The 57,262-nt window shown below is 71.7% G+C and carries 54 protein-coding genes, 1 pseudogene and 1 riboswitch (1 of these 56 cut by a window edge); of the genes and pseudogenes, 6 read left to right on the top strand and 49 right to left on the bottom strand.

The annotated features are described in order from the left end of the window. Positions 1–593, bottom strand: partial view of a bifunctional diaminohydroxyphosphoribosylaminopyrimidine deaminase/5-amino-6-(5-phosphoribosylamino)uracil reductase RibD gene (gene ribD / locus EFL26_RS23075; RefSeq protein ID WP_246000355.1) — the 5' portion only. The gene continues 490 nt to the left of window position 1, outside the view; the window shows 593 of its 1,083 coding nt (coding positions 1–593); its start codon is at positions 591–593; its stop codon lies beyond the left edge, outside the window. Between the two features lie 76 nt (positions 594–669). Then, positions 670–800: riboswitch (FMN riboswitch) on the bottom strand. 234 nt (positions 801–1,034) lie between these two features. Between ribD and EFL26_RS23070 the strand changes: the two genes are divergently transcribed. Then, positions 1,035–2,741, top strand: coding sequence for an alkaline phosphatase family protein (locus EFL26_RS23070; protein ID WP_123225284.1), 1,707 nt, complete (start codon positions 1,035–1,037; stop codon positions 2,739–2,741). A gap of 162 nt (positions 2,742–2,903) precedes the next feature. Then, positions 2,904–3,416 (top strand): Crp/Fnr family transcriptional regulator, encoded by a 513-nt coding sequence (locus EFL26_RS23065; protein ID WP_123225283.1) that lies wholly within the window; start codon positions 2,904–2,906, stop codon positions 3,414–3,416. On the opposite strand, the gene EFL26_RS23060 is transcribed toward EFL26_RS23065, so the two are convergent. The 27 genes from EFL26_RS23060 to EFL26_RS22930 all read right to left on the bottom strand — a co-directional run bounded on the left by EFL26_RS23060 (position 3,393) and on the right by EFL26_RS22930 (position 30,295). Next, positions 3,393–4,130, bottom strand: coding sequence for a metallophosphoesterase family protein (locus EFL26_RS23060; protein WP_123225282.1), 738 nt, complete (start codon positions 4,128–4,130; stop codon positions 3,393–3,395). The genes EFL26_RS23065 and EFL26_RS23060 overlap by 24 nt on opposite strands. A 68-nt stretch (positions 4,131–4,198) precedes the next feature. Continuing rightward, positions 4,199–4,867: a ribulose-phosphate 3-epimerase gene (rpe, locus tag EFL26_RS23055; RefSeq protein ID WP_123225281.1), complete on the bottom strand. Its 669-nt coding sequence runs from the start codon at positions 4,865–4,867 to the stop codon at positions 4,199–4,201. A gap of 13 nt (positions 4,868–4,880) precedes the next feature. Further along, positions 4,881–6,212, bottom strand: coding sequence for an RsmB/NOP family class I SAM-dependent RNA methyltransferase (locus EFL26_RS23050; protein WP_123225280.1), 1,332 nt, complete (start codon positions 6,210–6,212; stop codon positions 4,881–4,883). After that, positions 6,202–6,651, bottom strand: coding sequence for an MmcQ/YjbR family DNA-binding protein (locus EFL26_RS23045; protein ID WP_123225279.1), 450 nt, complete (start codon positions 6,649–6,651; stop codon positions 6,202–6,204). The genes EFL26_RS23050 and EFL26_RS23045 overlap by 11 nt, the downstream gene beginning before the upstream one ends. Positions 6,652–6,674: 23 nt before the next feature. Next, a complete protein-coding gene (gene fmt, locus EFL26_RS23040; protein ID WP_123225278.1) occupies positions 6,675–7,619 on the bottom strand; it encodes a methionyl-tRNA formyltransferase in 945 nt (314 codons plus the stop codon). A gap of 10 nt (positions 7,620–7,629) precedes the next feature. Further along, the gene (gene def / locus EFL26_RS23035; protein ID WP_123225277.1) at positions 7,630–8,172 is read right to left on the bottom strand and encodes a peptide deformylase; all 543 of its coding nucleotides are present in this window, start codon (positions 8,170–8,172) and stop codon (positions 7,630–7,632) included. Positions 8,173–8,254: 82 nt separating this feature from the next. After that, positions 8,255–10,288: a primosomal protein N' gene (locus EFL26_RS23030; protein WP_123225276.1), complete on the bottom strand. Its 2,034-nt coding sequence runs from the start codon at positions 10,286–10,288 to the stop codon at positions 8,255–8,257. Between the two features lie 98 nt (positions 10,289–10,386). Then, positions 10,387–11,580: a methionine adenosyltransferase gene (gene metK / locus EFL26_RS23025; protein ID WP_123225413.1), complete on the bottom strand. Its 1,194-nt coding sequence runs from the start codon at positions 11,578–11,580 to the stop codon at positions 10,387–10,389. Positions 11,581–11,738: 158 nt separating this feature from the next. Continuing rightward, positions 11,739–13,010: a bifunctional phosphopantothenoylcysteine decarboxylase/phosphopantothenate--cysteine ligase CoaBC gene (gene coaBC, locus EFL26_RS23020; RefSeq protein WP_123225275.1), complete on the bottom strand. Its 1,272-nt coding sequence runs from the start codon at positions 13,008–13,010 to the stop codon at positions 11,739–11,741. Positions 13,011–13,024: 14 nt separating this feature from the next. Further along, positions 13,025–13,327 carry a DNA-directed RNA polymerase subunit omega gene (gene rpoZ / locus EFL26_RS23015; RefSeq protein WP_123225274.1) on the bottom strand — a complete coding sequence of 101 codons (303 nt, stop codon included), beginning with the start codon at positions 13,325–13,327 and terminating at the stop codon, positions 13,025–13,027. 61 nt (positions 13,328–13,388) lie between these two features. Then, a complete protein-coding gene (gene gmk, locus EFL26_RS23010; protein ID WP_123225273.1) occupies positions 13,389–13,991 on the bottom strand; it encodes a guanylate kinase in 603 nt (200 codons plus the stop codon). Beyond that, a complete protein-coding gene (mihF, locus tag EFL26_RS23005) occupies positions 13,984–14,304 on the bottom strand; it encodes an integration host factor, actinobacterial type (protein WP_123225272.1) in 321 nt (106 codons plus the stop codon). Before mihF ends, gmk begins: the two co-directional genes overlap by 8 nt. A gap of 113 nt (positions 14,305–14,417) precedes the next feature. Next, positions 14,418–14,879 carry a hypothetical protein gene (locus EFL26_RS23000; protein ID WP_148046815.1) on the bottom strand — a complete coding sequence of 154 codons (462 nt, stop codon included), beginning with the start codon at positions 14,877–14,879 and terminating at the stop codon, positions 14,418–14,420. Further along, positions 14,876–15,763: an orotidine-5'-phosphate decarboxylase gene (pyrF, locus tag EFL26_RS22995; protein WP_123225270.1), complete on the bottom strand. Its 888-nt coding sequence runs from the start codon at positions 15,761–15,763 to the stop codon at positions 14,876–14,878. Before pyrF ends, EFL26_RS23000 begins: the two co-directional genes overlap by 4 nt. Beyond that, entirely contained in the window at positions 15,760–16,857 is a 1,098-nt protein-coding gene (locus tag EFL26_RS22990; protein ID WP_123225269.1) for a quinone-dependent dihydroorotate dehydrogenase, read from the bottom strand. Before EFL26_RS22990 ends, pyrF begins: the two co-directional genes overlap by 4 nt. An 18-nt stretch (positions 16,858–16,875) precedes the next feature. Beyond that, positions 16,876–20,184 (bottom strand): carbamoyl-phosphate synthase large subunit, encoded by a 3,309-nt coding sequence (carB, locus tag EFL26_RS22985; RefSeq protein WP_123225268.1) that lies wholly within the window; start codon positions 20,182–20,184, stop codon positions 16,876–16,878. Next, positions 20,184–21,386, bottom strand: a complete 1,203-nt coding sequence (carA, locus tag EFL26_RS22980; protein WP_123225267.1) for a glutamine-hydrolyzing carbamoyl-phosphate synthase small subunit — start codon at positions 21,384–21,386, stop codon at positions 20,184–20,186. Before carA ends, carB begins: the two co-directional genes overlap by 1 nt. Beyond that, entirely contained in the window at positions 21,386–21,874 is a 489-nt protein-coding gene (locus EFL26_RS22975) for a PH-like domain-containing protein (RefSeq protein ID WP_148046814.1), read from the bottom strand. Before EFL26_RS22975 ends, carA begins: the two co-directional genes overlap by 1 nt. Then, complete coding sequence (locus tag EFL26_RS22970; RefSeq protein ID WP_123225265.1) at positions 21,874–23,181, bottom strand: dihydroorotase; 1,308 nt, start codon at positions 23,179–23,181, stop codon at positions 21,874–21,876. The genes EFL26_RS22975 and EFL26_RS22970 overlap by 1 nt, the downstream gene beginning before the upstream one ends. Then, positions 23,178–24,161, bottom strand: a complete 984-nt coding sequence (locus tag EFL26_RS22965) for an aspartate carbamoyltransferase catalytic subunit (protein ID WP_123225264.1) — start codon at positions 24,159–24,161, stop codon at positions 23,178–23,180. Before EFL26_RS22965 ends, EFL26_RS22970 begins: the two co-directional genes overlap by 4 nt. Before the next feature lie 8 nt (positions 24,162–24,169). Further along, the gene (pyrR, locus tag EFL26_RS22960; protein WP_123225263.1) at positions 24,170–24,739 is read right to left on the bottom strand and encodes a bifunctional pyr operon transcriptional regulator/uracil phosphoribosyltransferase PyrR; all 570 of its coding nucleotides are present in this window, start codon (positions 24,737–24,739) and stop codon (positions 24,170–24,172) included. A 195-nt stretch (positions 24,740–24,934) separates the two neighbouring features. Further along, a complete protein-coding gene (locus EFL26_RS22955) occupies positions 24,935–25,105 on the bottom strand; it encodes a CsbD family protein (RefSeq protein WP_123225262.1) in 171 nt (56 codons plus the stop codon). A 120-nt stretch (positions 25,106–25,225) separates the two neighbouring features. Continuing rightward, positions 25,226–25,924, bottom strand: a complete 699-nt coding sequence (locus tag EFL26_RS22950) for a gamma-glutamyl-gamma-aminobutyrate hydrolase family protein (RefSeq protein ID WP_123225261.1) — start codon at positions 25,922–25,924, stop codon at positions 25,226–25,228. 24 nt (positions 25,925–25,948) lie between these two features. Next, positions 25,949–26,716 carry a 3-oxoacyl-ACP reductase gene (locus EFL26_RS22945; RefSeq protein ID WP_123225260.1) on the bottom strand — a complete coding sequence of 256 codons (768 nt, stop codon included), beginning with the start codon at positions 26,714–26,716 and terminating at the stop codon, positions 25,949–25,951. Positions 26,717–26,760: 44 nt separating this feature from the next. Continuing rightward, a complete protein-coding gene (locus EFL26_RS22940) occupies positions 26,761–28,122 on the bottom strand; it encodes an aldehyde dehydrogenase family protein (protein ID WP_123225259.1) in 1,362 nt (453 codons plus the stop codon). A 48-nt stretch (positions 28,123–28,170) separates the two neighbouring features. Beyond that, a complete protein-coding gene (locus tag EFL26_RS22935; RefSeq protein WP_281273831.1) occupies positions 28,171–29,535 on the bottom strand; it encodes a glutamine synthetase family protein in 1,365 nt (454 codons plus the stop codon). Positions 29,536–29,548: 13 nt separating this feature from the next. After that, positions 29,549–30,295 (bottom strand): FadR/GntR family transcriptional regulator, encoded by a 747-nt coding sequence (locus tag EFL26_RS22930; protein WP_123225258.1) that lies wholly within the window; start codon positions 30,293–30,295, stop codon positions 29,549–29,551. 152 nt (positions 30,296–30,447) lie between these two features. On the opposite strand from EFL26_RS22930, the gene EFL26_RS22925 reads away from it, so the two are divergent. The 3 genes from EFL26_RS22925 to EFL26_RS22915 are packed head-to-tail and all read left to right on the top strand — an operon-like array spanning position 30,448 to position 35,415. Continuing rightward, a complete protein-coding gene (locus tag EFL26_RS22925; RefSeq protein WP_123225257.1) occupies positions 30,448–32,058 on the top strand; it encodes an amino acid permease in 1,611 nt (536 codons plus the stop codon). A 2-nt stretch (positions 32,059–32,060) separates the two neighbouring features. Next, complete coding sequence (locus EFL26_RS22920; protein WP_123225256.1) at positions 32,061–32,975, top strand: choline/ethanolamine kinase family protein; 915 nt, start codon at positions 32,061–32,063, stop codon at positions 32,973–32,975. Further along, positions 32,968–35,415, top strand: coding sequence for a GcvT family protein (locus EFL26_RS22915; RefSeq protein ID WP_123225255.1), 2,448 nt, complete (start codon positions 32,968–32,970; stop codon positions 35,413–35,415). Before EFL26_RS22920 ends, EFL26_RS22915 begins: the two co-directional genes overlap by 8 nt. 7 nt (positions 35,416–35,422) lie before the next feature. Here EFL26_RS22915 and EFL26_RS22910 read toward each other — a convergent pair whose 3' ends face one another. Beyond that, positions 35,423–36,256 (bottom strand): DUF1206 domain-containing protein, encoded by an 834-nt coding sequence (locus EFL26_RS22910; protein ID WP_123225254.1) that lies wholly within the window; start codon positions 36,254–36,256, stop codon positions 35,423–35,425. A 794-nt stretch (positions 36,257–37,050) separates the two neighbouring features. Between EFL26_RS22910 and EFL26_RS22905 the strand changes: the two genes are divergently transcribed. Beyond that, positions 37,051–38,451, top strand: coding sequence for an HNH endonuclease signature motif containing protein (locus EFL26_RS22905; protein WP_123225253.1), 1,401 nt, complete (start codon positions 37,051–37,053; stop codon positions 38,449–38,451). Positions 38,452–38,524: 73 nt separating this feature from the next. Here EFL26_RS22905 and EFL26_RS22900 read toward each other — a convergent pair whose 3' ends face one another. From EFL26_RS22900 to EFL26_RS22805, 20 genes and pseudogenes are all read right to left on the bottom strand, one after another. Further along, positions 38,525–39,877 (bottom strand): dihydrolipoyl dehydrogenase family protein, encoded by a 1,353-nt coding sequence (locus tag EFL26_RS22900; protein ID WP_123225252.1) that lies wholly within the window; start codon positions 39,875–39,877, stop codon positions 38,525–38,527. Positions 39,878–39,929: 52 nt separating this feature from the next. After that, positions 39,930–40,346, bottom strand: coding sequence for a transcription antitermination factor NusB (gene nusB, locus EFL26_RS22895; RefSeq protein WP_123225251.1), 417 nt, complete (start codon positions 40,344–40,346; stop codon positions 39,930–39,932). 16 nt (positions 40,347–40,362) lie between these two features. Continuing rightward, positions 40,363–40,926 carry an elongation factor P gene (gene efp, locus EFL26_RS22890; protein WP_123225250.1) on the bottom strand — a complete coding sequence of 188 codons (564 nt, stop codon included), beginning with the start codon at positions 40,924–40,926 and terminating at the stop codon, positions 40,363–40,365. Between the two features lie 69 nt (positions 40,927–40,995). After that, the gene (locus EFL26_RS22885; RefSeq protein WP_123225249.1) at positions 40,996–41,436 is read right to left on the bottom strand and encodes a type II 3-dehydroquinate dehydratase; all 441 of its coding nucleotides are present in this window, start codon (positions 41,434–41,436) and stop codon (positions 40,996–40,998) included. Then, on the bottom strand, positions 41,433–42,572 hold the full coding sequence (gene aroB / locus EFL26_RS22880; RefSeq protein WP_342773549.1) for a 3-dehydroquinate synthase: 1,140 nt from the start codon (positions 42,570–42,572) through the stop codon (positions 41,433–41,435). The genes EFL26_RS22885 and aroB overlap by 4 nt, the downstream gene beginning before the upstream one ends. Next, positions 42,565–43,080: a shikimate kinase gene (locus tag EFL26_RS22875; RefSeq protein WP_246000353.1), complete on the bottom strand. Its 516-nt coding sequence runs from the start codon at positions 43,078–43,080 to the stop codon at positions 42,565–42,567. The genes aroB and EFL26_RS22875 overlap by 8 nt, the downstream gene beginning before the upstream one ends. Further along, positions 43,077–44,255, bottom strand: a complete 1,179-nt coding sequence (aroC, locus tag EFL26_RS22870) for a chorismate synthase (protein WP_123225247.1) — start codon at positions 44,253–44,255, stop codon at positions 43,077–43,079. Before aroC ends, EFL26_RS22875 begins: the two co-directional genes overlap by 4 nt. A 74-nt stretch (positions 44,256–44,329) precedes the next feature. Further along, positions 44,330–45,085, bottom strand: a complete 756-nt coding sequence (locus EFL26_RS22865; protein WP_123225246.1) for a prepilin peptidase — start codon at positions 45,083–45,085, stop codon at positions 44,330–44,332. Beyond that, positions 45,082–45,948 carry a shikimate dehydrogenase gene (locus EFL26_RS22860; protein WP_123225245.1) on the bottom strand — a complete coding sequence of 289 codons (867 nt, stop codon included), beginning with the start codon at positions 45,946–45,948 and terminating at the stop codon, positions 45,082–45,084. Before EFL26_RS22860 ends, EFL26_RS22865 begins: the two co-directional genes overlap by 4 nt. Before the next feature lie 3 nt (positions 45,949–45,951). Beyond that, positions 45,952–47,142, bottom strand: coding sequence for an endolytic transglycosylase MltG (mltG, locus tag EFL26_RS22855; protein WP_123225244.1), 1,191 nt, complete (start codon positions 47,140–47,142; stop codon positions 45,952–45,954). A gap of 20 nt (positions 47,143–47,162) precedes the next feature. Next, the gene (gene ruvX / locus EFL26_RS22850) at positions 47,163–47,633 is read right to left on the bottom strand and encodes a Holliday junction resolvase RuvX (RefSeq protein ID WP_246000352.1); all 471 of its coding nucleotides are present in this window, start codon (positions 47,631–47,633) and stop codon (positions 47,163–47,165) included. A 12-nt stretch (positions 47,634–47,645) separates the two neighbouring features. Further along, a complete protein-coding gene (gene alaS, locus EFL26_RS22845) occupies positions 47,646–50,312 on the bottom strand; it encodes an alanine--tRNA ligase (protein WP_123225243.1) in 2,667 nt (888 codons plus the stop codon). Then, a complete protein-coding gene (locus EFL26_RS22840; protein ID WP_123225242.1) occupies positions 50,312–50,608 on the bottom strand; it encodes a DUF6167 family protein in 297 nt (98 codons plus the stop codon). The genes alaS and EFL26_RS22840 overlap by 1 nt, the downstream gene beginning before the upstream one ends. Continuing rightward, a complete protein-coding gene (locus EFL26_RS22835) occupies positions 50,605–51,156 on the bottom strand; it encodes a hypothetical protein (RefSeq protein ID WP_123225241.1) in 552 nt (183 codons plus the stop codon). Before EFL26_RS22835 ends, EFL26_RS22840 begins: the two co-directional genes overlap by 4 nt. Positions 51,157–51,167: 11 nt before the next feature. Continuing rightward, complete coding sequence (locus EFL26_RS22830; RefSeq protein ID WP_246000351.1) at positions 51,168–52,550, bottom strand: replication-associated recombination protein A; 1,383 nt, start codon at positions 52,548–52,550, stop codon at positions 51,168–51,170. Positions 52,551–52,604: 54 nt separating this feature from the next. After that, positions 52,605–53,480, bottom strand: coding sequence for an alpha/beta fold hydrolase (locus EFL26_RS22825; protein WP_183408341.1), 876 nt, complete (start codon positions 53,478–53,480; stop codon positions 52,605–52,607). After that, positions 53,477–54,691, bottom strand: coding sequence for an ABC transporter ATP-binding protein (locus EFL26_RS22820; protein WP_221177127.1), 1,215 nt, complete (start codon positions 54,689–54,691; stop codon positions 53,477–53,479). Before EFL26_RS22820 ends, EFL26_RS22825 begins: the two co-directional genes overlap by 4 nt. Before the next feature lie 5 nt (positions 54,692–54,696). Beyond that, a complete protein-coding gene (locus tag EFL26_RS22815) occupies positions 54,697–55,743 on the bottom strand; it encodes an ABC transporter ATP-binding protein (protein WP_123225238.1) in 1,047 nt (348 codons plus the stop codon). Between the two features lie 10 nt (positions 55,744–55,753). Next, on the bottom strand, positions 55,754–56,770 hold the full coding sequence (locus EFL26_RS22810; protein WP_123225237.1) for an ABC transporter permease: 1,017 nt from the start codon (positions 56,768–56,770) through the stop codon (positions 55,754–55,756). A gap of 165 nt (positions 56,771–56,935) precedes the next feature. Beyond that, positions 56,936–57,262 (bottom strand): annotated as a pseudogene (locus tag EFL26_RS22805) (ABC transporter substrate-binding protein); the annotation flags it as partial.

Raw genomic sequence — 57,262 nt, 5'->3', positions numbered from 1 at the left:
ATCACGTCGCACTGCCCGCGCAGCCGGTGGGTGTCGACCCGCGCCGGTCGCGAGCTCACCCAGCGGCTGCTGCCGTCGGTGGCAGCACTGCGGCCGTCGAGGGTCGTGGCGAACTTCCAGGTGACGAACGGGCGACCGTGCTCGAGGGCGAACGTCCAGGCCCGGTTCAGCTGCCGGGCCTCTCGCTCGAGGAGACCCATCTCCACCGCGATCCCCGCGGCACGCAGAGCCTCGGCTCCCCCGGCGGCCACCGGGTTGGGGTCCGGCTGGGCGAACACGACGCGGGCCACGCCCGCCTTGATCAGCGCCTCGGCGCACGGCCCGGTCCGGCCGGTGTGGTTGCAGGGCTCGAGCGTGACGACGGCCGTCGTACCGCGTGCGGCCTCACCGGCCTCCGCGAGCGCGGCGGCCTCGGCGTGCGGCGTACCGGCTCCCCGGTGGAAGCCCTCGGCCACCTCCGAGCCGTCGGCCGCCAGGAGCACGCAGCCGACCCGCGGGTTCGGTCCGAGCGGTACGCCGGGAGACGCCGCCAGCTCGAGGGCGCGACGCATCGCCCGCTCGACCGCGCTCGCGGGGACCTGGGTGGTCGTCATGCGCCTCTCTCTCCTCCGGGCCGCGGGCTCGGGGAGGGGGCGCAGGGGTCGCGGGCGTCAACGGCTCGCGACAGCCGCGCGTGCTGCTTCCCATCCGGACTTTCACCGTCGGTCCAGGATTTCCACCTGGTCAACCGATCGCTGGCTGCGAACGGGTCGCGGACTGTCACCGCCGGCTCGGAATTACACCGATCCCAGAGCACGCGAGTCTTCACTCGTGGGACAAGCCTGCCACATCGGGGACCGACGGCCCACGTTGCGCCGGTCACATGGGCGCGCCAAGCCTCGACCACGTACCCAGAAGCCGAGTCGTTGACCCCTACGCGGGCCCGGGCGCATCCTGAGGCTTCGGCCGTCACTCGCCCAACGGCCCTCGGGCTCCGGGGTCACGCTGTCCGGGCGGCGCCCGCGTCATTCATCCGACAGGGCAGGAGAACCAGCATGTCTGGGAAGGTTCGCACCATCATCCTCGTGACGATCGCCGCCCTGGCGCTCGTCGTCGTCCCGACTGCGCAGGGCACTGGAGCGCAGGCGGCCCGCAAGAAGCCGACCATCGGCGGCTACAAGCACCTGGTCGTGATCTTCGAGGAGAACCACAGCTTCGACAACCTGTACGGCGGCTGGGGCCGGGTGGGCGCCCAGACGGTGAACGGGCTGCACAAGCCCAAGGCTCGGAGGAGCCAGGTCGACCAGGCCGGCCACCCGATCACCTGTCTGCTGCAGAACGACGCGAACCTCGTCACGACCTCGCAGACGGTCACGTGGCTCGACGGCACGACCCACCCCGGGGCGCTGACGCCACGCTGCTCGGGAACGACCGCCCGAGGGGTCGCCTTCGACAGCCACTTCACCTCGAGCAAGCCGTTCAGGATCCCCACCTACATCAAGCCGGCCGACCGGACCTGTGCTCCGCCGACGGTGTTCGCCGCCAACGGCGTGCAGAAGGGCGACCCCCAGGGCCTGCCCGGTGGGTGCACCCGCGACCTCGTGCACCGCTTCTACCAGGAGCAGTACCAGCTCGACCACGGCCGGCAGGACCGTTACGCGACCGGCAGTGACGCCGTCGGTCTCACCGTGGGCCGCTACCGCACCAGGAAGCTGCCGGTCTACCGGTACCTGCACTCCCGGAAGGGGCCGAACTACGTGGTGGCGGACCACTTCTTCCAGGGCGCCTTCGGGGGATCGTTCCTCAACCACCAGTACCTCGTCGCCGCGCAGCCGCCCCAGTGGGACACCAGCCAGCTCGCGATCCCTGCGGGCAAGAACAGCGTCCTCGACGCCGCCGGCTTCCCCAACAAGAACTACCCCCTCTACAACCCTGACCCCGCCGTCGCCTACAACGACGCCGTGCTCACCCAGTCGTGCGGTCTGCCGACCACGGTGAGCGGCTTCGCCTGCGGCAACTACGCGGTCAACACCATGCAGCCGTCGTGGGCGCCGAGCGGGGGCGGCTCGAACGTGCTCCCGGGCATCAACGACGTCGACCCGACGAAGCCCTTCTACGAGACCAACATCGGCGACGAGATGTCGGCCAAGCACATCTCGTGGAACTGGTACGCCGGCGGTTGGGACGCAGCAGCGGCTGGCCACCCTGACCCGTTGTTCCAGTACCACCACCAGCCTTTGAACTACTTCCAGAACTACGCGCCGGGCATGCCCGGACGGGCCCACCTGAAGGACGAGACCGCGTTCTTCGCGGCAGCACACGCCGGGACGTTGCCGAAGGTGTCGTTCGTCAAGCCGATCGGCGAGGAGAACGAGCACCCCGGCTACGCGAGCACCCACAGCGGCGAGAGGCACCTGGTCCGGCTGATCAAGGCGGCCCTGAGGGGCCCTGACGGCAAGGACACCCTGGTCGTGGTCACCTACGACGAGTTCGGCGGCCAGCGCGACCACATGGCGCCTCCCGGACAGGGCAGCCACGCGGGCGTCGCCCCGGCCGACCAGTTCGGGCCCGGCACCAGGATCCCGGCGCTGATCATCGGCGGTCGCTTCAGCCACTCGGGGGTCGACCACGGCTGGCACGACACGACGTCGATCCTCGCCACCATCGAGCGGGCCTACGGCCTGGCGCCGCTCTCCACCCGCGATGCGCGGGTGAGCACGTTGAGGAGCGCGCTCATGATCGGCCGGCGCGGGCACAGCTGATCGGCACGAGCCAGCCCCCTCGGTACGCCGACGACGCCCGGTCCCGACCGGGCGTCGTCGGGTCCGGGATCCCGCCGTACGTCGAGAACGCCCGGACCGGACGCGCCGGCTCGCCCGCGGTCGAGGTGAGAGAATGAGCCCCCGCGGAGCCTGGGAGGGCCCATGACCGATCTGCTCGCGCTCTCGGCCCGGCTGCCGCTGCTCGAGATCGCGCCGTCCGAGACCCTCATCGACGAAGGCAGCCGCACGACGAGGATGTACGTGCTGCAGGAGGGCGTCGTGGTGATCGAGCACGACGGACTGCCGTTCGCGCGCGTCGACACACCGGGCGCGGTGTTCGGGGAGATGGCCGCGGTGCTGGACAAGCCGGCGACCGCGACCGTGCGGGCCGTCGGCGACGTCCGCGTGCGCGTCGTCGAGGATCCCACGGCGTTCCTCACGCGCGAGCCGGGCGCAGCTCTCGCCGTTCTGCGCACCACGGCCTCGCGCCTGGACGGACTCACGCAGTACCTGGTCGACGTCAAGCAGCAGTTCGCCGGCGAGGAGGGGCACCTCGGCATGGTCGACCGGATCCTCGACCACCTGGTGCACCACCAGGGGCCGGCCGCGCGCACCGGGTCGGCGCGCGACCCTGAGGGCGACCACGACCACTCAGCCGAGGCTCACGGTCTCTGACTCGAACACCCCGAACCAGTGCGCGGTCGCCGTCGCGGTGTCGACGGTGATGTGGGGCGGGACCTTGCCGATCTGCTTCCCGGCGTTGAAGACCCAGGTCCTGCCGAGCCTCGCGTGCCAGGTGCCGCCGTCGATCCAGGGCGCCTGGTGGATGTGACCGCAGAAGACCAGGTCGGGCTCCAGCTCCTCGATCCAGGCGGTGAGCTGCTCGTCGGGGAAGGTGCGTCGGCCGTCGTTGCACAGCGCCGTCCCGGCGGGGGGCGCGTGGTAGAGCCACACCCACCGCGCGGGTCGGTCCACCGCCGCAGCGCGCAGCTGGGCGCCCACCTCGTCACGGGTGACCGGCCCGTCCCACCAGGGGCAGACCGTGAACCGCGTGTCCTCCAGGTCGACGCTGGTCCCGTCGACGTGGAGTCGCTCGTGGTCGGAGCTGCTGAGCCAGCCGGCCACCTGCTCGCCGTGCGTGCCCGGCCCGTCCAGGTCGTGGTTGCCGGACGCCGCGAACACCGGGCCGGTGTCCGCGAGCCGGCGCAGGTAGGTCCGCAGGACGACGGTCTGGACCTCGTGCGGCACCGGGCTCACCACGTCGGCGAGGTCGCCCGCGAGCGCGACCACGTCGACGTCCGCGGCGGCCCCGACCAGCCAGTCGTAGTGCGGCAACCGGTAGTGCAGGTCCGAGGCCACCAGGATCCGCATGCGCACATGCTGCTGCATGCGCGACTTCTGGCCCCGAGGCCGGCTCCGCTGGACTAGCCCATGAGGGCGCGACGCCGGTGCGTGGTTCAGCCGTGCGGCGTGGCTCCGGCGGCGAGCTTGCGCAGCTGCTGGACCATGGCATCCGGGTCGTCGGCGGAGAACACCGCCGACCCGGCGACGAAGACGTCGGCACCGGCCTCGGCGCAGCGCTCGATCGTCTCCGGGGACACCCCGCCGTCGACCTGCAGCCAGACCTCGAGGCCCGCGGCGGAGATCAGCTCGCGGGTGCGGCGGATCTTCGGCAGCACCAGGTCGAGGAACTTCTGCCCGCCGAACCCGGGCTCGACCGTCATCAGGAGCACCATGTCGAGCTCGCCGAGGACATCGGCGTACTGGTCGATTCCGGTGGCCGGCTTGAGCGCCATCGAGGCGCGCGCTCCCTTCGCCCGCAGCTCCCGGGCCAGCCGGACGGGCGCCTTGGCGGCCTCGACGTGGAACGTGACGGAGCCGGCACCCGCCTCGGCGTACGCCGGCGCCCACCGGTCGGGGTCCTCGATCATGAGGTGCGCGTCGAGCGGCAGGTCGGTCGCCCGCGCGAGGGACTCGAAGACCGGCAGCCCGAGGGTCAGGTTGGGGACGAAGTGGTTGTCCATCACGTCGATGTGCACCCAGTCGGAGCTGGGGATCCGCGCGACCTCGTCGGCAAGGCGGGACAGGTCGGCGTTGAGGACGCTCGGCGTGATCTGGATTCCCATGGCGCGCCTGATCCTAGTGGGCGGTCGCGTCCGACTCGCCGGTCCGGCGCAGGACTGCGACGAACATCGCGTCGGTGCCGTGGCGGTGCGGCCAGAGCTGCACGGCCCCGTCGAGGTGCGCCGACTCGGCGTCGTCGACCTCGGGGAGCAGGGCGGTCGCCGGCTCCAGTCGTACGTCGGCGCGCTCGCCGAGCACCCTGGACACCACGCCGGCGGTCTCCTCCACGACCGGGGAACACGTCGCGTAGACGACCACTCCCCCGGGCCGGGTCGACTCGATCGCCGCGTCCAGCAGCGCTGCCTGGAGCGTGACGAGGTCGCCGATGTCCGACGGCTCGCGACGCCAGCGGCTCTCCGGCCGGCGTCGCAGCGCGCCGAGCCCCGTGCACGGCGCGTCGACCAGGGACCGGTCGAACGCGGCCGCAGGCCACGCGGGCCGGGTGCCGTCACCGGCCACCACGCCCAGCAGCCCCGCCGTCGCCGCGCGGGTGGCCTGGGCCACCAGCCGGGCGCGGTGCGGCTGGCGCTCGTTGGCGAGGACCCGCGCCCCCTGCTGCACGGCGAGGGCCGCGAGCAGAGCGGTCTTTCCACCCGGCCCGGCGCAGAGGTCGAGCCAGCGCCGGTCGTTGCCCTCGACCGAGGCGCGAGCCAGCACGAGCGCGACCAGCTGCGAGCCCGCGTCCTGCACGCCGGCCCGTCCCTCGCGCACCGCTGCCAGCGCGCCGGGATCGCCCCCGGCCAGCGCCACGGCGTACGGCGAGACCGCCAGCGGGGTGCCGCCGAGCTCGTCGCGCGTGGCCAGCCCCGGACGAGCCACCAGGGTGACCGCCGGACGCTCGTTGTCCGCGCGCAGCAGCGCCTCCAGCTCGTCCGGTCGCGCCAGGGCCCGCTCCAGCGCGCTGACCACCCAGGCCGGGTGGGAGAACCGCTCCGCGACCGGGTGCCCGGCCAGCCACTCCTCCAGGCTTCGGCCGGCGGCCTTGCGGAGCACCGCGTTGACGAGCCCCGCGGGCCGATGACCGATCCGCTTCTTGACCAGGTCGACGGTGGTGCCGACTGCGGCGTGGCTCGGCACGCGCATGGCCAGCAGCTGGTGCACCCCCAGCCGGAGGGCGTCGCGCACCGGCTCGTCCAGCCGTCGGTCGACCAGCTGGTCGATGACCGCGTCGTAGGCACCCCGCATCCGCAGCGTGCCGCCGACCAGCTCGGTGGCCAGGGCGGCGTCACGACCCGAGACGCGGCGCTCTCGGAGGAGGCGGGAGAGCTCGATGTTGGCGTAGGCGTCCGCGTCCGCGACCGCGCGGAGCACGTCGAAGGCGACCAGGCGGGCAGGGTCAGTCGGCACGGGCGCCGGTTCCCGGGACTCCGAGGTGTCGCTTGACCAGGCTCTTCGGCGCGCACGCCCGCCAGGCGTCGGTGATCACCTCGGCGAGCTCGTCGCGGGAGACCTCGCCGAGCCGGGACAGCTGCACCAGCACGGCGTTGTAGCCCTGGAAGTGCGGGATCGTGAAGAACGGGCCGTCCGCCTCGACGAGGGCCAGCTTGTCGTCCTCGTTGGCGGTGCGGATCACCAGCAGGTCGTCGTACGGCTCGCCGGTCGCCGGGTCGACGGCGGTGTGGTGGGGCTTGCGGTAGAGCAGGAAGCCACGGCCCTTGTCCTGCCCGTCGCGGACCCGGTGCGGGACCAGCCAGGTCGGGACGTCGCCCCAGCTCGTGCCGAACCAGGTCTCCGGGAGGGCGCGGCAGATCTCGTCGACGTCCTCGGGGCGGGCCGGCCGGCTCATGGGCGCGAGGCTACCGCCGGCACTCACGCCTCGTCGTCGCCGAGCCGGGCACCCGACTCGACCCGGACGCCGCGCGCCCAGTCCGCCGCCGCCATCGCCTTCTTGCCGAACGCCTTGACCTCCCCGAGCCGCACCGGCAGCGTGCCGGTGCCGACGTGGACGGCGTTCTTGGTGACCGCGAGGGTGCCCGGGGGCAGCGGGTCGGCGTCCCAGGTGTCGACCAGGGTGACCGGGCCGAGCTTCATCCGCTCGCCGGCGTACGTCGTCCACGCGCCGGGCGCCGGGGTGCACGCGCGGATCCGGCGGTCGACCCCGAGAGCCGGGTCCTCCCAGTCGACGCGCGCGTCCTCGACGCGCACCTTGGGTGCGTAGCTGACGCCGTCCTCCTGCTGGGGACGGGCCTCGAGCGAGCCGTCCTCGATGCCGTCGAGGGTCGCGACCAGGAGGCCGGCGCCACCCTCGGCGAGCTTGGCCAGCAGGGTGCCGGCCGTGTCGTCGGGGCGGACCGTCTGCGTCATCAGCCCGTACGTCGGGCCGGCGTCGAGCTCCTTGACGATCCGGAACGTGGTCGCGCCGGTGACCTCGTCACCCGCCCAGATCGCGTGCTGGACCGGCGCCGCACCGCGCCAGTGCGGGAGCACCGAGAAGTGCAGGTTGACCCAGCCGTGCTCGGGGATCCCGAGGACCGACTCCGGGAGGAGCGCTCCGTAGGCGACGACCGGGCAGCACGCGGGCTCCAGCGCGGCCAGCGCGCTCTGGAAGTCGGCGTCCCGGGGATGGTCGGGCTTGAGCACGGGCACACCGAGCTCCTCGGCCCGCACGGCCACCGGCGACGCGACCAGGTGGCGGCCGCGACCGGCCGGCGCGTCCGGTCGGGTGACCACCCCGACCAGGTCGTGCCGGCTCTCGGCGATCGCGTCGAGAGCGGGCAGGGCGACCTCGGGAGTCCCTGCGAAGACCACACGCATCGAGTGCCTCCTAGAGCCCGAGGCCGCCGGTGGCGTGCGGCGAGATCCGGACCTGCGTGTCGGTGCCGAACCACTCGGCCTCCCGGATCGCCTTCATCGCCGCTCGACGGGCCTCCCGGTCGAGCCGGTCGATGAAGAGGATCCCGTCGAGGTGGTCGGTCTCGTGCTGGATCGCGCGGGCGAGCAGGTCGGACCCCTCGATCACCAGGGGCTCGCCGTGCATGTCGAAGCCGTGGGCCACCACCGACTGGGCGCGGACGCAGTCCATCGAGAGGCCGGGCAGGGACAGGCAGCCCTCGGGGCCGTCCTGGGTCTGCTCGGACAGCCGGAGCTCGGGGTTGACCAGGTGGCCGACCTGACCCTCGACGTACCAGGTGAAGACGCGCAGGCCGACACCGATCTGCGGCGCGGCGAGCCCGGCACCGGGTGCGTCGAGCATGGTGTCGGTCAGGTCGGCGACGAGCGTGCGCAGCTCCTTGTCGAAGTCGGTCACCGGTGCCGCAGCGGTGCGCAGCACCGGGTCACCGAACAGCCGGATCGGCCTGATGGACAACGCGTCTCCTCCGGAGGTCGAACGTGGCTCGGTCGCGCGGGCAACATGCAGTGGACGAGCCTAGTCGAGACCGGCTCGGGCCTCACCCGAGGCTGACCGGGTCGACCTCGACCCTGAGGTGGGGCTGCTTGCGGGCCGAGCGCTGTGCCTGCAGGCGCACCAGGGCGGCCGAGAGCGCGGGCCCGGACGCGCGCGGCACGCGGACGACGTACCGGACGGCGTCCTCGTCCGGGCTGCGGTCGGGCACCGGACCGAGCACCTCGGCCCCGGCCGGCAGCACCAGTGCGGCGAGAGCACCCTCGAGCTCGGCGGGGTCGCCGGCGAGCGTGGCGACCCGGGACGCCGGCGGCAGGTGGGCGCTGCGTCGCTCCTGGATCTCCCGGTCCGCGAACCCCGAGTGGTCCCAGCGGACCAGCGCCTGGAGCGCCGGGTGGGCCGGGTCGCCCACGGCCAGGACCCGTCCCGGCGACGAACCGGAGCCGACCAGCGCCGCCGCATTGCTCCAGCGCCGCAGCGCCTCCTCGCTCGCGCGCAGGTCGGACCGCGCGAGCAGCAGCCACGTGTCGAGGAGCACCGCGGCGGCGTACCCACCCGGGGCGATCGGCTCCGCGCCCGGCGTGGCCACCACGATGGCGGGCTTGGCGGGCACGTCGGCGAGGACCCGGTCGCCGGAGGAGACCCGCACCGGCACCGAGGGGAACGCCCGACCCAGCTCTTCGGCGGTGCGGCGCTCACCCACGACGGGGGCGCGCAGTCCGCGCGCGCCGCAGGCGCGGCAGCTCCAGTCGACGGCGACCGTCCCGCACCAGGCGCACTCCGGAGGACGGCGGGCGTCGGTGATCCGCAGCGGCCCGTGGCACACGCCGCACTCGGCCGGCGTGCGGCACCGCTCGCAGGCCAGCCGCGTGGCGTAGCCGGCCCGGGGCGTCTGGACCAGGACCGGACCGATCGCGAGTCCGGCACGGATGGTCTCGAACGCCTCCTTGGGCAGGCGGGCCGCCCGCGCCGCCGGGTCGCGGGCGAGGTCGAAGTCGGAGTCGCCGGTGATGCCGACGCTGATCCGGCGGCGCAGGTCCTCGCGCGGCAGGGTGATCTCCTCCGCCCAGCGGCTGTGCAGGAGGTACTCCGCCTCGACGCTCCGGGCGTGGCTCCCGAGCAGGGCTGCCGTCTGCCCGAGCTGGGCCCGCAGGAGCAGGACCTCACGCGCGTGGGGGTAGGGCGCGCGCGGCTCGGCGTACAGGTCGTCGCCGTCGTCCCAGATCGCCACCAGTCCGAGATCGTGCACGGGGGCGAACGCGGCCGCCCGGGTGCCGATCACGATCCGGGCCGCTCCGCGGGAGATCGCCATGAACGCGGCATAGCGCTTGGCCGGTCCGGCGTCGGCGGTCAGCACGACGTGGGCGCTTCCGCCGAGGCGGTCGCGCAGCGCCGCGTCGAGCCGGTCGACGTCGCGGCGGTCCGGCAGGCACACCAGGGCGCCGCGACCGGCGCTCGCCGTCGCCAGCGCCGCCTCGGCCAGCAGCGTGGTCCAGTCGTCGCCCGGAGCGGCCTGCCAGACCGCGCGGGCCGCCTCGCCGCGAGCGAGCGCCTCGAGGTAGGCCGCTCCCCCGGCGTACGCCGACCAGAGCGCGGGCCGGACGTGGATCGACGGCACGGGGAACGCCGCGCTCGGGGCCTTCTCGGTCGCCGCGTGCCGGGCCGGCACGGCGAGCCGGAGCACGTCGGACCGCGCGCCGGCGTAACGGGCGGCCACCTCGCCCACGAGGGTCGCGATCTCGGGGCTCAGCACCGGCTCGGCGCTGACCACCCGCCGCAGCGGTTGCAGACGCCCGGGGTGGTCGGACTCCGCGGCCCGGGCCAGCACGAAGCCGTCGACGTCCTGGCCGGCGAACCGCACCTTCACCCGCGCACCCGCCACGGCGGTCTCCGCCATCGTCGCCGGCACGGCGTAGTCGAAGGGGCGGTCGAGGTGCGCGAGCGGGACGTCGACGAGCACCTGCGCGACCGGGTCGACCTCGGCCAGCGCCTGCGGCTTCTTCTCCGCAGGCGGCTTCGCCTTGCGCGCCTCGGCACGGACCATCCCGGGCAGCGAGAGCTGCGGCTCAGGATCGGTCATGCAGCCCCTTTCTCCAGGGCACAGTCAAGCATTGAGCCCTCCCGACCTCTGACGAGGCCGGGAGGGCTCAGACGCGTGCGATGCGCAGGAGCTTGCCGTCAGATGCCGGCAACCTTCTTCAGCTGCTCGGCGCGGTCGGTGCGCTCCCAGGTGAACTCGGGGAGCTCGCGGCCGAAGTGGCCGTACGCCGAGGTCTTGGCGTAGATCGGCCGCTTCAGGTCGAGGTCGCGGATGATCGCGGCCGGGCGGAGGTCGAACACCTCGAGCACGGCCTTCTGGATGGTCTCGTCGGAGACCACGCCGGTGCCGAAGGTCTCGATGAACACGCCGACCGGGGCGGCCTTGCCGATCGCGTAGGCGACCTGCGCCTCGCAGCGGCGGGCGAGGCCCGCGGCCACGACGTTCTTGGCCACCCAGCGCATCGCGTACGCCGCCGAACGGTCCACCTTCGACGGGTCCTTGCCGGAGAAGGCACCGCCGCCGTGGCGGGCCATGCCACCGTAGGTGTCGACGATGATCTTGCGACCCGTGAGGCCGGCGTCGCCCATCGGGCCGCCGACGACGAACGTGCCGGTCGGGTTGACCAGCAGGCGGTAGCCGTCGGACGGGATGTCGAACGTGGCCAGCACCGGGTCGACGACGTGCTGCTTCACGTCGGCCTCGAGCTGGTCGAGCCCGACCTCCTCGGCGTGCTGGCTGGAGAGCACGACCGTGTCGATCTTCACCGGGCGGTCCTGCTCGTCGTACTCGATGGTGACCTGGGTCTTGCCGTCGGGACGCAGGTAGGGCAGCGTGCCGTTCTTGCGCACCTCGGTCAGCTTCTCGGCCAGCCGGTGGGCGATCGTGATCGGCAGCGGCATCAGCTCGGGGGTGTCGTCGCAGGCGTAGCCGAACATCAGGCCCTGGTCGCCGGCGCCCTGGCTGTCGAGCTCGTCACCCGAACCACCGACGCGGGCCTCGTGACCCCGGTCGACGCCCTGCGCGATGTCGGGCGACTGGGTGCCGATCGCGAGCTGGACGCCGCAGGAGTGTCCGTCGAAGCCCTTCACCGAGGAGTCGTAGCCGATCTCCAGGATCTTGTTGCGCACCAGCTGGGCGATCGGCGCGTAGGTCTTGGTGGTCACCTCTCCGGCGACGACGACCAGGCCCGTGGTGAGCATCGTCTCGCAGGCGACCCGGCTGTCCGGGTCGTCGGTGAGCAGCGCGTCGAGCACGGTGTCGCTGATCGCGTCCGCAATCTTGTCGGGGTGACCCTCGGTCACCGACTCGGAGGTGAACAGACGTCCAGTCACTTCGATCTCCTGCATCTTCCCTGGCCGGATCTCGGCCAGTCGGGTAGGGGCTACATCCATGGTGGTCGACGCACGTCAGCCTAACCGAGCGTCCTCATCGCGAGACGGCATCTCAGGAGTCGACTGCTGCACCACCAGCGCTCGCGAGCACTCCCCCATCAACGCTCCGGGAGCAGGGGGGTCACGCGGTCCCAGATCACGTGTGCCAAGGCGCCCTTGGAGCCGCGGGCGACGTGGGTGGTGCTGCCGTCGGCGCCCAGCACCACGGCCTCGTTGTCGTCGGCTCCGAAGACCTGGCCACCGGAGACGTCGTTGACCACGAGCAGGTCGCAGCCCTTGCGGGCGAGCTTGGCCCGGGCGTGGTCCATCACCGTGCCCGAGTCGTCACCGGTCTCGGCGGCGAAGCCCACCACGACCAGGCCGGGGTGCGGCCGGTCGCGGGCCAGCCCGGCGAGGATGTCGGGTGTCTGCTCGAGCTCGATCGCCGGCGCGGAGCCGTCGTCGGTCTTCTTGATCTTCGTGTCCGCGAACGACGTCGGCCGGAAGTCCGCGGGCGCTGCCGCCATCACGACGGCGTCGGCGGACTGGCAGGCGGCCATCACCTCGGCCTGCATCTGCTCGGTGGTCTCGACACGGACCACCTTCACCCCGGCCGGGTCAGGCAGGGTGACGTTGGCGGCGACGAGGGTCACCTCGGCCCCGCGGGCGGCGGCCGTGCGGGCCAGGGCATAGCCCTGCCGTCCGGAGGACCGGTTGCCGAGGAACCGCACCGGGTCGAGGTACTCACGCGTGCCGCCGGCGGACACGACCACGTGGCGTCCGGTGAGGTCGAGGACGGCGGCGCCGGCGTCCGCGCGGGCGAGCAGGTCGGTGGCGACGGCGAAGATCTCGGCCGGCTCCGGCAGCCGGCCCTTGCCGGTGTCGGCTCCGGTGAGCCGGCCCTCGGCCGGCTCGATCACGAGCACCCCACGGGCGCGCAGCGTCGCGACGTTGGCCACCGTGGCCGGGTGCTCCCACATCTCGGTGTGCATGGCGGGCGCGAGCACCACCGGGCAGCGCGCGGTCAGGAGCGTGTTGGTCAGCAGGTCGTCGGCGAGGCCGTGCGCCGCCTTGGCGAGCAGGTCCGCGGTCGCGGGCGCCACGACGACCAGGTCGGCGGACTGGCCGAGACGCACGTGCGGGACCTCGTGGACGTCGCTCCACACGTCGGTGCTCACCGGCTTGCCGGACAGCGCGGCCCAGGTCGGAGCGCCCACGAACTCCAGGGCGGCCGCGGTCGGGACCACGGTCACGTCGTGCCCGGACTCGGTGAAGCGCCGGAGCAGCTCACAGGCCTTGTACGCAGCGATCCCGCCGCTCACGCCGAGAACGACGCGAGGGCGGGACGGGGTCGACGGGGTCGACGCTGCGCCGAGATCTGGGCTGGTCACGACCCGGCGGGAATTCAGTCGGTCGCAGCCTGGTCGGCAGCGGCCTCGTCGGGGTCGATGTCCTCGCAGACCAGGAGGTCGTCGTTGATCTCCCGCAGCGCGATCGACAGCGGCTTCTCCTGCACGTGGGTGTCGACCAGCGGGCCGACGTACTCGAGCAGGCCCTCGCCGAGCTGGGAGTAGTACGCGTTGATCTGACGCGCGCGCTTGGCGGCGTACAGGACCAGCTTGTACTTCGAGTCGGTCTTGGTCAGGAGGTCGTCGATCGGGGGGTTGGTGATCCCCTCGGCAACGGGCAGGGAGCCGGACACGCTCATCGAGCCTCTCGGAAGATTGGGGCAGCCTTGGATGATTCGGGCGGTTCCTGGGCAGAGCGCCTCAGGACCGCATCAACTCTACCAACTCTTCGGCTGCAGCGGGAATCGTGTGGTTGACCACGGTCGCGTCGAACTCCTGCTCGGCGGCGAGCTCGGCCCGTGCCGTCGCCAGCCGGCGCTCGCGCTCGGCCTCGGACTCGGTGCCGCGCCCGACCAGCCGACGGACCAGCTCGTCCCAGGACGGCGGAGCCAGGAATACGAAGCGCGCCTCCGGCATCCGCTCGCGCACCTGGCGCGCGCCCTGCAGGTCGATCTCGAGGAGGGCCGGCCGGCGCTCGGCGAGCGCGTCGAGCACCGGCTGCCGGGGGGTGCCGTACCGCGCGTGCTGGTGGACCACGGCCCACTCCAGCAGCTGGTCCTCCTCGACGAGCCGGTCGAACTCAGCGTCGCTGACGAAGTGGTAGTGCACCCCGTCGACCTCTCCGGGTCGGCGCGTCCGGGTGGTCACGGAGACCGAGATCCAGATCTCGGGGTGGTGCTCGCGCAACCAGGCGGTCACGGTCCCCTTGCCGACCGCGGTGGGCCCGGCCAGGACGGTCAGCCGCGCGGGCTGCGCACCCGCGGAGCGGGCACCGTCGCGATCGGCAGCCTCGGCGTCACTCACCGGAGCCGAACTCGGCCACCAGCGCAGCGACCTGCTTGGCGCCGAGACCGCGCACGCGCCGGCTCTCGGAGATGTTCAGCCGGTCCATCACCTGCGCAGCCCGCACCTTGCCCAGGCCCGGCATCGACTGCAGCAGCTCGCTCACCCTCATCTTGCCGATCACCTCGTTGTGCTCGCCCTCGGCGAGGACGTCGGCGATCGAGGCGCCGGAGTGCTTGAGGCGGTTCTTGACTGCGGCCCGCTCCCGCCGAGACGCGGCGGCCTTGTCGAGCGCCGCCTTCCGTTGCTCGGGGGTGAGTGGTGGCAACGCCACGGTCAGGACCTCTTCTCAACTGTTCCTGGGCAGGTCGGGTGCGGGCACCTGCAGTGGGGAGAAATCTAGTCAGCAGGCGTCGTCGGCTGCAACGCGGGTGGGGTACCCGGTCCTCACAACCCGAGCTGCAGCTTGCAGACGTCCTTCGCCTGCTGCTCGATGCCGTCCGCCGCCGTCACCACGTCGTCGGACGACAGCTCGTTGGCGGCCTGGGCGATCCGCGTGCGCGTGTCCTGGCTGAGCCCGGCAGGTGCCTGACCGTCGACGAAGTCCTCCGGCTTCACCCCGACGTCGTGCAGGGTCGCCGCGAATGCGTCGATCGCGCCGAGGAACGTCTGCCACTCGTCGGCGAGGTCGTCGGGCGCCTTGCTCGCCAGGTCGTGCAGCTCGGTGCGGTGCCGCAGCAGGCCCAGGCCGCTGGTGTCGTCCTGCATCTCGGCGAACATCTTCTGGTCGGCGCTCAACGCGCCGCAGTAGGCCTTCTCGGGGTCGCCGCACCCGGCGGTCAGGGCGACGAGAACGGCCACCAGCACGGTCGCCGCGGTCCGGCGGACGCTCGTCCGACGGATACTCATCCGACCAGGGCGGCGTAGGTCGCCGCGACCTGCTCGGCAGCCTCGCGCAGTCGGCCCGCCTCCGGGCCGGCGCCGAGGATCTCCCTGCTGCTGCTCGGCAGCACCCGGTCGAGCACGCCGTCGAAGATCCGGCGTACGTCGTCGACGGTGCCGCCCTGGGCACCGATCCCGGGCACCAGGAGCGGACCGTCGATGTCGAGGTCGACGCCCGCGTCGCCGATCGTGGCGCCCACCACCGCGCCGAAGGATCCCAGTGCGCCCGCGCCGGCGTTGGCCTCGCGCAGCGAGTCGAGCACGGTCGCGGCGACCGAGCGGCCGTCGGCGGTCGTCGCGTGCTGGAACTGCGGGCCCTCGGGATTCGAGGTCAGCGCGAGCACGAACACGCCGCCGTCGTGCTTGCGCGCGGTCTCCAGCATCGGCGTCAGGCTGCCGAAGCCGAGGAACGGGCTCGCCGTGATCGCGTCGGCGGCGATCGGCGAGGCAGGGTCGAGGTAGGCGTCGGCGTAGGCCTGCGCCGTCGAGCCGATGTCGCCCCGCTTCACGTCGAGGACCACGAGCGCGCCGGCGTCGCGGCAGACGGCGATCGTGCGCTCGAGCACCGCGACCCCCTGGGCACCGAAGCGCTCGAAGAACGCCGACTGCGGCTTGACCGCGGCCACGACCGGTCCGAGCGCCTCGGCGGCGCCGAGCGCGAACCGCTCGAGACCCTGGACGGTGTCCGGCAGCCCCCAGGCCGTCAGCAGCCCGGCGTGAGGGTCGATGCCGGCGCAGAGCGGACCCCGGGCGTCCATGGCCGCGCGGAGGCGGGCGCCGAAGGGCGCGCCGGTCGAGCCACCCTCGCTGGTGGAGCCTCCGTCGTTGGTGGAGCCTGCCGAGACCGTCATCGTGCCGCCTCCTTGGCGAGTGCCGCGTTGATCCGCCGCGGCCAGAGTGGACCTTCGTAGACGAACGCCGTGTAGGCCTGCAGCAGGTCCGCGCCCGCGTTCAGCCGCTCGACCGCGTCCTCCACACCGGAGATGCCACCCACCCCGACCAGGGTGAGCTCGTCGCCCACCCGGCCGCGCAGCAGACGGAGCACCTCGAGGGCACGGCGGCGCAGCGGCTCGCCCGACAGCCCGCCGACACCGGCGCGCTCGACGGCCTCGGGCGGCGACAGCAGGCCCGCGCGGCTCGTGGTCGTGTTCGTGGCCACGATGCCGTCGAGCCCGATCGCCACCGCCAGGTCCGCCACCGCCAGCACGTCGTCGTCGCTGAGGTCGGGCGCGATCTTGACCAGCAGCGGCACGCGGCGGTCGCGGTCCGCGGTCGCCTCGTCGGCGCGACGGCGCACCGCCCGCAGCAGCGGCTCGAGCTTGGCGACCGCCTGCAGGTCGCGCAGACCCGGGGTGTTCGGCGAGGAGACGTTGACGACCAGGTAGTCGGCGTACGGCGCAAGCAGGCCGGTGCTCTTCTCGTAGTCGCCGATCGCGGCGTCCTCGGGAACCACCTTGGTCTTGCCGATGTTCACCCCGAGCACCACAGATGGTCGGGGTCGGTGGCTGAGTCCCTGCCGTTCCCCCCTGCCATGTGCCAGTCGAGCCGCCCGCGCGGCGAGACGGCGCGCGACCGCCTCGGCGCCGTCGTTGTTGAAGCCCATCCGGTTGACGACGGCCCGGTCGAGCGGGAGCCGGGCGAGGCGCGGGCGCGGGTTGCCCCCCTGCGGCTCGCCGGTCACGGTGCCGACCTCGACGAAGCCGAAGCCGAGGGCCGCGAGGGCGTCGATCCCGACGGCGTTCTTGTCGAAGCCCGCCGCCAGCCCGAGCACGGACGGGAACTCGAGGCCCATCGCGCGCACGCCGGTGCCGTGGCGGGCCAGCCGGTCGACCCCGCGGAGCACCGGGCCGGCGGCCCGGATCGCCCGGAACGCACCGTGGTGGGCTCGTTCCGGGTCGACCCGGGTCAGCACCTTCTCGAACAGGACTCCGTAGGGACCGGTCATCTCAGTCGTCGCTCGCCGTCACCCGAGGGCCGGGGCGATCGCCGCCGCGGCCCACTCCTGCAGGGAGCGGACCCCGATCGAGCCGGCCCGCTGGGCCTCGATGCCTTGGACGGCGGCCGCCAGGCCCTGCACCGTGGTGATGCACGGGATGCCGGCGAGCACGGCGGCGGTGCGGATCTCGTAGCCGTCCATGCGCGTGTCACCCCCGGCACTGTTGCCGGCCGGGGTGTTCACGATCAGGGCGACCTGGCCGTCGAGGATCAGCTGCACCGAGGTCGGCTCGCCGTTCGGGCCGATGCCCTCGAAGTGCTTCCGCACGACGGTCGCCTTGATCCCGTTGCGCCGCAGCACCTCCGCCGTGCCCTGGGACGCGAAGATCTCGAAGCCGGAGTCGGCGAGCACCTTGACCGGGAAGATCATCGTGCGCTTGTCGCGGTTCGCCATGCTCACGAACACGCGGCCCGACAGCGGCAGCGACCCGTACGCCGCGGCCTGGGACTTGGCGAACGCCGTGCCGAAGTCGGCGTCGAAGCCCATCACCTCGCCGGTCGACTTCATCTCCGGACCGAGGACGGTGTCGACGAAGGCGCCGTCGGCGGTGCGGAACCGGTTGAACGGCATCACGGCCTCCTTGACCGCGATCGGCGCGTCACCGGGCAGCTCGCCGCCGTCCTTCTCGCGGAGGACGCCGGCCTCGCGCAGCGACGCGATCGACTCCCCCATCATGATCCGGGCAGCCGCCTTGGCCAGCGGGGTCGCGGTAGCCTTCGAGACGAACGGCACCGTGCGGCTCGCGCGGGGGTTGGCCTCGAGCACGTAGAGCACGTCGGCACCGAGGGCGAACTGGATGTTGAGCAGGCCGACCACCCCCACACCTCGGGCGATCGCCTCGGTGGCCTCACGGATCCGGTTGATCTCGCGCGCGCCGAGCGTGATCGGCGGCAGCGCGCAGGAGGAGTCACCCGAGTGGATGCCGGCCTCCTCGATGTGCTCCATCACGCCACCGAGGTAGAGGTCGGTGCCGTCGAACAGCGCGTCCACGTCGATCTCGACCGCGTCGTCGATGAAGCGGTCGACGAGCACCGGCCGGTCCGGGCTGATCTCGGTCGCCGCCTCGATGTAGCCGCGGAGGGCGTCGTCGCCGTACACGATCTGCATGCCGCGGCCACCCAGCACGTACGACGGCCGCACCAGCACGGGGAAGCCGATCTCGGCCGCGATCTCCCGCGCCTCGTCGAACGAGCTCGCGGTGCCGTGCTTCGGTGCCACCAGGCCGGCGTCGCGAAGCACGCGGCCGAAGGCCCCGCGCTCCTCGGCCAGCTCGATCGCCTCGGGCGTGGTGCCCACGATCGGCACGCCGGCGTCCTCGAGGCCCTGCGCGAGGCCGAGCGGGGTCTGCCCGCCGAGCTGGCAGATCACGCCGGCGACCGGACCGGCCTTGGTCTCCGCGTGGACCACCTCGAGGACGTCCTCCAGGGTGAGCGGCTCGAAGTACAGCCGGTCGGAGGTGTCGTAGTCGGTCGACACGGTCTCGGGGTTGCAGTTGACCATCACGGTCTCGTAGCCGGCCTCGGACAGCGCCATGCAGGCGTGCACGCAGGAGTAGTCGAACTCGATGCCCTGCCCGATCCGGTTCGGGCCGGAGCCGAGGATGATCACCGCCGGCTTCTCCCGCGGCTGGACCTCGGTCTCCTCGTCGTAGGAGCTGTAGTGGTACGGCGTCCGCGCGGCGAACTCGGCGGCGCACGTGTCGACGGTCTTGTAGACCGGGCGGATGCCGAGCGCGTGACGCACTCCGCGGACGACGTCCTCGTGCAGGTTGCGCATCTTCGCGATCTGCCCGTCGGAGAACCCGTGGCGCTTGGCCTTGCGGAGCAGGCCGGGCGTCAGCTCGTCGGCGTCGATCACCTCGAGCGCGATCTCGTTGATCAGCGCGAGCTGGTCGACGAACCACGGGTCGATGCCGGTCGCCTCCTGGATCTCCTCCGGCGTGGCGCCGGCCCGGATCGTGTCCATGACGACCTTGAGGCGGCCGTCGGTGGGAGTCCGGATCTCCTCCAGCAGGGCGTCCTTGTCGAGGTCGACCCACCGGTGGTGCCAGTCGAAGACCGCGTCCTTCTTCTCCAGGCTGCGCAGCGCCTTCTGCAGCGCCTCGGTGAAGTTGCGGCCGATCGCCATCGCCTCGCCGACGGACTTCATGTGCGTGGTGAGGCGGTGGTCGGCGGTCGGGAACTTCTCGAACGCGAACCGCGGCACCTTGACCACCACGTAGTCGAGCGTCGGCTCGAAGCTGGCCGGCGTCTCTGCGGTGATGTCGTTGGGGATCTCGTCGAGGGTGTAGCCGATCGCGACCTTCGCCGCGATCTTCGCGATCGGGAAGCCGGTCGCCTTCGACGCCAGGGCGCTCGACCGCGAGACGCGGGGGTTCATCTCGATCACGACGACGCGTCCGTCGGCCGGGTTGACGGCGTACTGGATGTTGCAGCCACCGGTGTCGACGCCGACGGAGCGGATGATCCCGATCGCCAGGTCGCGCAGGTGCTGGTACTCCCGGTCGGTGAGGGTCATCGCCGGCGCGACGGTGATCGAGTCGCCCGTGTGCACGCCCATCGGGTCGAGGTTCTCGATCGAGCAGACGATCACGACGTTGTCCGCCTGGTCGCGCATGACCTCGAGCTCGTACTCCTTCCAGCCGATGATCGACTCCTCCAGGAGCACCTCGGTGGTCGGGCTCGCGGCCAGGCCCGCGCCGGCGATGCGGTGCAGGTCGGACGCGTCGTAGGCGATTCCCGAGCCGGTGCCGCCCATCGTGAACGACGGTCGCACGACGACCGGGTAGCCGAGCTCCTCGGCAGCACCGAGGCAGTCGTCCATGGAGTGGCAGATCACGCTCTTGGCGACCTCGCCGCCGAGCTCCTCGACGATCTTCTTGAAGCTCTCGCGGTTCTCGCCGCGGTGGATCGCCTCGATGCTGGCGCCGATCAGCTCGACGTCGTACTTCTCGAGCACGCCGTTCTCCGACAGCGAGATCGCCGTGTTCAGGGCCGTCTGGCCGCCGAGCGTCGCGAGCAGCGCGTCGGGGCGCTCCTTCGCGATCACCTTCTCGACGTACTCCGGCGTGATCGGCTCGATGTAGGTCGCGTCGGCGAACTCCGGGTCGGTCATGATCGTGGCCGGGTTGGAGTTCACCAGGATGACCCGCAGGCCCTCCTCCTTGAGCACCCGGCACGCCTGGGTGCCCGAGTAGTCGAACTCGCACGCCTGGCCGATGATGATCGGCCCGGAGCCGATCACCAGGATCGACTTGATGTCTTCACGCTTCGGCATCAGGCCTTCTTCCGCTCGTTCATCAGGTCAAGGAACCGGTCGAACAGGTACGCCGCGTCGTGCGGACCGGCTGCCGCCTCCGGGTGGTACTGCACCGAGAACGCCTTCAGCGCGCCCTGCCCACCGTCGGGCACAGCGTCGCGCAGCTCGAGCCCCTCCACGACGTCGTCGTTGAGGCAGACGTGGCTGACGGTCGCGACGCCGTACGGCGTGGTGGTGCTGCCCTCGAGGGGCGCGTCGACGGCGAAGCCGTGGTTGTGCGCGGTCACCTCGACCTTGCCGGTGGTGCGGTCCATCACCGGCTGGTTGATGCCGCGGTGGCCGTACTTGAGCTTGTAGGTGCCGAAGCCCAGCGCGCGGCCGAACAGCTGGTTGCCGAAGCAGATCCCGAAGTACGGGATGCCGCGCTCGAGGGCGTCCTGGAGCAGCGCGACCTGCGCGGTCGTGGCCGCCGGGTCACCGGGACCGTTGGAGTAGAACAGCCCGTCCGGGCTGACGGCGAGGACGTCCTCGATGCTCGCGGTCGCCGGCAGCACGTGCACCTCGACGCCGCGCTCGCTGAGCATCCGCGGCGTGTTGGCCTTGATGCCCAGGTCGATCGCGGCCACCCGAAGCGTCCCGGCACCGGTGGTTGCCCTCTCTCCGGTGGTTGAGCCTGCCGAAACCGCCGGCACGACGTACGCCTCCGACGTGGTGACCTCGTCGGACAGCTCCGCGCCCGCCATCTCGCCGCTGGCGAGGACGCGCTCGAGCAGTGCCTGGGGGTCGGTCTCCGTGCTGGAGATGCCGACCCGCATCGCGCCCCGCTCGCGCAGGTGCCGGGTGAGGGCGCGGGTGTCGATGCCGCTGATCCCGACCACCCCCTGGTCACGCAGCGCGTCGTCGAGCGTGTGGGTCGCCCGCCAGTTCGACGGGATGCGGGCGGGATCGCGGACGACGTACCCCGCGACCCAGATCCGGCCCGACTCAGGGTCCTCGTCGTTCATGCCGGTGTTCCCGACGTGGGGAGCCGTCATCACCACCACCTGCCGGTGGTACGACGGGTCGGTCAGCGTCTCCTGGTAGCCGGTCATGCCGGTGGAGAAGACGGCCTCGCCGAAGGTCTCGCCCTCCGCGCCGTAGGACTCTCCCCGGAACGTGCGACCGTCCTCGAGGACGAGGATCGCCTCACCGGGACTGATGGTCGAGCCTGCCGAAACCACTATTGCGCTCCTTCGTTGCTGCGGGCGAGCTTCGCGATCGTGCGCACCCACGCCCCCACGTCGGGCTGGATCTTCGTCCTCGGGCTGCTGCCCAGCTGTGCCTTCGCCGCGTCACGGACGCTGCGCGCGGCCTCCATGCGGAAGCCGGTCTCCCACTCGTGGCCCTCGTGGGCCCACCGGACGGTGAGCAGGTCGCGGACCGGCTTGCCGCCGAAGCTGTCGCCCGTGCGGGCGCCGCGCAGGCCGGTCGTCGGGATCCGGAAGGACCCGGCGATCCGCACCACGTCGAGGGCCTCGTCGGACAGCGAGAGCCGCGCCGAGCTCTTGGCCGACAGGCTGCGCCCGACCACCTTCTGCCCGGCGCTGTCCAGGGTGCCGAGGTAGCGCGCGGACGCCTGCATCCGTGCCGGCGGAAGCTCCGCGATCGGCGGGATGGGCACCAGCGGCGGGACCTTGCGGTCCGCCCGGCCCTTGAACAGCGGCGCCATCAGCACAGCTTCCCGTCGAGCACGGTCGGCCGGCCGCGCAGGAAGGTCGCGACCACGCGGCCGGGCAGCTCCATGCCGGCGTACGGGGTGTTGCGGGAGAGCGACGCCAGCTCGCTGGCCTCGACGGTGCGGGTCACCCCGGCGTCGTAGAGGACCAGGTTGGCCGGCTCGCCCTCGGCGATCGGTCGGCCGTGGTCGGCGAGGCGACCGATCCTGGCCGGCACCGTGGACATCCGCTCGGCGACCCCGGCCCAGTCGAGCAGGCCCGGGTCGACCATGGTGTGCTGCACGATCGAGAGGGCAGTCTCCAGCCCGAGCATCCCGAAGGCCGCAGCCTGCCACTCGCAGTCCTTGTCCTCGTGCGGGTGGGGTGCGTGATCGGTCGCGACGACGTCGATGGTGCCGTCGGCCAGGCCCGCGCGCACCGCCTCGACGTCGGCGGCCGTGCGCAGCGGCGGGTTGACCTTGTAGATCGGGTCGTAGGTCGCGGCCAGCTCGTCGGTGAGCAGCAGGTGGTGCGGGCACGCCTCGGCGGTGACGCTCCAGCCCCCCTGCTTCTCCGCCAGCGCCTTCGCCCAGCGCAGGATCTCGACCGAGCCGGCCGTCGAGACGTGGCACACGTGCAGGCGCGAGCCGACGTGGGCGGCGAGCAGCACGTCGCGGGCGATGATCGCCTCCTCGGCGACCGCCGGCCAGCCGCGCAGGCCCAGCCGTCCGCTCAGGACGCCCTCGTTCATCTGCGCCTCCTCGGTGAGGCGCGGCTCCTGCGCGTGCTGGGCGATCACGCCGTCGAACGCCTTGACGTACTCCAGGGCGCGGCGCATCAGCACCGGGTCGGACACGCACTTGCCGTCGTCGGAGAACACCCGGACCCGGGCGGCGGAGTCGGCCATCGCGCCGAGCTCGGCGAGCCGTTCGCCGCCGAGCCCCACGGTGACCGCGCCGACGGGGAAGACGTCGCAGTGCCCGGCCTCACGGCCCAGCCGCCAGACCTGCTCGACGACGCCCGCGGTGTCGGCGACCGGGTCGGTGTTCGCCATCGCGTGCACCGCGGTGAACCCACCCATCGCGGCCGCCTGGGTGCCTGTCTCGACCGTCTCGGCGTCCTCGCGCCCCGGCTCGCGCAGGTGCGTGTGCAGGTCGACCAGGCCCGGCAGGGCGATCAGCCCGGTGGCGTCGATCGTCTCCACCGCACCGCCGGTCGAGCCCGAGACCTCGGCGACCGCGACGATCCGGCCGTCCTTGATGCCGAGGTCGGTGGGGGCGCCGCCCAGGACGCGTGCTCCGCGGATCAGGTAGTCGGTCACTGCTGCTCGCTCTCCTCGTCGGGGGTGCCGGTCGCGATCGCCGGCTCGGCGCCGCCGAGCAGCAGGTACAGCACCGCCATGCGCACGGCGACGCCGTTGGTGACCTGCTCGACGATCACGGACTTCTGGGAGTCCGCCACGTCGGCGGTGATCTCCATGCCGCGGATCATCGGGCCGGGGTGCATCACGATCGCGTGGTCCTGCAGCGTGGCCATCCGGCGCGCGTCGAGCCCGTAGCGGCGGGAGTACTCCCGGACGCTCGGGAAGTACGACGCGTTCATCCGCTCGCGCTGGACCCGCAGCATCATCACGACGTCGGTCTTGGGCAGCACCGCGTCGAGGTCGTAGGAGGTCTGCACGCCCCAGGTGTCGACGCCGTACGGCAGCAGGGTCGGCGGGGCCACCAGCGTCACCTCGGCGCCGAGCGTGCGGAGCAGCAGCGCGTTGGACCGGGCCACCCGGCTGTGCAGCACGTCGCCGACGATCGCGACGCGCCGGCCGTCGAGGGTCTGCCCCTTCTCCGGGGCCAGGTGGCGGGTCATCGTGAACGCGTCCAGCAGGGCCTGGGTGGGGTGCTCGTGCGTGCCGTCGCCGGCGTTGATCACGCTGGAGCGCGACCAGCCGGCGTGGGCCAGGTTGTGCGGTGCTCCGGACGCCCAGTGCCGCACGACGACCGCGTCGGCACCCATCGCCTCGAGCGTCAGGGCGGTGTCCTTGAGCGACTCGCCCTTGCTCAGCGAGGAGCCCTTCGCCGAGAAGTTGATGACGTCGGCCGAGAGCCGCTTGGCAGCCGCCTCGAAGGAGATCCGGGTGCGGGTGGAGTCCTCGAAGAAGAGGTTCACGATCGTGCGACCGCGGAGTGCCGGCAGCTTCTTGATCGGGCGGTCGGCCAGCGAGCGCAGCTCCGCGGCGGTCGAGAGGATCAGCTCGGCGTCCTCGCGGGTGAGGTCGCCGGCGCTCAGCAGGTGGCGGTTCTTCATGGGTGCGTTCACAGCAGGGTCACCGAGTCCTCCCCGTCGAGCTCGGCGACCCGGACGGCCACCTTCTCCGTGTGCGACGTCGGCAGGTTCTTGCCGACGAAGTCGGCCCGGATCGGCAGGTCGCGATGACCGCGGTCGACGAGCACGGCGAGCCGGACGGCGCGGGGCCGGCCGATGTCGTTCATCGCGTCCAGGGCGGCCCGGATCGTGCGCCCGGAGTAGAGCACGTCGTCGACGAGCACCACGATCTTGTCGTCGATGCCGCCGGGCGGGATCTCGGTGGGCAGCAGCGCGCGGGCCGGGCGCATCCGGAGGTCGTCGCGGTACATGGTCACGTCGAGCGACCCGACCGGGACCGTGGTGCCCTCGACCTCGGAGATCTTCGCCGCGATCCGGTGGGCCAGGTGGACCCCGCGTGTCGGGATGCCGAGGAGGACCAGGTCGCCGGCCCCGCGGTTGCGCTCGAGGATCTCGTGCGAGATCCGGGTGAGGGCCCGGGAGACGTCACGGGCGTCGAGGACGGTGCGGCCCGTGATCGCGTCGGCGTCGGGCTGGACCTCGGGTCGGGTAGGCGGCATCGCGCCTGACCTCCTTCTCCGCCTCACGGGACGGATCGTTAAAGGATGTCGAACGTCTGGATCCTAGCAGTCCCCGCACTGCCCGCCGGACGGGCCCGGACGGCGGAAACCGGTGGTACCGGCTCGTGCCCCGGTACCACCGGTTCCCTGATCCATCACCCGCAGGTTCGTGGGTGTGCGGGTCGGTCGGACGACCTACTTGAAGACGTCCTTGACCTTCTCGCCTGCCTGCTTGAGGTCGGCCTTGGCCTGGTCGGTCTTGCCCTCGGCCTCCATGTCGTCGTTGTCGGTGGCCTTGCCCAAGGTCTCCTTGGCCTCACCGATCTTCTCGTCCGCCATGTTCTGCAGCTTGTCGTCAGTACCCATGATGGTTGCTCCCATCCGGTCTGCTCGGGGTGATCCAGCGGCGCCGGATCCGGTCCAGCCGGGGTCTCCCTCGGCTTCACGACAGGTACCCGTGCCCCTGCCCCACAAACGTGGCCCGGGTCACGCCGGGAGGCGCGCGGCGGCCACCAGGCCACGGAACAGGCCCACGTCGTCCTGGGTCTCCGGGTGCCACTGGACGGCCACCCAGAAGCGGCGGTCGGGGTGCTCCAGGGCCTCGACGGTGCCGTCCTCGGCGACGGCGGCTGCGACCAAGCCCGGGTGCGCCCGGACGGACTGGTGGTGGTGGCACCGGACGGTGCGAACCGGCCCGATCAGGCCGGCGACGGTGGTGCCCGGGACGGTCGTCACCGCGACGTCGCCGTAGACGTCGGCCCCCGGCGAGTGCTGCTCGTGGCCGACGACGTCGGGCGTGTGCTGGTCCAGGTCACCGCCGACCCGCGCCGCCTCGAGCTGCATGCCGCGGCAGACCATGAGCGTGGGCAGGTCCCGGGCCGCAGCCGCGTCGAGCAGGGCCAGCTCCCAGGCGTCCCGCTCGGGACGGGTCCCCGCGGTGCGCGGGTGCGGCTCGGCGTCGTACCGGGCCGGGTCGACGTCGGCGCCGCCGGCCACGACGAGCCCGTCGAGGCGGTCCAGCACGGTGGCGGCGCGGTCCGGGTCACCCGGCGGCAGCAGGATCACGGCCGCGCCGGCGCCCTCCACCGCCTGCGCGTACGCCGCGTGCAGCACGTCAGCACGCACGTCCCAGACGCCCCACCGCGCCTGCTCGCGGTACGTCGTGATGCCGATCACCGGGATCATGGCTGCTCGTTCCTCACCCTTCGCTCACAGCGGCGTGACGTAGGCGCCCGAGATCCCGCCGTCGACGAGGAAGGTGTTCGCCGTGATGAAGCTGGACTCGTCGGAGGCCAGGAACAGCACCGCGTTCGCCATCTCCTCCGGCTCCGCGAACCGGCCCATCGGCACGTGCACGAGCCGACGCGCCGCGCGCTCGGGGTCCTTCGCGAAGAGCTCCTGCAGGAGCGGTGTGTTCACCGGGCCCGGGCAGAGCGCGTTCACCCGCACCCCCTCGCGGGCGAACTGCACCCCCAGCTCCCGGGTCATCGACAGCACGCCGCCCTTGGAGGCGGAGTAGGAGATCTGCGAGGTGGCCGCTCCCATCACCGCGACGAACGACGCGGTGTTGATGATCGAGCCCCGCTTCTGCTCGAGCATGTAGGGCAGCACGGCCTTGCAGCACAGGTAGACGCTGGTGAGGTTGACCTCCTGGACCCGCCGCCACGCGTCGAGATCGGTGTCCAGGATCGAGTCGTCCTCCGGCGGGGAGATGCCGGCGTTGTTGAAGGCGATGTCGACCGAGCCGTAGGTCTCCTTGGCCGTCGCGAACAGCGCGTCGACCTGCTCCTTGTCGGTGACCTCGGTGTGCACGTAGAGACCGCCGATCTCCGCGGCGACCTCGGCTCCCCGGGCGTCGTCGATGTCGGCCACGACGACGTGGGCGCCCTCCTCGGCGAAGCGGCGGGCGGTGGCCAGACCGATGCCGGAGCAGCCGCCGGTGATCACGGCCGTCTTCGATGCGAGGCGTCCTGACATGTGGGTTCCTGTTCTGGTGGTGAGTGGTCAGTCGGTGCGTCGGGTCAGTCGTGGGCGAAGAAGACGTTCTTGACGTCGGTGAAGCTGTTCGGTGCGTCGGGGCCGAGCTCGCGCCCGAGGCCGGACTGCTTGAACCCGCCGAAGGGTGTCCAGTAGCGCACCGACGAGTGCGAGTTCACGCTGAGGTTGCCCGACTCGACGGCCCGCGAGACCCGCAGCGCGCGGCCGAGGTCACGGGTGTAGATCGACCCGGACAGCCCGAACTCCGTGTCGTTGGCCAGCCGGACCGCGTCGGCCTCGTCGTCGAACGGCATCACCGCGACCACGGGACCGAACACCTCCTCGCGCCAGATCCGCTCACCCGGCGAGGTGGCGAGCACGACCGTCGGGGCGAACCAGAACCCGGGTCCGCTCGGCGCCGTGCCGGCGAAGGCGACCTCGGCACCGTCGACGTAGCCCTGCACGACCGCCTTCTGCTCCGCGGAGATGAGCGGGCCCATCTCGCTGTCCCGGTCGCGCGGGTCCGTGACGCGCAGGCCCGTCACCGCCGGCTCGAGCAGGCTCACGAACTCGTCGTACGCCGACCGCTCGACGAGGATCCGCGAGCGGGCGCAGCAGTCCTGGCCGGCGTTGTCGAACACGGCGTACGGCGCGGCGGCGGCCGCCTTGGCCAGGTCGGCGTCCGCGAAGACGATGTTGGCGCTCTTGCCACCCAGCTCGAGCGTCACGCGCTTCACCTGGTCGGCGCAGCCGCGCATGATCCGCTTGCCCACCTCCGTCGAGCCGGTGAAGCAGACCTTGCGGACCAGAGGATGCGTCACGAACCGCTCGCCCACGATCGAGCCCTTGCCGGGGATCACGGTGAAGACGCCCTCGGGCAGTCCGGCCTCCCGGCCCAGCTCGCCGAGCCGGATCGCCGTGAGCGGGGTGAGCTCGGCGGGCTTGAGCACCACGGTGTTGCCGGCGGCGAGCGCGGGCGCGAACCCCCAGCCCGCGATCGGCATCGGGAAGTTCCACGGCACGATCACCCCGACCACGCCCAGCGGCTCGTGGAAGGTGACGTCCAGCCCGCCGGCCACGGGGATCTGCCGGCCCGAGAGCCGCTCGGGCGCGGCGCTGTAGTAGTTCAGCACGTCGCGGACGTTGCCCGCCTCCCAGACCGCGTTGCCCCAGGTGTGCCCCGCGTTGCGGACCTCGAGCTCGGCGAGCTCCTCGACGGCGTCGTCGACGAGGTCGGCGAACCGGCGCAGCAACCGCGCGCGCTCCCCCGGCGGCACGTCGCGCCACGCCGGGAACGCCTCGTGGGCCCGCTCGATCGCCGCGTCGGTCTCCTCCACCGAGGCCAGCGGCACCTCGGTCACGACCTCCTCGGTCGCCGGGTTGACCACCTCGTGCGTGCTGGTCACTGCGTCCTCACGTCCTCTCTCGCATGCGTTCGCTCGGCCACCCGCTTCTCACATTCGCTCGAAGCTGCGCCGCAGCTCCCAGTCGGTCACGGCGGCGCCGTAGGCGAGCAGCTCGACGTCGGCCATGTTCGTGTAGTGGTCGACCACCTCGTCACCGAAGACCGAGCGGGCGATCGCGGACCCGTGGAACGCGTCGCGGGCGTCGCGCAGGGTCGACGGCACGTGCGGCTTGTCCGACTCGTAGGCGTTGCCGACCAGCTGCGGCTCGAGCGGGAGCTCCTCTTCGATGCCGTGCAGCCCACCGGCGAGCATCGCGGCGAGCGCGAGGTAGGGGTTCACGTCGCCACCGGGGACCCGGTTCTCCAGGCGCGCCGAGGGACCGCGACCGACCAGCCGGATCGCGCAGGTGCGGTTGTCGAGCCCCCAGGCGATCGCGGTCGGGGCGAACGACCCGGCGGCGAACCGCTTGTAGGAGTTGACGTTCGGCGCGTAGAGGAGCGTGAAGTCGCGCATCGTGGCGAGCATGCCCGCGATGAAGTGCTCGTACGTCGGTGACCGCTCCGCCCCCTCGCCGAAGACGATCGTCCCGTCGGCGCCGCGCAGGGACAGGTGGATGTGGCAGGAGTTGCCCTCGCGCTCGTTGTACTTCGCCATGAACGTGAGCGCCTTGCCGTGCTGGGCGGCGATCTCCTTGGCCATCGTCTTGTAGACCGCGTGGTTGTCAGCGGTGACCAGCACCTCGTCGTACAGGAACCCGACCTCGTGCTGCCCGAAGTTGCACTCGCCCTTCGCGCCCTCGACGTTCATGCCCGCGGCGTAGGTGGCGTTGCGCAGGTCGCGCAGCAGCGGCTCGATCCGGCTCGTGCCGAGGATCGAGTAGTCGACGTTGTACTGGTTGGACGGCGGAAGGCCGCGGTAGCCGGCGTTCCAGGCCTCCTCGTACGTCGTGTCGAAGACGATGAACTCGAGCTCGGTGCCGGCCAGGGCCACGAACCCCGCGTCGGCCGCCTTCGCCACCTGGCGCGCAAGGATGGCGCGCGGCGACTGCACGACCGGACGGCGGTCGGGCCACGCGAGGTCGCACTGCACCATGGCGGTCGCCGGGAGGTGCGGGAGCATCCGGATCGTGTCGAGGTCGAGCACGAACTCCATGTCGCCGTACCCCTGCTCCCAGGACGAGATCGCGTAGCCGTCGACGGTGTTCATGTCGATGTCGACGGCGAGCAGGTAGTTGCAGCCCTCGGTGCCGTGGCCGAGCACGACGTCGAGGAAGTACTGCGCGTGCAGGCGCTTGCCCTGCAGCCGGCCCTGCATGTCGGTGAAGGCGACGACCACGGTGTCGACCTTGCCCATGCCGACCTGGTCCCGGAGGTCCCCGACGGTGAGCATGCGGTTGTTGCGTGGTGTCTTCACCGGCACATCCTTCTCAGAGCAGACCGCGCAGGAGCGCGGCGGTGTCGTCGCAGTGGTCCTCCATCGCCCGGCGGGCGCGAGTGGGCTGTCCGTTGAGCACCGACCTGACGATCCGGGCGTGCTGGCGGTCGGAGTGCGCAATGTTGCGGTCGAGCACCGGGATCGCGAGCAGCATCTCGTGCAGGCTCGCCTGCACGCTGGTGACCGCCTCGATCAGGCGCGGCGACGCCGAGAGCGCGGCCACGGTCAGGTGCAGGCGCGAGTCGGCCTGGCGGTGCTCGGCGGGCTTGCGCGCCTCGTTGACGTCGGCGAGTGCCTGCTCGAGCTGCTCGCGCTGCCCGTCGGTCAGCTCGCGCTCCGCGGCGAGCGCGGCCGCGCCGGGCTCGACGACGCGGCGGAAGTCGAGCGCGTCGAGCCACGCCCGACGCTTCGCGGCCGTCACCCGCACCGCCGCCCGACCGGCAGGCGTCTTCGGCTTCTGGGTCACCACGGTCCCGCCGCCGCGACCGCGCCGGGTCTCGACGAAGCCGGCCTCGCGCAGCGCCGCGATTGCCTCGCGCAGGGTCGCCCGCGACACCCCGAGGCGGATCGCCAGGTCGCGCTCGCTGGGCAGCGTCGTGCCCAACGGGTAGACGCCGAGCCGGATCGCCGTGGCCAGCCGCTCCACGCAGGCCTCGAAGGCATGGTGACCGCGCACCGGGTGCAGCACGCTGTCCAGCAGATCCGTCACCGGAGGTTCGGGGAGGGATCCGGCGGTCATGAGGCACATCCTCGACACGAGCGGTCGCGGGTGTCAACGAACCGGTCTGGATAAAGGTCTGAGTTCATACCGAATTTACACCGGGGTCTCGACACCGTGAACGACGCGGGTCTAGCGTCCGACCAAGTGTCGTCCGACCCGAGAGGTGCACCATGCCGGAAGCCCACGAACCGATCCACGAGCACCATGCGCTGAGCGCCGACGAACTCCACCTCGCCAAGCTCGGGTACAAGCAGGAGCTGTCACGGACCTGGTCCGGGTTCTCGAACTTCGCGATCTCGTTCTCGATCATCTCGATCCTCGCCGGCTGCTTCACCACGTTCGGCCAGGCGTGGAGCAACGGCGGGCCGATCGCGATCACGTGGGGCTGGCCGGTCATCTCGCTGTTCATCCTGATCATCGGCTTCACGATGTCCGAGCTGGTGTCGGCGTACCCGACCTCGGGCGGCATCTACTGGTGGGCGTCCAAGCTCGGCGGCCCGGCAGCCGGCTTCTACACCGGCTGGCTGAACCTGATCGGCCTGATCGCGGTCACGGCGTCGGTCGCGTACGGCGCGGCCAACTTCGTCGACATCTTCCTCGGCCTGCTGAGCAAGAGCTGGGCAGCCCACTACAGCCTGCAGCGGGTGTTCATCGAGTTCGTCGTGATCCTCGTGCTGGCGGCGCTCGCGAACATCTTCTCCAGCCACCTGCTGGCGATCGTCAACAACATCTCGGTGTGGTGGCACGTCGCCGGAGCAGCCCTGATCATCCTCGTGCTGGTGATCGTCCCTGACCACCACCAGAGCGTGGGCTGGGTGCTCAGCGAGCGGATCAACAACTCCGGGTACGACGGCGGGGCCAACAACGGCACGATGTTCTGGTTCCTGGTCCTCCCCCTCGGCTTCCTGCTCACCCAGTACACGATCACGGGGTTCGACGCCTCGGCCCACCTCTCCGAGGAGACCCACGACGCCGCCGACGGCGCCGCCAAGGGCATCTGGCGCTCGATCTTCTACTCGGCCGTCGGCGGCTGGATCCTGCTGCTCGCGCTCCTCTTCGCCGTGAAGGACCCGGGAGCCGTCACCGACGGCGTCAACCAGGGGTACTACGGCTCCGACGTCATCCTCGGCCAGGCCTTGGGCACCTCCTGGCACACCATCGTGATCCTCATCTCCGCGGCGGGGCAGCTCTTCTGCACGACCGCGTGCCTGACCAGCGCCTCGAGGATGACCTTCGCGTTCAGCCGCGACGGCGCCATCCCCGGGTCGGCGATCTGGTCGAAGGTCAATGCCAAGAAGGTGCCCGCGAACGCCGTCATGTTCGTGACCGTGATCGCCGGGCTGATCACGCTGCCGGCCCTGATCGAGGTCAACTTCGGCACCAAGGACGCGCCGATCATCCTGCCGACCGCCTTCTACGCCGTCGTGTCGGTCGCGGTGATCGGTCTGTACCTCGCCTTCGCGATCCCGATCTTCCTGCGCTGGAAGCTCGGCGACGGGTTCGAACCGGGCGGCTGGACGAACGGCCCGAAGTACAAGTGGATGAACCTGGTCGCGGTGATCGAGATCGTCGTCATCTCGATCTACTTCATCCTCCCGCTCTACCCGTCGGGCTGGATCGGCAACAAGGACTTCGCCTGGAAGTTCGTGAACTACGCACCGATCCTCACCTTCGGCACGATCGCGCTGGTCACGATCTGGTGGTTCGCCTCGGCCCGCCACTGGTTCACCGGGCCGAAGCACACGATCGACGAGGCCGTCGTCGAGGCGTTCGACGCCTGACCTTGACGTCTGGGGAACACCTGGACCGCCTCGCCGTGCTGGCGGGGCGGTCCTGGTCCGTCACCGAGCTGCCCGGTGGGCTCACCAACGTCAACCTGCGCGTCCGCACGGACGACGGCCGGGAGCCGGCGCTGGACGTGGTCGTGCGGTGCTCGCACGGCGACCCGTCCCTGCTCGGGATCGACCGCGAGGCGGAGCACCGCAACACCCTCGCCGCCGCCGAGGCAGGCGTCGGTGCGCCGGTGCTCGAGTTCCGACCCGATCTCGGCATGCTCGTGATCGGCTACCTGCCGGGACGGGCGCTGGTCGACGCCGACTTCACCGACCCCGACGTGATGACCCGCGCGGCGCGAGCGGTGCGCGCCCTGCACGCCGGGCCGCGGTTCACCGGTCACTTCGACATGTTCGCCCGCCGGGCGGCGTACCTGGCGACGATCCGCGAGCGCGGCTTCCGGCTTCCCGACGGCTACGAGGCCTACGCCGACCCGTGGGACGACGTACGCCGTGCGCTCGCCGTCCGCGCCACGGGGACCGTGCCCTGCAACAACGACCTGCTCGCCGCGAACTTCATCGACGACGGCACGCGGACCTGGCTCATCGACTACGAGTACTCCGGCAACAACGACGCCTGCTTCGAGCTCGGCAACACCGCCGCCGAGTGCGGGTTCACCCCGGAGATGACGCAGGCCTGGACGGAGGCCTACTTCGGCACCCCGACGCGTGCCGACCACGCCCGGGTGCGGCTCCAGGCGCTGTGCAGCAGCTACGGCTGGTCGCTGTGGGGGTTCATCCAGGCGGCCGCCAGTCCGCTGGACTTCGACTTCTGGTCCTGGGGACTGGAGCGCTACGAGAAGGCCCGGGCCGCGTTCGCCGATCCCGGGTTCACCCGACTGCTCGAGGAGGCGTCCGGTGCCTGAGCCGACTCTGCCCGCACGGGCCCGCGTGGTGATCGTCGGCGGCGGCGTGATCGGCACCAGCGTCGCCTACCACCTCGCGCGCCTCGGCTGGACCGACGTCGTGCTGCTCGAGCAGGGACACCTCTCCGGCGGTACGACGTGGCACGCGGCCGGCCTCGTCGGTCAGCTGCGGGCCACGGAGAGCGGAACCCGCCTGGTGCAGTACTCCGCCTCGCTCTACGAGTCGCTCGAGGCGGAGGTCGGCCTGTCGTCCGGGTTCAAGCGGGTCGGTGGCGTGACGGTCGCGCGCACGCCGGACCGGATGACCCAGCTGCGGCGTACGGCCGCGTCCGCCGACGCCTACGGGCTCGAGTGCCACCTGCTCACGCCGGCCGAGGCCGCGGAGCGCTACCCCTTGATTCGCATCGACGACCTCGCCGGCGCCCTGTGGCTGCCCGGTGACGGCACGGCCAACCCCACCGACCTGACCCAGGCACTCGCCCGGGGCGCGCGGCAGGGCGGGGCGCAGGTCTTCGAGCGCGTGCGCGTGACCGACGTGCTGCTGGCAGGTGACGCCGTGACCGGGGTCCGCACCGACGCGGGGGACATCGAGGCCGAGGTGGTCGTGAACTGCGCGGGCCAGTGGGCCGCGCAGGTCGGCCGTATGGCCGGCGTGACGGTGCCGCTGCACTCGGCCGAGCACTTCTACGTGGTGACCGACCAGATCGACGGTGTGCGGCCGGACCTCCCGATCCTGCGCGACCCGGACGGCTACACGTACTTCAAGGAGGAGGTCGGCGGGCTGGTCGTCGGAGGATTCGAACCCGAGGCCAAGCCCTGGGTCGCCCCCGAGGACGTGCCGTACCCGTTCGAGTTCCAGCTGCTCGACGAGGACTGGGAGCACTTCTCGGTGCTGATGGACAGCGCGGTGCAGCGCGTCCCGGCCCTTGCGCAGACGGGGATCCGGAAGTTCTACAACGGCCCGGAGAGCTTCACCCCGGACAACCAGTTCATCCTCGGTGCGGCACCCGAGGTGCGGAACTTCTACGTGGGCGCGGGCTTCAACTCGGTGGGCATCGCGTCGGCCGGCGGGGCCGGACGCGCGCTGGCCGAGTGGATCGTGGAGGGTGAGCCGACCTCCGACCTCACCGCGGTCGACATCCGGCGGTTCGCCCGGTTCAACGGCAACAGCACGTGGCTTCGTGACCGCGTCGGCGAGGTGCTGGGCCTGCACTACGAGATCCCGTGGCCGGACCGCGAGATGCGCACCGCCCGGCCCTTCCGCCGGTCCCCCGTCCACCACCTGCTCGAGGCGGCCGGCGCCCGGTTCGGCAGCAAGATGGGCTGGGAGCGACCGAACTACTTCGCACCCGAGGGCTTCGCCTCCACCCCCACGTGGGCCAAGCCGGACTGGTTGCCGCACGTCTCCGCCGAGCACGCGAACACCCGTACGGCGGTGACGGTGTTCGACCAGACGTCGTTCTCGAAGTACCTGGTCGTCGGACCGGACGCCGAGGCCGACCTGCAGTGGCTGTGCACGGCCGACGTGGCGGTGCCGACCGGCCGCGTCGTCTACACCGGTCTGCTCAACGCGCGCGGGACCTACGAGTCCGACCTCACGGTGACCCGGCTGTCCCCCACCGAGTTCCTCCTGGTGAGCAGCTCCGCGACCACGGAGCGCGACCAGGACCACCTCCGACGCCACCTCCCGGCGGGCTCGTCGACGCAGGTCGTCGACGTCACGTCGGCGTACGCCGTGCTCGGCGTGATGGGTCCGCGGTCGCGCGACCTGCTCTCGCGCCTGACCCGCGCCGACCTGGTCGGCTTCCCCTTCGCCACCAGCCGGGAGATCGACCTCGGCTACGCGACCGTGCGCGCCACCCGGATGACCTACGTCGGCGAGCTCGGGTGGGAGCTCTACGTGCCGGCGGAGTTCGCCGTCGGGGTCCACGAGGACCTCGTCGATGCGGGCGCCGACCTGGGGGTTCGGCGCGGCGGCTACTACGCGATCGACTCGCTGCGGCTGGAGAAGGGCTACCGCGCGTTCGGCCGCGAGCTCACGCCGGACTACGGTCCGGTGGAGGCCGGCCTGCAGTTCGCCTGCAAGCTCAAGGGCGACGTCGACTTCCTCGGGAGGACTGCGGTGGAGCGCGTGCGTGCCGAAGGGGCACACCGACGGCTCGTGTCGTTCGCCCTCGCCGACCCCGAGGTGATGCCGTGGGGCGGCGAGCTCGTGCTGCGCGACGGCGCTCCGGCCGGCCAGGTCATGTCCGCAGCCTGGGGCGCGACGGTGGGCGCCGGAGTCGGGCTCGCCTACGTGTGGGACCCCGCCGGCGGGGTCGTCGACCGCGACTGGCTTCTGGGCGCGTCGTACGCGGTGGACGTGGGGGGCACGCGCTGCCCTGCCTCGGTGTCGCTGCGCCCGCTCGTCGATCCCGACGGCCTGGCCGTGCGCGCCTGACGGGCGCTCAGCGCGAGAGGTGGCGGGCCCAGGCGAAGCAGAAGAGGCCGTAGCAGCCGATGCCCACGGCGGTCGCCAGCAGCAGCCACGGGCCGAACGGCTGGTGCAGGAGCTTGGCCAGCGCCTGGTCGAGCCCACCTGACTTCTTCGGCTGGTGCGTGACCGCGGCGTAGCCGACCAGGACACCGACGATCCCGAAGGCGAGACCCTTCGCGCAGTAGCCGATCCGGCCGAACCACGTGTAGGCACGTCCGGCGTCCCCGGAGCGTCCCTGCCCGTCGAGGTGCTTGAGGAACCGGTCGGTGAAGCCGTTCCAGATGAGGACCGCGCCGTACACGATGATGGCCAGGCCGATCAGCCCGACGATCCACTGCCCCGCGGGGAGATCCATCAGCTTCGCGGTCATCGTCCGGGCCCGCGCGGACTGACCCTGCTGAGCGCTCCCCGTGGCCACCTTGACCGCGCTCACGCCCAGTGCGCCGTACAGCACGGCCTTGCCCGCCGACAGGGCCCGCTTCCCCGCGAGCTCGGCACCGTCGGAGCTCCGGTGGCCGACGAACGCCTCGAGCAGCCTCCAGGCGACCAGCAGGAACAGGCCGACCGCGATCGCCCACAGCAGCACCTTGCCGAGCGGCTGCCGGGCCAGCTCCGCGAGCGCGCCCTGAGGCGACGGCCGGCCGGAGTGGTGGCCGACGGCGAGCTGGCCCGCCACCCAGGCGATCATCAGGTAGACGACCCCGTAGGCAACCAGGCCGAACCGCACGGCCGTGTCGAGCCAGCCGCTCGCGTCCGCCCGTTGCCCGACGCGCTCAACCCGGTCCCCCACCCCAGCTTCGGACATCTGTGTCATGGCCCTCGGTACCCCGTGCGGGCGGTCGGATGCGGCGGGCAGGGTGGCGGACGCCGGCTCCCGATCGGTGGTTGAGGTGCGAGCGCCAGCGAGCCTCGAAACCACTCTGCTTGGTAGCCCAGCCCCACGGGGGTTGAGCCTGCCGAAACCACTCTGGCCGGTGGCGGTCTGCGCCGGGGGGACGGGCAGCGACGAAGCGGTACCGGCGCGCGGCTGGGACTCGCGGTCGGGCGCGAGTCCCTCGGTGGTTGAGGTGCGAGCGCCAGCGAGCCTCGAAACCACCCTGGCCGGTGGCGGTCTGTGCCGGGGAACGGGCAGCGACGACGGGGTACTGCGTCGGGCCGGGTCTCGCTGCCGGCTGCGGCTCAGCGGTGCTTGGGTGGTTGAGGTGCGAGCGCCAGCGAGCCTCGAAACCACGCGACGGGCAGGGACCCCAACCACCGCTGGTTGAGCTTGCCGAAACCATGCTCGTCGGGTCGCGGTCCGTGCCGGGGGACCGGGCGGCGACGACGCGGTCCCGCGCCGGCCAGGGTTCTGCTGTCGGCTCACGGATCCGCAGCCTCCTTGGTGGTTGAGGTGCGAGCGCCAGCGCGCCTCGAAACCACCCCACGGCTCTGGACCCAGCCACCGACCGCCGAGCCAACCCCAGGTGGTTGAGCCTGCCGAAACCACCGGATCCCGAGTCGAAGGCGGGCGCGAAAGATTCTCAAGAAGTCTTCCGAATTCCCCTACCAGCAAGGGGATCCGGGCCCATTTCTGTCGGTGGTCACCCCTAGATTCGAACCATGAACCCGACCACCAGCACCGACACCGCCACTACGGCTGGTGCTGTGCTCGGGTCGATTCGGCAGGCTCGCGCCGAGGCGAACGCGGCCGAAGCTCGGGTCCTCGCCACCACCCTGGAGTGGGCGCACCTCCATGTGGTCGACGACCTCGGCGACGCCGCGACGCTGGTGACCGGCACCGGTCGGGACACCGGGATCCCGATCGCCGGCGACGGCGCACCTCTGGTCAGTGAGTTCGCGGTCTGGGAGCTCGCCGCCGCACTCGGGTTGTCGGCGGAGTCCGGTCGGAACCTGGTCGCCCAGGCCCTGGAGCTGGCCCACCGACTCCCGAAGACCTGGGCACGGGTGCAGGCCGGAAACCTGGCGCCGTGGCGGGCCAAGCGGATCGCTGATGCCACCCTCCACCTCAACCAAGAGGCCGCTGGGTTCGTGGACGCCCAGGTGGCGCCGTTCGCGCACCAGACCGGACCCACCCAGACCCAACGGCTGGTCGACGAGGCGATCGGCCGGTTCATGCCGGAGCTGGCCGCCGAGCAGCGGGACCGGTCGGCCGAGCAGCGGTACTTCACCATCGACCACGACCAGGTCTCCTTCGCCGGCACCAGCCGCGTCCACGGCGAGCTCGACCTCGCCGACGCGATCGACCTCGACGACGCCGTCCGGCGGGGTGCTGAGCAGCTCGCCGTGCTCGGGAACGAAGAGTCGCTCGACGTGCGCCGGTCACTCGCGGTCGGGATGCTCGCTCGGGGTGAGCAGGTGCTGGAGTTCGAGAGCCCGGACCCGGTGGTTTCGGCAGGCTCAACCACCCAGCTCGGCGGCTCAACCACCCGCGGTGGAGGCTCGACTGTCGCGCGTCGGCGAGAGGTGGTGCTCTACGTGCACCTCTCTGACGCCGCACTGACCTCCGGCGACCGGCTCGCACCGGCGTGGCTGGAGAACGCCGGCGGACACCTCGTCACCGCCGGGCAGGTCGCCGACTGGTGCGGGGTTTCGGCAGGCTCAACCAACCCGACCACGAGGATCACCGTGCGGCCGGTCCTCGACCTCGCCGAAACCCTGCAGTCGGCCGGCTACCAGCCCAGCCCCACACTCACCGAGCAGATCGAGCTCAGGGACCGCACCTGCGTCTTTCCCTGGTGCCAGCGTCCCGCCCGAGGCTGCGACAAGGACCACATCGTCCCCTGGCAAGAAGGTGGATCGACATCGAGCGACAACCTCGCTGCCCTCTGCAGACGACACCACCGGTTGAAGACCCATGGCGGCTGGACCTACACCATGCTCACACCCGGCGAATACCTCTGGCACAGTCCCCACGGACACACCTGGCTCCGCGACCGCACCGGCACCACCGACCTGAGCCCGCCGACCGTGCCCAGCCCCGCGGACCCACCCGACCAGTAGCCACCCCGCCCCGCACCCGGCGCACGCGCCGGGCCAGCGGCATGCCCGAGGGCACGCTACGCGCGCCGGCAGGTCACAACAGCTGCTGCAGCACCGGCTGCAGCGCGCGGTGGTACGTCGGGTAGGCGAAGTGCATGGCAGCCAGGGTCGCGATCGGGATCTCGGCGTGCACCGCCGTGGTGATCAAGGAGAGCACCTCACCACCGGAGGGGCCGACCGCCGTGCCGCCGACCAGCACGCCGCGGGCCGCGTCGGCCACCAGCTTGACCAGTCCCGGCTCCGAGGCGATCCACCCGCGTGAGCCGAGGTCCCCGGTCGCGGTCCGCACCTCGAGCCCCTGGTCCCGGGCCTGCTTCTCGGTCAACCCCACGGAGCCGATCTCGGGCGCGGTGAACGTCACGCGGGACACGGCTCGGTAGTCGGCCCAGGGACCGTCCTGGCCGAGGATGTCGCGCACCACGATCGCCGCCTGGTACATCGACATGTGCGTGAACGCGCCCTTGCCGGTGATGTCGCCGATCGCCCACACCCCGTCAGCGACCCGCATCCGCTCGTCGGGGTCGAGCACCCGGGCCTCGGCCTCGAGCCCGACGTGCTCCAGGCCGATGCCGGAGAGGTTGTTGCGTCGGCCGGCGGCCACGAGCAGCCGCTCGGCCTGCAGCGGGCGCCCGTCCACGTGCACCGCGATCCCGTGACCGCCGCGGGTCACCCGGTCGATGCTGGCGCCCGTCACGACCTCGATGCCGAGGTCGGTGAACGCCTTCTCGAGTGCCTCCGAGGACTCCGGCTCCTCGACGGCGACCAGGCGGTCGGCCACCTCCACCACAGCCACGCGGACCCCGAACTGCGCCAGCACCTGCGCCATCTCGCAGCCGATCGGTCCCCCGCCGATGACCACGATCGACTCGGGCAGCTCCGTCAGGCGCACGACGTCGCGGTTTGTCCAGTAGTCCACGTCCGCGAGCCCGTCGATCGGCGGCGCCGAGGGCCTCGTCCCGGTGTTCAGCACGATCCCGCGTCGCGCGGCGTACGCCGTGCCGTCCACCGTCACCTGTTGGGGGCCCGTGATCACACCGCTCCCGCGCACGAAGCGCGCGCCGGCGTCCTCGAGGCGCTTGACGGCCACCGCGTCGTCCCAGTCGTCGGTGGCCTCGTCCCGGATCCGGCGGGCGACCGGAGCCCACGACGGGTCGACCTGCGCAGCGCCGGCGAGCTGCGAGACCCGACCGGCCTCACGCAGCGCCGTCGCGGCGGCGATCATCATCTTGGTCGGCACGCACCCGAAGTACGGGCACTCGCCGCCGACCAGCCGCTCGTCGACCGCCACCACCTCGAGGCCCGCCTTGGCCAGCTCCGTGGCGGCGTACTCGCCGCCCGGGCCCAGACCCACCACGACGACGTCGCACTCCTGCTCAGTTCCCGTCATACCGAGAACCCAACCAGCCGACGACGTGCGTGTCACGGAACCGCGCGGCGGCTCAGTCCTGGCTGGTGAGTCGCTCCTTGTCGCGCACGATGTGGCCGAGCACGCCGTTGACGAAGGCCGGTGACTCGTCGGTGGACAGGTCGCGCACCAGGTTGAGCGCCTCGCTGACCGCGACCGCGTCCGGCACGTCGTCGACCCAGAGCACCTCGAAGACCCCGATCCGGAGCACGTTGCGATCGACCGCCGGCATCCGCGCCAGGCTCCAGCCCTCGGCGTACGTCGAGATCAGCTCGTCGATCCGCTCCAGCCGCTCCTCGATACCCCGCACGAGGGTCACCGTGTAGTCGTTCGAAGGCGTCTCGCCGGCCTCGATCTGGTCGTCGAGGAAGTCGCCGGGGCGCCGCCCGCGCGCCTCGCCGGCGAAGATCAGGTCGAGCGCCCGCTTGCGGGCCTTGGAGCGTGCACTCATCGAGAGACCGCGGCCGTCAGCCCTTGACGCGGCCGAGGTAGGACGAGTCGCGGGTGTCGACCTTGACCTTCTCGCCCTGGTTGATGAACAGCGGCACCTGGATCTCGTGGCCGGTCTCGAGCGTGGCCGGCTTGGTGCGTCCGGTCGCGGAGTCGCCGGCCAGGCCGGGCTCGGTGAAGGTGATCACGAGCTCGACCGAGGCGGGCAGCTCGACGAAGAGCACGCGGCCCTCGTTCGTGGCGACGATCGCCTCCTGGTTCTCCAGCAGGAAGTTCTTGGCGTCGCCCACGATCTCCGGGGAGATCTCGAGCTGGTCGTAGGTGCCGGTGTCCATGAAGACGTACGACGTGCCGTCGTTGTACAGGTACTGCATGGTGCGACGGTCGACCGTCGCGGTCTCCACCTTGGTGCCGGCGTTGAAGGTCTTGTCGACGTTCTTGCCGGACTCGACGTTGCGCAGCTTCGTGCGCACGAAGGCGGGACCCTTGCCCGGCTTGACGTGCTGGAACTCCACCACGGACCAGAGCTGGCCGTCGATGTTGAGAACCATGCCGTTCTTGAGGTCGTTCGTCGTTGCCATGCGTGCGGGAACCTTGTCCTGTCGGAGAATGCAGAAGGCGGCGCGGTGCGTCCACGCCGACGGGAGAGTCTAGCGGCCGGCCAGGTGCTCCAGCGCCATCCGGTACCCGTCGATCCCGTAACCCGCGACCACCGCTGCAGCGTGCGGGGTGACCACGGACGTGTGCCGGAAGACCTCCGGGCGCTGCTCGGGGTCCGAGAGGTGCACCTCGACGAGCGGCGCCACGAGCTGGGCACAGGCGTCGTAGATCGCGTAGGAGTAGTGGGTCCACGCCGCCGCGTTGAGCACGACGGGTGTCTCCTCGTCCGCCGCGGCGTTGAGCCAGTCGAGCAGGTCGCCCTCGTGGTTGGTCTGCCGGACCTCCACCTCGAGGCCCAGGTCGCGGCCCCACCCGACGCAGAGGTCGACCAGCTCGTCGTACGACGTGTAGCCGTAGATCTCCGGCTGCCGGCGGCCCAGGCGAGCGAGGTTCGGCCCGTTGAGCACGAGCACCCGCCGCAGGTCGCTCATCGCGCGCCTGCCAGGTGCTCGTACGCCGCGCGCAGGAGGTCCTCGGATGGGTCGGTCAGGATCGCGGGCCGCGCGAGGCCGTCGAGCACGAGGAACCGCAGACGGGAGCCGCGGGCCTTCTTGTCGATCCGCATGGTGGCGAGGAGCTCCTCGAACGAAGCACCGGCGAACCGGACCGGCAGCCCGACCGAGGCCAGCACGGAGGCGTGCCGGGCGGCGACCTCGTCGTCGAGGCGACCGGCGAGACGGGCCAGCTCGGCGACGTACACCATGCCGAGGGCGACCGCCTCGCCGTGGCGCACGGCGTACTGGGTGGCCTTCTCGATCGCGTGCGCCATGGTGTGCCCGTAGTTCAGCACCTCGCGTCCCGGGTGGCCGTCGCGACCACCGGTCTCGCGCAGGTCCTCCTGGACGACCGCGATCTTCACCGCGATCGCGCGCTCGACGAGCTCACGCAGCTCCCCTGACCTGGGCTCGAGGGCGTCCGCCGGGCAGCGCTCCACCAGCGCGAGGATCTCGGGGTCGGCGATGAAGCCGCACTTGACGACCTCGCCGAGCCCGGCGATCAGCTCGGGCTCCGGGAGGGTGCCGAGCAGGTCGAGGTCGCAGACCACGCCGGCGGGCTCGTGGAACGACCCGACCAGGTTCTTCCCGGCCGAGGTGTTCATGCCGGTCTTGCCGCCGACCGCGGCGTCGACCATGGCGAGCAGGGTGGTCGGCACGTGCACGACCCGCACACCGCGCAGCCACGTGGCCGCGATGAAGCCGCCCATGTCCGTGGTGGCGCCGCCACCGACCGTGACGACCGCGTCGGAGCGCGTGAACCCCGCGGCGCCGAGCCGTTCCCAGGCGGCGAGCGCGACCGGGCCGGTCTTGCCGACCTCGCCGTCGGGAAGCTCGAGGCGGAGCACCTCGTAGGCGTGGAGCTGGGCGATCACGCGCTCCGCGAGCCCGGAGAGCGGCTCGGCGTAGCAGACGGCCACGCGCTCGGGAGCCTCACCGAGCATCCTCGGCACCTCGTCGAGCACGCCGTGGCCGACCACGACGTCGTACCCTTCGGCAGGCTCAGGGACCACCGCAGAGCGACGCACGGGCATCCGGGTCGCCGCGGGTCGCGCCTGTCGGGACTCACTCACGGACCTCATCCTCCACCACTGCACGCACGCGGTCGGCCACCTCGGCCGCGGTCAGGCCGTCGGTGTCGACGACGTGCCGCGCCACCGACTCGTAGACCGGCGTGCGCTCGTCGAGCAGCTGCTTGATCCGGCCGCGGACGTTGCCCAGCAACAGCGGCCGCGACACCCCCAGACCCACCCGCTGGGCGGCGTCGGTGAGGCCCACTCGGAGGAACACCACCTCGTGAGCAGTCAGCTGCTCCTGCGTCGCGGGGTCCATCACGGCCCCGCCACCCAGGGCCAGCACGCCGTCGTGGCCCTCGAGCGCCGCGGTCACGGCCGCCCGCTCCAACGCGCGGAAGTGCGGCTCGCCGTCGTCGACGAAGATCTCCGCGACCGGCTTGCCGGCCTCGCGCTCGACCACCTCGTCGGTGTCGAGGAAGCGCACGCCGAGGGCATCGGCGACCAGCCGGCCCACGGTCGTCTTGCCGGCGCCCATCGGCCCGACCAGCACGACACGGGGGGTCACCGGAACCTCAGCGTGTCGAGGTAGCTCTCGACGTTGCGCCGCGTCTCCTTCACCGAGTCGCCGCCGAACTTCTCCAGCACGGCGTCCGCCAGCACCAGCGCCACCATCGCCTCGGCGACGATGCCCGCGGCGGGGACTGCGCACACGTCCGAGCGCTGGTGGTGCGCGACCGCCGGCTCGCCGGTGGCTACGTCGACCGTGCGCAGGGCCCGCGGCACCGTCGCGATCGGCTTCATCGCGGCGCGCACGCGGAGCACCTCGCCGGTCGACATCCCGCCCTCGGTGCCGCCCGCGCGTCCCGACGTACGACGGATGCCGTCCCCGCCCTGCTCGATCTCGTCGTGGGCCAGTGAGCCGGGTGTCGCGGCGAGGGCGAAGCCGTCGCCCACCTCGACCCCCTTGATCGCCTGGATGCCCATGAGGGCCCCCGCGAGGCGGGCGTCGAGGCGGCGGTCCCAGTGCACGTGGGAGCCGAGACCCGGCGGCAGGCCGTGGACGACGACCTCGACCACGCCGCCGAGCGTGTCGCCGTCCTTGTGGGCCTGGTCGATCGCGGCGACCATCGCCTTGGAGGCGTCGGCGTCCAGGCAGCGGACCGGGTCGGCGTCGATCGAGGCGAGGTCCTCGGGGCGCGGCACCAGGCCGGCGGGTGCGGGCACGCCCCCGAGCTCGACCACGTGGGAGAGCAGCCGGGCGCCCGTGGCCTGCTCGAGGAAGGCGGTAGCGACCCTGCCCAGGGCGACCCGCGCCGCCGTCTCACGTGCGGAGGCGCGCTCGAGGATCGGCCGGGCCTCGTCGAAGTCGTACTTCTGCATGCCGACCAGGTCGGCGTGGCCCGGTCGCGGCCGCGTGAGCGGGGCGTTGCGCGCGAGCGCCTCGAGCTCCGCCGGGTCGACCGGGTCGGCCGACATCACCTGCTCCCACTTGGGCCACTCGGTGTTGCCCACCTGGATCGCCACCGGGCCGCCCATCGTCTCGCCGTGGCGGACGCCGCCGGTGATGGTCACCTCGTCCTGCTCGAACTTCATCCGCGCACCGCGGCCGTAGCCGAGGCGGCGCCGCGCCAGGGCGTCGGCGATGTCGGCCGAGGTCACCCGGACGTGGGCAGGCAGACCTTCGAGGATTGCGACCAGGGAGGGCCCGTGGGACTCCCCCGCCGTGAGCCAACGGAGCATGGCGCAAGTCTTTCACGCGGGCCGGGGTGGCCCGCGGCGCGGCTCCGGGAGCGAGACCCGGCGCGAGGCTCCGGTCAGTAGCCGAACCGGTCGGCGACCCACGGACCGACCGCGACCGCGAGCACGGCCGCGACGAGCATGAACGGACCGAACGGGAACCGCTTGCGGTTGACGATCCGCAGCAGGCTGAGCAGAGCGCCGCCGACACCGCCGAGGAGGAAGGCCCCGTAGATCCCGGTGGCCAGCTCGCCCCAGCCGAGCGCACCGAGGGCGAGGCCGAGGATCCCGGAGAGCCGGACGTCGCCGTAGCCGAGCCCGCGGGGGTAGATGAACCACAGCACGAAGAAGATCCCGCCCATGACCGCCCACCCGATCAACGCGTGCAGCGCCACGTCCAGGTCACCCTCCGCCACAGCCGCCAGGGCGACGCCGACCAGCGTCACGGCGTACGTCGGTGCGATCAAGCGGGTCGGCAGCAGCGTGGTCCGCCAGTCGATGACCGTGAGCGCCACCCCGATCGGCGCCAGCGGCAGCAGGAAGAGCAAAGACCACGACCACCCGACGCTCGCCCCGAGGACGCCGCCGACCAGGGCGGACGCGGCGGCAGTCCGCTGCGCCAGGCCCGGGAGGCCGGCGATGTGGACGTACGTCTCCTTCGGGGGCGGTGGCGGGAGCGTCGAGCGCACGTCGGTCTCACCGGGCTCCTCGTCGACGGGCTCGGGTTCCGGCTCGGGGATGCGCGCGATCAGCTGCGGACACCACCAGCCGCTCAGCGCGCCGACCAGCAGGCCCAGGAGGGCCGCGGCGGGATAGCCGGACTCCCAGCTCACGACCGGTCCCCGGCGCCGTCGGTGGGCCGTGCGGCGAGCGCACTCTCGCCCGCGGCGCGCATCACGTCAAGAGGTGCCTCACGACCTGTCATCAGGCGCACCTGGAGGGCGGCCTGGTGGACGAGGAGGTCGAGGCCACCGACGACGACGGCCCCGTGCGCAGCAGCGGCCGCGGCGAGCGGCGTCGGCCAGGGGTCGTAGAGCACGTCGAAGACCACGCGCGCCGCAGCCGCGGCCGCCGCCAGCGCGGGGGTCTGCGCCTCGGCAGGGATCGTCGAGACCACGACGTCGGCCGGCTCGAGCGGGTCGGTCAGCCGGCCGACCCAGATACCGGGCCCGCGACCGTGGCGGTCGAGCGCCGCCAGGGTCTCCACGGCGCGAGCCGGGTTGCGCACGAGCAGGCGTGCCTCCTGGCAGCCGAGCTCGGAGAGCGCGAGCAGCACCGAGGCAGCGGTGGCGCCGCCTCCGAGCACGACGGCACGGCGCAGGTCGGGGACCTCCACCTCCGCGAGGGCGGCGACCGCGCCCGGCACGTCGGTGTTGTGGCCCAGCAACCGGCCGGCCTCGAGCACGACCGTGTTGGCACCGCCGGACACCACCGCCCAGGAGTCGGCCTCGTCGAGCAGCGGCATCACGGTGCGCTTGAGCGGCATGGTGAGCGAGAGACCGCGCCAGGTCGCGTCGAGACCGGCCAGGAACAACTCGAGCCGCGGCCCGTCCACCTCGATCGCCTCGTAGCTCCAGTCGAGGCCGAGCTCGGCGTACGCCGCGCGGTGCAGCACCGGCGACAGGGAGTGCGCGATCGGGGAGCCGAGGACGGCGCAGCGCCGCGCCACGGAGCCACCGGAGACGTCGATGCCCATCGCTCAGCAGGCGTCCGAGGTCTGGCAGTACTTGTCGAGCAGTGCCTTGTCCTGGTTGTGCCCCTCGAGCGTGGTGTTGAACTTGGTCTCACCGGTCTTCAGGTTGACCACGAGCCAGTAGAGCCACGGGCCGTCGGCCGGGTTGAGCGCCGCCTCGATCGTCTTCTCCCCCGGTGACCCGATCGGCCCCGGCGGCAGTCCGGTGTGCACGTAGGTGTTGTACGGCGACGGGTTGTCCCGCTGCGCCTGGGTCGTCCACACGGTGCCGGACAGGTTGTTCGCGTAGGCGACGGTCGCGTCCGACTGGAGCGCCATGCCCTTGTCCAGCCGGTTGTAGATGGCGCGGGCGATCTTCGGGTAGTCCTGGTCGCGACTGCCTTCGTACTCGAGGATGCTCGCGACCGTCAGGATCTGCTCCGGGGTGAGACCGAGCGCCTGCGCCTTCGCCGCGATGTCGAGCTGCTTCTCGACCGCCACGGTCTTGGCCACCATCTGACCGAGCAGCTGCGCCGCGGTCTCGCCCGGCACGACGGAGTACGTCGCGGGGAACAGGTAGCCCTCGGGGTTGCCCTTCGCCTCGGGCGGGAGCCCGAGCGCCTTGGTGTCCTTGAGCGCGGTCTGCACCTGCACCGCGGTGATGTCGGTCTTGTCGACGATCGCCTTCGTGATGTCCTTGATCCGGTAGCCCTCCGGAATCGTGACGCGGGCCTGGACCAGGTTCTTCGGGTTCACCAGCACGGCCAGGGCGTCGGCCGCCTTCATCTGCTTCTTCAGCTGGTAGAAGCCGACCTGGATCCCTCGGGAGCGGGAGTCCGTGCGGGCGGCGTCCGTGAACGCCCCGACCGACTTCACCACGCCCGCGGCCTTCAGGTTGCGGCCGATGAGCACGGCGGTGTCTCCCTGGTGCACCTCGAAGCTCACGGCACCGGAGCCGGGACCGGCGTAGTCGGGGTTCTCTCCCATCACCTGCCTGACCTTGTCCACGGCCCAGCCGCCGCCGAACCACGCCCCCACGGCCACCACGACGAGGATGACGAGCACGGGCAGGCAGCTGTGCATCCGCCCGCCGCGCCTGCGCTCCGCCCGCCGACCACGGCTGCGGCTCGCCGCGCGGCTGGGACGCGGGTGGTCCTCGACAGGCGTCGTCGAGGGCTCGTGCTCCTCCGGTTCGAAGCCGATGCCGAGGTTGCTCACGCTGTTCCTTTGGTCGTCCGTCAGATCGGGTGCACCAGCTCGCCCGCCGGAGTACCGGTGGTCCGCTCGGTGTCGATCGCTCCCTGCAGGATCACCACGGCTGCGGCCTGGTCGACCACGGCACGCCGCTTCCTGCCCTTCTTCCCCCGATCGCGCAGCACAGCTTCGGCCGTGACCGTGCTGAGCCGCTCGTCCACCAGGCGCAGCTCCCGCGGCGCGAGCCGGGCAGCGAGCTCCTGGGCGAACCCTCGCACCTTACCGGCCGCCGGTCCCTCACCCCCGCTCAGCGAGCGCGGGAGACCGACGTAGACCAGCTCGGCGCCCAGCTCGTCGGCGAGCGCGACGATCCGGTCCAGGTCGCCGTCGCCCCGGGGCACGGTCTCCACCGGGGTCGCCAGGATGCCGTGCGGATCGCAGCTGGCGACCCCGATCCGGGCGTCGCCGGGGTCGATGCCCAGGCGTACGCCGATCGGGGAGCCGCCACCGACCACGAGCCCAGCCCCTCAGCGGTGGGCGAGCTCGCGGCGTACGGCCTCGATCGCCTCGAGCGCCCGCGACGCGTCGGAACCGCCGCCCTGCGCGACGTCGTCCTTGCCGCCGCCCTTGCCGCCCAGGACCTCGGCGGCGGCGCGCACGAGCGCGTTCGCCGACAGGCCCGTCGCACGACCGCTGTCGTTGACGGCCGCGACGACCGACGGCTTGCCGTCCTGCACGCCGACGATCACCACCGCGCCCGGTCGGTCACCGGCCAGCCGGCCGCGCACGTCGAGCGCCAGGGTGCGTGCGTCGCCGCCGCCCGCGCCCTCCACGACCTGGCCGACGAAGGCGACGCCCGCGACGTCCTCCGCGCGCGACGCGAGGTCACCGGCACCGGACAGGAGCTGCTGCAGCCGGACCTTCTCGATCTCCTTCTCCGCGGTGCGCAGGCGGTCGAGCAGGTCGTCCACCCGCTCGGGCAGCTGCTCGGGCCGCACCTTGAGGGCCTCGCTGAGCTGGGCGACCAGCACGTGCTCGCGCGCCAGGAACCGGTACGCGTCGCCGCCGACGAGCGCCTCGACCCGGCGTACGCCGGAGCCGATGGAGGACTCGCCGAGCAGCTTGACGACACCGAGCTGGCCCGAGCGCAGTGCATGGGTGCCGCCGCACAGCTCGCGCGCCCAGTCACCGACGGAGATCACCCGGACGGTGTCGCCGTACTTCTCGCCGAACAGCGCCATCGCTCCGGACTTCACCGCGTCGGCCTGCGACATCAGCTCGGCGTGCACCGAGAGGTCGGCCAGGATCAGGTCGTTGACGCGCGCCTCGACGTCCGCCATCGCGCTCTCCGGGACCGCGCCGGCGGCCGAGAAGTCGAACCGGAAGCGGCCCGGGGCGTTCTCCGAGCCTGCCTGCGTCGCCGTCTCGCCCAGCGCCTCGCGGAACGCCTTGTGCACCATGTGGGTCGCGGTGTGCGAGCGGCTGATCGAGCGCCGGCGCTCCACGTCGACGATCGCGTTCGCGGCCGCACCCGAGACTACCTCGCCGTCGAGCACCTTGACCTTGTGCACGATCAGACCCGAGATCGGGCTCTGCACGTCGAGCACCTGCAGGCGCGCGCCGTTGTCGAGCTCGATCACGCCCTCGTCGGCGAGCTGACCGCCGCCCTCGGCGTAGAACGGCGTGCGGTCCAGCACCAGCTCCAGGGTCTCGCCCGCACCCGCGGCTCCGACGACCGCGCCGTCGCCGGAGATCAGGCCGCGCACGGTGCTCTCCGCGACGACCTCGTCGTAGCCGCTGAACTGCACACGGTGGCCGAGCGCGTCCGCGATCTCGCGGTACGCCGCGGTGCTCACGTGCGCGCCCTTCTTGGCGCGCGCGTCGGCCTTCGCCCGGTCACGCTGCTCGCCCATGAGGCGGCGGAAGCCCTCCTCGTCGACCTGCAGGCCCTTCTCGGCCGCCATCTCCAGGGTCAGGTCGATCGGGAACCCGTAGGTGTCGTGCAGGGCGAACGCCTTGTCACCCGAGAGCGTGCTCTGCCCGGCCTCGCGGGCCTGGTCCGCGGCCATGTCGAAGATCTGGGTGCCGGTGCGCAGCGTCTGCCGGAAGGCGTCCTCCTCGGCGTACGCGACCGTGGAGATCCGCTCCCAGTCGCCGGCCAGCTGCGGGTAGCCCTGCGCCATCTTGTCGCGGCTGACCGGGAACAGCTCGGGCAGCGACCGGTCCTCGTAGCCCAGCAGGCGCATCGAGCGCACCGCGCGGCGCAGCAGCCGGCGCAGCACGTAGCCGCGACCCTCGTTGCCGGGCGTGACGCCGTCGCCGATGAGCATCATCGAGCTGCGCACGTGGTCGGCGATCACGCGCAGGCGCACGTCGTCGCCGTGGTCGGCTCCGTACCGTCGCCCGGTGAGCTGCTCGGCACGCTCGATCACCGGGAACATCACGTCGATCTCGTACATGTTCGCCTTGCCCTGCTGCAGGAAGGCGACCCGCTCCAGGCCCATGCCGGTGTCGATGTTCTGCTTCGGCAGCGACCCGGCGATGTCGAAGTCCTCCTTGCTGCGGACCGCGCTGAGCTCGTCCTGCATGAAGACCAGGTTCCAGATCTCCAGGTACCGGTCCTCGGCGCCGAAGTCGCCGTCCGCGCCGTACTCCGGCCCGCGGTCGTAGAGGATCTCCGAGCACGGGCCGCCGGGGCCCGGGATGCCCATCGACCAGTAGTTCTCCTTCTTGCCCAGCCGGATCACCCGGTCGTCGGAGAACCCGGTGACCCGCCGCCAGATCTCGGCCGCCTCGGGGTCGGCCTCGTAGACGCTCGGGTAGAGCCGGCTCTCCTCGAGCCCGAAGCCGCCTTCGGCGACCGGCTTGGTGACCAGGTCCCACGCGAGCTCGATCGCGCCCTGCTTGAAGTAGTCCCCGAAGGAGAAGTTGCCGCACATCTCGAAGAAGGTGCCGTGCCGCGTGGTCTTGCCGACGTCCTCGATGTCCGGCGTGCGCAGGCACTTCTGGATGCTCACCGCCCGGGAGAACGGCGGGGTCTCCTGCCCGAGGAAGTACGGCTTGAACTGCACCATGCCCGCGTTGACGAAGAGCAGGTTGGGGTCGTCCACGAGCAGCGACGCCGAGGGCACGGCCCGGTGACCGGCCGCTTCGAAGTGCGCGACGAAGCGGCGGCGGATCTCGGCGGTGTCCATCAGTGCGTGCCTTCCATGCTCTCGGTGGTCGACGTGCGAGCCAGGGGCGCATGCGGCTCCGGGCTCGCCAGCTCGAGTGGTCCATCAAGCGCCAGCCCGAGTCGTTGCCGCAACTCGGTTTCGCGCTCGGTCATGCCTGCGCGGACCTCGTCCGCGAACAGGTGGGCACCGACGCCCAGCCCTGCTATCCGGTCACGGAATCCGTCGGGCGTGAAGGTCTCGGCCGCGCGGCGCGCGCGGACCATCACGTACACGCCGGCGCCCGCACCCGCGACGAACCAGAACCCGCGCCTCACGCCCGGTTCTCCACGGCGAAGCCCTCGACGGCCAGGTCGTCGGCGGAGCGCAGGTGGGCGCGGTACTCCCGCTCGAGGCGCTTGCGCAGCTGGCGGCGGCGCCGGCGCGAGGCGCGCACCTCACGGCGCATCTCGAACCAGATCCGGTTGCGCGACTCGGCCGAGAGGGCGCGGCGCAGGCCGTGGGAGAAGGCGGCCACCTTGACGAGCGGCTCGCCCAGCGTGGCACTGAGCACCAGCCGGTCGGGGACGGCGAGTGCCTCGAGTGCCGGGTCGGGGTCACCGGCGTCCTCGCCCACGTGGGTGATCACGAACGACGCCGGTTCCGGGGCTCGGTCGTCGCGCGCGGGCACGACCGGGGGCTCGGTGAGCTCGTCGAGGCGGTGCCGGAGGTCGTCGGCCTCCTGCTGCGCTGCGGCGAGCATCGCCTCGAGGTCGGCGTGCGACCGCCGCGGGCGGGTGGTCACCAGCACGACCGTCACCAGCAGCAGCGTCACAGCCGCTCCGGCGCCGGCCGCAAGGGCTGCGACGAGGACCTGGCTCTCCATGGCTGCTGACCCTACCTGCCGCGGATCATCCGACGGATCCGCTCCCAGCGCTCGCGGAAGCCGGCCTCCGCGCCCAGCGCGGTCGGGCGGTAGTACTGCGCGTCGAGGAGCACGTCGGGCGCGTACTGCTGCTCCGCGACTCCGTACGGCGCGTCGTGCGCGTACGTGTACGTCGTGCCGTGGTCGAGCTTCTTGGCTCCCGGGTAGTGCGCGTCGCGGAGATGGGGCGGGACCTGACCGATCCGGCCCGCGCGCACGTCGGCCGAGGCCGCGTCGATCGCCTTGATGACGGCGTTCGACTTGGGCGCCAGGGCCAGCTCGATGGTCGCCTGGGCGAGGTTCAGGCGCGCCTCGGGCATGCCGATGAGCTGCACGGCCTGGGCCGCGGCGACGGCCGTGGTGAGCGCAGCCGGGTGGGCGAGCCCGATGTCCTCGCTGGCCAGGATCACCAGCCGGCGCGCGATGAACCGGGGGTCCTCGCCCGCCTCCATCATCCGGGCGAGGTAGTGCAGCGCCGCGTCCGCGTCCGAGCCGCGCACCGACTTGATGAAGGCGCTGATGACGTCGTAGTGCTGGTCGCCCTGGCGGTCGTAGCGCACCGCAGCGCGGTCGACGGCCTTCTCCACGGTCTCCAGGTCGATGTGTGCCACGTCTTCCGAGCCCGCCGCGACCCCCGCGGCCGCTCCACCGGCCGCCGCCTCGAGGTAGGTCAGCGAGCGCCGCGCGTCGCCCCCGGCAAGGCGGACGAGGTGCTCCAGGGCGTCGTCGTCGAGCCGCACGCGCCCACCAAGGCCTCGGTCGTCGTCGACCGCACGCAGGACCACGTCGCGGACGTCGTCGTCGGTGAGGGGCTCGAGCGTGAGCAGCAGCGACCTCGAGAGCAGAGGCGAGATCACGGAGAAGAAGGGGTTCTCGGTGGTCGCGGCCACGAGCGTGACCCAGCGGTTCTCGACGCCGGGCAGCAGCGCGTCCTGCTGCGCCTTGGAGAACCGGTGCACCTCGTCGACGAACAGCACCGTCTCCTGGCCGCTCGACGCGAGCCGGGCGCGGGCGCCGTCGATGGCCGCGCGCACCTCCTTCACCCCGGCCGCGACCGCCGAGACCTCCACGAAGACGCGGTTGGTCTGGGTGGACACGATCGAGGCGATCGTGGTCTTGCCGGTGCCCGGCGGGCCCCACAGCAGCAGCGACATCGGCTGGTCGCCCTCGACCAGGAGCCGCAGCGGGGAGCCGGGCGCCAGGAGGTGCTGCTGCCCGACCAGCTCGTCCAGGGTCCGCGGGCGCATCCGCACGGCGAGCGGCGCCGAGGCGTGCGCGTTCCCCGACAACGAGCCACCGCCCGCGCCGGGAGCCGGCGGAGGCGGAGGTGCAGCCTCGAACAACGCGTCGTCCACGCGGTCAGCCTACGGAGTGGGCGAGAAGGCAGCGGCCACGACGTGGGAACCGGCTCAGAGGTGCCGCACGGCCTCGTCGAGCATGCGCCCCAGGGCGCCGACGGCGAGGGAGAAGTGGCCCTCGCCCTCCTCGAGGTGGGCCACTGCACCGGGCACGTGCTCGGCGAGCCACTGGCCGTGGTGGAAGGGCACCATCCGGTCCTCGCTGCCCTGCCACACGTACGTCGGGACGGTCATCGCGCCCAGGTCGAAGCCCCAGTCCCGGGTGAAGGCGAGGTCGTCGTCGATCCAGGCGTCGGGCACCTGCACGCCGCCGATCAGGCCGGCCACGGTGTCTGCGCCGACGTCGCTGGTCAGCACCTGGCGGTCGACCTCGGGCAGCAACGTGGCCAGGTCGGCGACGAGCTCCTGCGCGTCGGCGTCCTTGAGCGCCTCGCGGTGCTTGAGCACGAACGGGCGCAGCGCCTCCTCGCCCTGCAGCGCGAGGTTGAACTCCTCGATGTTGTCGGCGCCCATGCCGTCGAGGAACCCGTCGCCGTAGGGGCGGCACCCGGCGATGCTGATCACCGCTGCCACCCGGTCCGGGAGCAGCGCGGCGGTCGCCAGCGCGTGCGGTCCCCCGCCGGACTTCCCGGCGACGATGCACCGGTCGGCACCCACGGCGTCGAGCAGGTCCTCCATGTCGGCAGCCACGTCCGCCACGCTGCGGCCCGGCCGCCGGCTGGAGCCGGCCGCCCCTGCGCGTGAGTAGGTGAGCAACCGGAGCCCCCGCTCGACGCACGCCTCGCGGTTCCCGGCGGACTGCAGGAGGCACCCGGGGGTGCCGTGGTGGTAGAGCAGGGGTACGCCGCCGGCCGGGCCCGACACCGCCGCGGCGAGCTCCCGGCCGTCGCGCAGGACGACCGTGAGCTCCTCGACCGCGGCGCTCACGCGCCCGTGAGCTGGCCGGTCTTCAGGTCCATCCAGCGGTCCGAGAAGCCCGGCTCGTTGAGCTGGACGTCGGGAACCTCGCCGGGAACCGGCGCGCCGTGCGCGTCGACCCCGCAGACCTTCATCGTCACCGGCTCCTTCGGCGCGTGCCCCAGCTCGCCGGCGAAGTGACAGGCGACCTTGTGGCGCGGAGCGATCTGGAGCAACGGCGGCTCGACCTTCGCGCAGATCTCCTGGGCGATCGCGCAGCGGGTGCGGAACCGGCAGCCCGACGGCGGCAGGATCGGGCTGGGGACGTCGCCCTCCAGCCGGATCCGCTCGCGCCGACCGCCGATGGCCGCCTGCTTGACGTCCGGGACGGCCGACAGCAGGGCCTGCGTGTAGGGGTGGTGCGGTCGCAGGTACAACGTCTCCCGGTCGGCGATCTCGACGATCTTGCCGAGGTACATCACCGCCACCTCGGGGCAGAAGTGCCGGACCACCGCGAGGTCGTGGGCGATGAACAGGAACCCGATCCCGAACTCGTTCTGGACGTCCTGGAGCAGGTTGATCACCTGCGCCTGGATCGACACGTCGAGTGCCGAGACCGGCTCGTCGGCGACCAGGAGCTTCGGCTGGAGCGTGAGCGCCCGGGCGATCCCGATCCGCTGCCGCTGGCCACCGGAGAACTCGTGCGGGTAGCGGTTGTAGTGCTCAGGGTTCAGGCCGACGATCTCGAGGAGCTCCTGCACCCGCGGGATGATCTTGTCCTTGGGCAGCACCTTGTGGATCTGCAGCGGAGCTCCAACGATCGCACCCACGGTGTGCCGCGGGTTCAACGACGTCGCCGGGTCCTGGAAGATCATCTGGATCTCCCGCCGCAGCGGCAGCAGCTCGCGCTGGCTCAGCTGGGCGATGTCCCGCCCGTCGAAGTCGATCCGGCCGCCGGTCGGCCGCAGGAGTCGCGTGATCAGCCGCCCGGTCGTCGACTTGCCGCAGCCGGACTCCCCCACGAGTCCGAGCGAGCCGCCGGCAGGCACCTGGAACGACACCCCGTCGACGGCCTGGACGTGCCCGACCGTGCGCCGGATGATCCCACTGGTCTTCACCGGGAAGTACATGCGCAGGTTCTCCACGCTCAGCACCTGCTGGGCATCGGGGTTGCGCCGCGACGCCGCGTGATGCTCGGCCAGCGCGGGCTCGGCCACGGGCGCGCCCACCGCCGGGTCCATCTCGGTCATCCCTGCTCCTCGAGCGTCTCGGGGGCGATCTCCGGCAGCACCTCGGTCGCGTAGACCTCGTCCGGGTTCGCCAGGTGGCACCGCTTGGTGTGGTTGCCGCCCGCCCGCGCCGGCGTGAGCTCGGGCACCGTGGTGCGGCAGAGGTCGCCCGGCACCTTGTCGCGGTGGTCGCACCGGGTGTGGAACGCGCAGCCCGGAGGCGGGCTGAGCAGGCTCGGCGGGTTGCCGCGGATCGGGATCAGCTTCGCGTCGGTGTCGCCGACGACGTCAGGCACGCTGGAGAGCAGGCCCCAGGTGTACGGCATCTCCGGGTGGACCAGGATCTCCTTGGTGGGGCCGTACTCCACCGCTCGCCCGGCGTACATCACCAGCACGTCGTCCGCCATCTCCGCGACGACGCCCAGGTCGTGGGTGATGATGATGATCGCCGAGTTGAACTCGCGCTGCAGGTCCTGGAGGAGGTCCAGGATCTGCGCCTGCACGGTCACGTCGAGCGCCGTCGTCGGCTCGTCGGCGATCAGCAGGCCGGGGTCGTTGATCAGCGCCATCGCGATCATCGCGCGCTGGCGCATGCCGCCCGAGAACTGGTGCGGGTAGTCGTCCACCCGGCGGTCCGGCTGCGGGATGCCGACCCGCTCGAGCATCTCGATGGTGCGCGCCCGGGCCTGCTTCTTGCTGACGTCGTGGTGGATCCGGTAGGCCTCCATGATCTGGTTGCCCACCGTGTAGTACGGGTGCATCGCCGAGAGCGGATCCTGGAAGATCATCGAGACCTCGCGACCCCGCTTGCGCCGGATCGACTCGTCGTTGATCTTGAGCAGGTCGACCCCGTCGAGGAAGATCTCGCCGCTCACCTGCGCGTTGGTGCCGCGGTGGAGCCCGAGGATCGCCGAGCTGGAGACCGACTTGCCCGAGCCGGACTCGCCGACGATGCCGAGCGTCTTGCCGCGGTCCAGCTCGTAGGACAGGCCCTCGGTGGCCTTGACCACGCCGTCCACGGTCGGGAAGTGCACGACCAGGTCGCGCACGGAGAGGAAGCTCATGGTGTCCTTCCTAGCCGACCCGGACCCGCGGGTCGATGAAGGCGTAGAGAATGTCGACGACGATGTTGGCCACGATCACGAACGATCCGAGCAGCAGCACGAGCCCGACGATCGTGGGCAGGTCGTAGACCGCGATCGAGTCGACCGCCAGCTTGCCGAGGCCGTTGTAGTTGAACACACGCTCGGTGATGATCGCCCCGCCGAGTAGACCCGCCAGGTCGAGACCGGCCATCGTCACCAGCGGCGTCAGCGCTGCCCGCATCGTGTGCTTGAACAGGATCTTGCGCGGCGCAAGGCCCTTTGCCTTGGCGGTCCGCAGGTAGTCCTCACCCATGGACTCCAGCACGAACGCGCGGGACATCCGGACGTAGCCGGCCATGTAGAACAGCGCGAGCGTGAGGCCGGGAAGGACCAGGTTGACCAGCCAGTTCCACACTCCGCCGTTGGCGATGCTGACGTAGTTGGGCACGGGGAAGATCCCCCACTTGATCGCCAGGAACTTCAACAGGAACAGGCCGACGAAGAACGTCGGGAACGCGAAGAAGACCAGACTGACCCCGACCACGCTGCGGTCGATGATGGAGCCCTTCGTCAGGGCGGCGATCACCCCGAGCCCGACACCACCGACGATCCACATGATGAAGGCCATGATCGCCAGGGAGAACGAGACCGGTATTCGGGTCTTGAACTCGTCCCTCACCGTGGTCACGTTGACGTTGGAGTAGCCCAGGCAGGGAGCCGCACAGTGGGCGACGAGGTTCGGAGCGGACTTCTGCAGCGACTTGTCCGCCGGGTAGTCACGGCCCTTGACCACGCCGACCGCGAAGTCCTTCCACTGCTCCCAGACGGGTCGGTCGAAGCCGAGACCCTTGCGGACCTGGGCGATCTGCTGCGGGGAGCAGATCTTGCCGCAGGCGAACCGCGCCGGGTCGATCGGCGAGGCGAAGAAGAGGACGAAGGTCATCATGCTCATCGCCACGAGCATGATCACGCCGGCGAACAGGCGCCGGACGATGTAGGCGAACATTCAACAACCACCTTGAAGGCCTGTGGGCCGCTGGCCGGGGCTGGGGCGGACGCGGGTCCGTGGATCGGATGTGTGGCGGGCCGGGGTCCGGCCGTCTCGTGACAGTGCTGGGTGGGCGGCTCACGCCGCCCACCCAGCAATCTTTCACCGAGTGCTGCGATCCGGCTACTTCACCGAGATCGGACCGAGGTCCGGGAACCCGTTCGAAGCAGCGGTGTTCATGTAGTTCTTCACTCCCGAACCGTGCAGGAAGTAGAAGATCGCCGTGTCCACCGGGATGTAGGCGACGTCCTTGGCCAGGACCTTGTCGGCCTGCTGCAGGAACTGCGTCTGCTGGTCGAGGTCGGTCGCGTTCTGCGCCTGGTCGACGAGCCCGTTGAACTCGTCGCTCTTGTAGGCGCCGTAGTCCTGACCGTTGGAGTTCTTGGTCAGGTTCGGCCGGCTGTCGAACAGCGGAGCGGTCACCGTGATCGCCGACGGCCAGTCAGCACC

It is taken from the genome of Nocardioides pocheonensis, assembly GCF_003725535.1.
Classification (GTDB): Bacteria; Actinomycetota; Actinomycetes; order Propionibacteriales; family Nocardioidaceae; genus Marmoricola; species Marmoricola pocheonensis.
This window is presented reverse-complemented; position numbering and strand designations above follow the sequence as displayed.

Excerpts from the sequence above, each read along its gene's own strand:
- EFL26_RS23070 (WP_123225284.1), top strand. The coding sequence starts at position 1,035 with ATGTCTGGGAAGGTTCGCACCATCATCCTCGTGACGATCGCCGCCCTG.
- EFL26_RS23065 (WP_123225283.1), top strand. The coding sequence starts at position 2,904 with ATGACCGATCTGCTCGCGCTCTCGGCCCGGCTGCCGCTGCTCGAGATC.
- EFL26_RS23060 (WP_123225282.1), bottom strand. The coding sequence starts at position 4,130 with ATGCAGCAGCATGTGCGCATGCGGATCCTGGTGGCCTCGGACCTGCAC.
- rpe (WP_123225281.1), bottom strand. The coding sequence starts at position 4,867 with ATGGGAATCCAGATCACGCCGAGCGTCCTCAACGCCGACCTGTCCCGC.
- EFL26_RS23045 (WP_123225279.1), bottom strand. The coding sequence starts at position 6,651 with ATGAGCCGGCCGGCCCGCCCCGAGGACGTCGACGAGATCTGCCGCGCC.
- fmt (WP_123225278.1), bottom strand. The coding sequence starts at position 7,619 with ATGCGTGTGGTCTTCGCAGGGACTCCCGAGGTCGCCCTGCCCGCTCTC.
- EFL26_RS23030 (WP_123225276.1), bottom strand. The coding sequence starts at position 10,288 with ATGACCGATCCTGAGCCGCAGCTCTCGCTGCCCGGGATGGTCCGTGCC.
- rpoZ (WP_123225274.1), bottom strand. The coding sequence starts at position 13,327 with ATGAGCGTGTCCGGCTCCCTGCCCGTTGCCGAGGGGATCACCAACCCC.
- EFL26_RS23000 (WP_148046815.1), bottom strand. The coding sequence starts at position 14,879 with ATGAGTATCCGTCGGACGAGCGTCCGCCGGACCGCGGCGACCGTGCTG.
- pyrF (WP_123225270.1), bottom strand. The coding sequence starts at position 15,763 with ATGACGGTCTCGGCAGGCTCCACCAACGACGGAGGCTCCACCAGCGAG.
- EFL26_RS22990 (WP_123225269.1), bottom strand. The coding sequence starts at position 16,857 with ATGACCGGTCCCTACGGAGTCCTGTTCGAGAAGGTGCTGACCCGGGTC.
- carB (WP_123225268.1), bottom strand. The coding sequence starts at position 20,184 with ATGCCGAAGCGTGAAGACATCAAGTCGATCCTGGTGATCGGCTCCGGG.
- EFL26_RS22975 (WP_148046814.1), bottom strand. The coding sequence starts at position 21,874 with ATGGCGCCGCTGTTCAAGGGCCGGGCGGACCGCAAGGTCCCGCCGCTG.
- EFL26_RS22965 (WP_123225264.1), bottom strand. The coding sequence starts at position 24,161 with ATGAAGAACCGCCACCTGCTGAGCGCCGGCGACCTCACCCGCGAGGAC.
- pyrR (WP_123225263.1), bottom strand. The coding sequence starts at position 24,739 with ATGCCGCCTACCCGACCCGAGGTCCAGCCCGACGCCGACGCGATCACG.
- EFL26_RS22955 (WP_123225262.1), bottom strand. The coding sequence starts at position 25,105 with ATGGGTACTGACGACAAGCTGCAGAACATGGCGGACGAGAAGATCGGT.
- EFL26_RS22950 (WP_123225261.1), bottom strand. The coding sequence starts at position 25,924 with ATGATCCCGGTGATCGGCATCACGACGTACCGCGAGCAGGCGCGGTGG.
- EFL26_RS22945 (WP_123225260.1), bottom strand. The coding sequence starts at position 26,716 with ATGTCAGGACGCCTCGCATCGAAGACGGCCGTGATCACCGGCGGCTGC.
- EFL26_RS22930 (WP_123225258.1), bottom strand. The coding sequence starts at position 30,295 with ATGACCGCCGGATCCCTCCCCGAACCTCCGGTGACGGATCTGCTGGAC.
- EFL26_RS22925 (WP_123225257.1), top strand. The coding sequence starts at position 30,448 with ATGCCGGAAGCCCACGAACCGATCCACGAGCACCATGCGCTGAGCGCC.
- EFL26_RS22910 (WP_123225254.1), bottom strand. The coding sequence starts at position 36,256 with ATGTCCGAAGCTGGGGTGGGGGACCGGGTTGAGCGCGTCGGGCAACGG.
- EFL26_RS22905 (WP_123225253.1), top strand. The coding sequence starts at position 37,051 with ATGAACCCGACCACCAGCACCGACACCGCCACTACGGCTGGTGCTGTG.
- EFL26_RS22900 (WP_123225252.1), bottom strand. The coding sequence starts at position 39,877 with ATGACGGGAACTGAGCAGGAGTGCGACGTCGTCGTGGTGGGTCTGGGC.
- nusB (WP_123225251.1), bottom strand. The coding sequence starts at position 40,346 with ATGAGTGCACGCTCCAAGGCCCGCAAGCGGGCGCTCGACCTGATCTTC.
- efp (WP_123225250.1), bottom strand. The coding sequence starts at position 40,926 with ATGGCAACGACGAACGACCTCAAGAACGGCATGGTTCTCAACATCGAC.
- EFL26_RS22885 (WP_123225249.1), bottom strand. The coding sequence starts at position 41,436 with ATGAGCGACCTGCGGCGGGTGCTCGTGCTCAACGGGCCGAACCTCGCT.
- aroC (WP_123225247.1), bottom strand. The coding sequence starts at position 44,255 with ATGCTCCGTTGGCTCACGGCGGGGGAGTCCCACGGGCCCTCCCTGGTC.
- EFL26_RS22860 (WP_123225245.1), bottom strand. The coding sequence starts at position 45,948 with ATGGGCATCGACGTCTCCGGTGGCTCCGTGGCGCGGCGCTGCGCCGTC.
- alaS (WP_123225243.1), bottom strand. The coding sequence starts at position 50,312 with ATGGACACCGCCGAGATCCGCCGCCGCTTCGTCGCGCACTTCGAAGCG.
- EFL26_RS22835 (WP_123225241.1), bottom strand. The coding sequence starts at position 51,156 with ATGGAGAGCCAGGTCCTCGTCGCAGCCCTTGCGGCCGGCGCCGGAGCG.
- EFL26_RS22820 (WP_221177127.1), bottom strand. The coding sequence starts at position 54,691 with ATGGACCCGGCGGTGGGCGCGCCCGTGGCCGAGCCCGCGCTGGCCGAG.
- EFL26_RS22815 (WP_123225238.1), bottom strand. The coding sequence starts at position 55,743 with ATGAGCTTCCTCTCCGTGCGCGACCTGGTCGTGCACTTCCCGACCGTG.
- EFL26_RS22810 (WP_123225237.1), bottom strand. The coding sequence starts at position 56,770 with ATGTTCGCCTACATCGTCCGGCGCCTGTTCGCCGGCGTGATCATGCTC.